Genomic DNA, 57,671 nt, shown 5'->3' on the forward strand with positions numbered 1-57,671 from the left:
GCCTTCTGGTTCTTCGAAGCCACGTACTTCATCGAATTGCGGATCTGGTGGATCACGCAGTGCTGGATCTCTGTCTTGGGGTAGATACTCTCGATGGCTTCGGGGAAGCCCTGGAGGCCATCCACACAGGCGATCAGGATATCTTTGACCCCGCGGTTGTATAAGTCGGTCAGAACGCTCAGCCAATGGTGTGCGCCTTCCTGGTCGGACAAGTAGAGTCCCAGCAGCTCTTTCTTGCCTTCGATGCACACAGCGGGAGACGTAGTGATAGTAGGGCATAGCTTGAAGATAGATCAGGGATTTGCGTGGACGCTCCATTTTAGCTATTCATTTGTGTGTATAGTTGAACGTTGTTTTCTATGAGATAAGAAGTTTTGCAATATTACTGGCGTCGAACAGTTTTTGGGTTGTGGGTGTCCATAATTCGCATGTTAGAGCCTCAGCGGAGTATCCGATACTATGCACTTTTTGCACGGATCTCTGCACTCCCATTTTCGTGCAAGGCACGCATAATGTAATCTATCTCTGTACACGACTTCATGCGGAGGAATAGTGAAAGTAATTTATCTAATACCTTTAATTTTGTTTATTGCTGAAATCGCTTCTGCGAACGAGTTGGTTATTTCATACGCGCCATCAGCTACCGTTAAAGATTATATATATGAAAGCGATAAGAACGGCAGTTCGTATTCGAGATTGAGCCTGGATTCTGGAACAGGCAAAGGTGTACGCTGGATTCCCCGCTCCAAATTATATTACATCGATTTTTCTGTGCTTGAGTCAGAAAGCGGGGGGCAAGGTGAGAATCACCGCAGCTATAAATCCGTATCGGCTGGCGCCCGTTTTATACAGGATTTCATTATTAACGAAGATGTAAATGCATATTTAGGTTGCACTACTGGGGTTGGAGCAGCTGAATTTAGTACTGAGCGAAATAAAATAAGATCTTTCGCTGAGGCTTCCTTTAAGGGTGGAGTCGTATTTAAAGATACATTTACTGTTGGTCCTGAAGTGAAATTCCAGTTTGTTGGAACTCCTGGTGAGACCGCGGCACGTGTCCTGTTATTCAATGTTAATGCGGGCCTCAGATTCTGAATCTGTAACAAGTAAGTCCAGGTGATGCCATAGGCACGTCTGATTCAGGTGTTAAGTTATAGTTATCTAAAAGAGGGGTTTTGCCTGTGTGGTTTTGGTTGATCATCAGTATATCCATGGCTTTATTGTTCTGTTGGTATATATCCCCAGTTAGAAACAAAGAGCCCACTAAAATTCAAAAAATAATCGCCATTACATGGATTGTGTTTCGCCGTGTAATAAGTTTTACAGGTGCTCTTTTCGGCATTCTTTGTATTTATATACTATTATCCAGCACAGGTACAATCATTGAAAAAATACTCGGAAGTATAGTGATTCTGTGTCTTTCCTTATTCTTTATCTATGTTGGCATTGTGGGTCAAGGACGAAATCAATATGACTTTCGCGACGATTTGAGTCTCTATGCCAAAATCAAAGAAAAATATGGTATTCGCTGGTAAAAATAAAGTAATGAACAAAATTGGACACCCGTAAATCAGCATATGGCAAAGCGTTGGGAAAGTGGAGAACCTAATATGAGAAATAATGATTGACATTGAATTTAAAGTCAGAAGATACATTACGGAGTTTTCTGAGGTAGTGTTCAGAATTCTGAACACTACCCAAAGAGCCTCACAGACTGATGTATTTCCCCAAGCATTCCGGGAAGCGGATTGCTAGTGCTGATAGCATTCCGCTCTGGTGATTGCTAAAGATTCCTGTATCCTCTCAACGCAACGAACTCCGCTCCCACCACCAGCTAAACGTCAGTAGCAGTATCAACGCCAGTACAATCCAGTTCCGCGGTAGTTGAGATCGCGGTACCTCCTTATCTTTCGTTGGGCCCAGCCTTGCGCTGGCCATTTGCTGTGTATCCGCGTGGGCGATGGCTTGCTGCCACTGTGGCCAGGCCTCGCTGGGGAATACATAGAAATGGAACGCCTCACTGTCCGGGCCGACGCGGTGCCAGCCGGATTTTTGTGGCCACCAGGAGTAACAGGTGTCATTGCCACCGGGTAGCGCCACGCCGGTTAGGGGGGCTTCCACACCTTCGTTATTTACGGGTATCAATTTGGGTACGGTGCCGACGAATGCTGGGCTGCAGAGGGTTACCCGCTGTCGTGCCAGAGGCAATTGCGTCTTCAGCGCTATCGGTGTGTGGTCGCCGCGGTATGTCAGCTGGTGGTCGAACAGGGTTTTCCACAGGCGGGAGTACTCCGCCGCAAATCCACCGGTGGTCCAACGGTAGCTGTCTCCGAAGAGTACAAAGCCGAGAGACTGATCCGGGGTGATACGGGCCCAGTAGATCGGCGCTGTGCCGAGCTGGATGTCTGTGGGGCGCGCGTATTGAGGACCGTAACCGCTGAGGGCCAGAGGCGGCGCCTTGTCCGCCATTGGGAAATCGGTTTTGGGGGCTGATAAGGCAACCAGCTGCATTCCTTGCGCGCGGGTGTAATCGAGGAAGCCGCGCGGACTGTCTGGGTTTACCAGCCACAGTAAGGATCGGTTCTCGGCCAGCTTCGCTAGATTTTGCCGCTGAGACAGGTCCAGTCGCGGCCACAGGCGGCTGTCCAGTATTAGCAGGTCGAAGGGGCCCTCGGGGTCCAGTAGTTGCCGGTTCTGTGTCTCCACGCCGTTAAACGACTCGCGCCGCAGAACTTCCGGCGCTAATTGTGTGATGACTCTGGTGGGGGTTCCGGACTGGCGCAGCCATCGGGACAGGGCGGCGCTCTCAAATCCCGGGCGGGCGAGCCACAGTAAAACGGTGGGTGGCTCCGGCGCCAGCACCTCTACGGGCAGCGGCTCCCTGCGCACGCTGGTGGCACCGTCGCTCTCTGTTTCGAATCGCAGCTGGTAGAGCCAGCGGCCGGGAAGTTTTGGGGTGTGGTTGAGTGTTGTCTCACTGCTTTTCGGGTCGAGAGGCGCCGTGTCCACAGTGTTGCCGAAAGGATCTTCGAGAAAGATTCGGCTCGCTGTTTTACTGTTCTGGGCTATACGCAATTGCAGCGGTTCTCCCAGTGACAACCGCTGCGGCCAGCTGATTTGCCAGGTTTGCGCGTCGATTGCTGTTTTCGTCGGCAGCCGGGTCGGCGGCAGATCGCGCAGCGCATCTCGGTTTTGCGGCAATTCGATTTGCGGTGTGTCGGTGGTGTTTGTCGGCAGCAGTGCCGGGGGCGTTACGAGCAACCACACAAGTCCCCAGATGGCGATTTGCAGCAGGGCACTGGCTGTGCGGCGGGCGCCGCTTGTTTTTTGCCGGACAACTTGTAGCAGGGATATTCCCAGGGCGGCGATACAGACGGCGGCGATCCAGGAATTCATTCGCGGCCTCCATTCTGTTGGCGCAGCCAGTGGTCAAAGCTGCCCGCGGCTGCGCGCTCTCGCGGCAGAGACGGCAGCGCCTGAGGTGCTGGCAGTAATTGATATAAGAGTGCGGAAAGCTGCCGGCGGCAGTCGCTGCAGTTTGTTCTCTGCTGGTACAGGCGCAGGTTTTTCGACAATTCCAGCTTTAGTTGCGGTTGCTCGCGCACTTGTGTCAGCGACAGCAGCGCTTCCACAGTATCGCTGTCCAGCGCATCTCCTGCGCGCACCTGATGCAGCAGCTGCTCGAGCTGCTCCCGTTCAGGAGCGCTGCGCTGGGCGCTCAATGGCGGCGGCTTAACGTCCCCCCGCTCGCCACTCAGGCGCCTTTCCTCATCCAGGGGCGGTGGCTCAAAACCGACCCGCTGTAAGTAGATACGCGAGGCCTGCTGTACTTCCTTGATATAACGCAGGGCCCGGTGCTGATGGGGCAGGGAAGCCTGGGGATCTATCACCGATAGTTCCCGGTGAGAGCTCCACATGGCATTGAGCGCGCTGCGCAGCAATTCTTTGGTTTGCGGGTCGAACAGCGTTGCGTGCTCGGAACTGTCGTGCTGATGGCCTGCGGCGGCGACTACGCCGCTGGCGTCGCCGAATTGCTGCGGCGAGGGTGGATGTCCTTCTTCGTGTTCTTCGTGTGACGCGTGGTCATCACCGTGCGCCGCGTCGCCATCGCTGTGTTCCAGCTCTGAATCTTCTTCGCCGAGGAAACGGCCGTAGCGCATGCGCAACAGGTTCTGTTCGTAGGCGAGGGATTGCGAGCGCTTGCGAAATGCCGCTTCACTGAGTTGTTGCCGCTCAGCGATCAGCGCCTCGGTATCGATAATCAGCTGGCGCTGGCTGCGGAAATATTCCGGCAGCACTTTTATCGCCATACCTTCCGCGTCACTGAGACCGAATATCTCTTCCTGTGGCCAGCGCACAATAAAGTGCTGGCTCTTGCTCAAATTCGGTTCCGGTTCCCGGTTATCGCGCGCCTGCAGAAACCAGTAGAGCTCATCGCCTGGCTCTACGGTGTAGCGGTCCAGCGGCAGGGTGAAGCGATAGCGCGTGGCGCCGCCCTCAGCGTGAACCGCTTCTAATGCGATTGTGTCGTTTCTGAAACGGACATTTTCGCCGTCTCCGCTCGCCAGGGTGATCAGCAGTTCCGTTCCTGCCACCTGGAAATCATCCCGCACCGTGACATCCACCTGCAGGCGGGGCAAGGCGCTGTTATCGGCCACCAGAATATTGTCCCTTGGCAGGCTGAAGGAGAATTCGGGCGGCCGGTCGCTTTGGATTTCGATATTGTGAATTTCCGGCAGTAGCGTTTCTGCCGCGCCAAGGCGCGCGGAAAGCTGATAAAAGTCCGCCGCCGCCATTGTTCGTGTCAGTTGCCAGTGACGGCTGGGGAGGGGCTCCGTAGCGGTAAAGTCAAAGCGCGTTTTGGCGGCGAGCATCGCCAGTGAATCGGTGGGCTGATTCAGGGTAATTCGCCAGGTGACACTGGACTGTTCCGGCGCGCGCACCTCCAGTGATTGTGTCAGTAGCGGCAGCTTTGTGTAGGCGGGCGGGCGGACTTCTGTGATGGCTTCCACCACGGCTATTGCTGACGGCGGCACTGCGTCAGTGCGCGCGCCCGCAGCGCTGCTTGCTTTGCGCTCGGGCAGGCCGGTGAATGCGGCGGCCAACAGCAGCCCGAGACAGGCGCCAGCGGCATTGATCACCGCGCTGCGGTGCCAGGCCGGGCGGAAGTTTTTCAGTGCGCCGCTGTCCAACAGCTGTTGCAGTGCGGTGGCGGTGCGCTGCCGCTGCAGTTGCGCAAGCGGGCTCAGGTGCTCCGGCGCTTGCTCGAGCAGTGCGCTGCTGTCCTGCAGGGCGGTAAAGTGGCTGTCCAGCCGGCGGCAGATTTCTGTGCTGGAAATACGCCAGTTTCGGTCCAGGAACAGGGCCAGCAAAATTACACCCAGCAGAGCCGGGGGAATCCAGTTCGGCCACTGCAACAGAGACACAGAGATTGCGCCCGCCAGTAGCCAAAAATAAGGCTGGAGGCTGGTGCCGCGCCAGCGGATGGTGGCTTTCCGAAGCAACTGGTAAGCGCGATCAGCCACGTTTTTCACCTCCCTCTACCGGGCGCGCCAGCGCGATGCAGCGCTCCAGTGCGAGCAGCAGTACCAATGCGAGCAGCAGCCACTGTGAGAGCGACACCCAGTGCGAGCCTTGCACTTCTGTATCGGGCACGGCAATGCCCGGTGGCGCGGCGGCGGACCAGAGGCCGCGATGCTGTGTCTGCAGCGCCCAGTCCTGTTCGAACCATTGTTGCCACAGGTTTTCCGGCAGTGCGGGGCGCCGGAAAAACGCCTCCTGGTGCCAGTCCTGTGTGTAGCGCAACCAGCTGCCGCGGCCGAGCGCGGCGGCCTGTGGCCCTTTATTTCCTGCGATTTCGACAAAGTGTATTTCGGGTTGCGCACGTACACGCTGACCGGTGATCAGCAGACCGCCCGCGCGGACGAATTCCTCCAGTGCCGCCGGCAGGGGCCCGGCGTTGTTGTAGATCAGCCAGTCCTGTTCGCTCGCGTTGACAGCGTCTGTTGTGTCCAGTTTCTGTAGTTCCAGTTGCGGCGCTTTGGTATCGCGCAGTTGTTGCAGCGCAGCGGCGAGCCAGGGCGGTTCCGGGCCCAGCAGAGCCAGTCTGGGCAGTACTGCGGCACTTTCCGTTTGCGCCGTTTCCAGCGTGTGCCACTGCCAGTGGGGACTGACTTGCAGGGCGCTGTGGCCGGCGGGGTTTTGCGCGCTGCGCAGCAGGATATGGGCGCGGCGGAATTTGCCGGCAGTGGCCAAGGTGGACAGGGTTTTCCACAGATCGACGGGCTGCGGTTGCGGCTCGGAAACCGGTACCGGCTCCGCCTGCAGCCAGAAGCTTTCCGCAAAGGGCGGCGCCTGTTTGAGAAATTCCTTCAGCTGCGCCTCTTCAATACGGGGGTCCACCAACAGAATATTGCCGTCCGCAGGGCTTTGGTCGCGCCAGAGGGGCTGTGACAACAGCAGCGCGAGTAGCGCAAGCAGCAGCATGCGCAACAGCAGCAGCCATTTATCTCGCAACAGCAGCCGCTTGCGGGAGGAGCGTTTTTTCTCCAGCCACTGGACTGCGGCGAAGGTGATCTCCCGCGATGCGTTGCGGCGAAACAGGTGGATCAGCAGTGGAATTGCCAGGGCGCCGAGCAGCCAGAGCCATTGGGGAGAGAGCCATTGCATCTCAGCCGATACCTCCGCCAAACCTGGAGTGGGCGCGGATAAAACGGCGCAGTGACTGTTCCAGGGGTTCTTCTATCGTCACGCTGGTGAGCGGGCATTCCTGAGCGGCAAAGCGCGCGGCCAGTCGGTTCTGCGCCGCCGCGAATGCGCGCAGGTAATCGGCGCGCTGGGCTTTGGCATTGAGCTCGATGATCGCCGGCGATTCGGGATTGCGAATTTTCAAATCGCCGTCGAACGGAAATGTTTTCTCGGCTTCCACCAGCAGCTGCAGCGGCAGGCAGGGGCGGCCGGCGGCGTGCAGGCGCGTGGCGAAATCGCTGATTTCGGTTGTATCCGAGGGCTCGAAAAAATCGCTTATCAGCACCACTTGGCAGGGCTTCTCGAAATGTTGCCAGACGGTTTCCAGCTGTGCCTGTGCGGGCCAGTGGCCACCGGCCTGCAGTTGCTGCAGCTCCAGCACCAGGCGCCGGTGGTGGGCTTCGCCGCGCCCCTCGGTGATATGGCGGTTGCCGCTGTCACTCAGCGCCAGCAGGGAAAAGCGGTCCCCCTGGTTGTGCAGCAGCCAGCAGAGGGTGGCGATCCAGCATTTGGCGTACTGCAATTTGGTCAGCTGCGGGTGGATAAAGCTCGGTTGCGCCATGGAGGCGCTGGTATCGAGGGCGATGCAGACGTGCATCTGGCTCTCCTGTTCCGCCTCGCGCACATAGTAGCGGTCCGAGCGCGCGAACAGCTTCCAGTCGATATGGCGGATGGAGTCGCCGGGCTCGTAGCTGCGGTACTGTTGAAACTCGATACCGGCACCGCGTTGGTGGCTGTGCTGGGCGCCCAGCAGCATGCCCTCGGCGATATGGCGGGACAGCCACAGCAGATCGCGGGTGCTGGCCAGTATCAGTGGATCTGTGAATTCCAAGGTTCGCCTTCCGAGGGTCAGTTGCGCCCGGGCTCGGGCACAAAGTCGAGGAGCTCCCCCAGTACCCGCTGCACCGAAACACCATCCGCCTGGGCCTGAAAGCTGAGCAGTATGCGGTGGCGCAATACCGGCAACAGCAGAGTGCGGATATCTTCCCGGGTGACGGCGAGACGCCCCTTGAGCAGGGCGCGCGCTTTGGCGGCCAGTATCAGTGCCTGACCGGCGCGGGGGCCGGCGCCCCATTTGATCCACCGCTGCAGGTCGTCATTGCCTTTCTCGCCGCCACGGGTGGCGCGCACTAGCTGGGCGACATAGCGGTAGAGGTCGTCGCTTATGGGGATTTCGCGCACCAGCTTTTGTATTTCCAGCAGTTCGTCGGCGTTCAGGCAGGGCTCCGGTTTTGCCGCCGTGCCGCCAGTGGTTGTGCGCAGTATCGCAATCTCGTCTTCTTCGCTGGGGTAGTCGATATGGATATTGAGCAGGAAGCGGTCCAGCTGAGCTTCCGGCAGCGGGTAAGTGCCCGCCTGTTCGATCGGGTTTTGCGTCGCCAGTACGAAGTAGGGGGCCGGCAGCGCCATGGTTTCACCGGCTACGGTGACCGCGTACTCCTGCATGGATTCCAGCAATGCGGCTTGGGTTTTGGGCGGTGTGCGGTTGATTTCGTCCGCCAGCAGAATGTTGGTGAAAATTGGCCCTGGCTGGAATTTGAAAAACCGTTTGCCGGTGGAGTGGTCTTCCTCGAGTATCTCGCTGCCGAGAATATCCCCCGGCATCAGGTCCGGTGTGAACTGCACCCGTTTGAATGCCAGCTCGCTGCAGTCCGCCAGTGTTTTCACCAGCAGTGTCTTGCCGAGGCCGGGAACACCTTCGAGCAGTGCGTGGCCGCGGGCCAGCAGGCAGATGAGCAGTTGCTCAATAATCTCCTCTTGGCCGACGATCGTCTTGCCAATTTCCCCTTTTAGTTTTTCCAGTCCTTTCAGGTGCTGTTCTATGCGGCCTTCAATGGACGCCGGTGTACTTGTCTGCATATGGATTCAGCTTGTCAGTGCGTAGATAACGATGTTTACGGCGAATTTTGTGTTGTCGATGGCCAGCCAGCGCTTGTTTCGGTAGTCGTAATCCCATTCGCAGCCGAAGTCTTTGTTGCTGTAGAGCACGGCGATGCGGCCGTTGACCATAATTGCTTTCAGGTAGTCGTGCACCAGGTCGTCGCCCCAGCCGTTTAGTTCAAAGCTGGTTACCGGCAGTTCGTCGAACTGGAAAAAGCAGTGGTAGAGGTCGTGGTCGTCCGGCAATTTTTGCAGGCAATTTTCACCGAACAGTTTATCCATCTGCGCTTCAAAGGATTTTGCGAAAAGGCCGTCGATATCGTGGTTGCAGTCGTCCACGAAGACAAAGCCGCCGCGGTTGACATAGTCGCGGAAGTTGCGCGCCTCCGCCGGGGTAAATTCCACCAGTTTGTGCCCGGATAGATAGCAAAAAGGCGCGAGCAGCATTTTGGGGTCGGCCAGCGGCACTATGTGTTCGGTGGGGTCGACCTTGAGATTGGTGTACTCCACCAGCGAGTTCAGCAGGTTGGACGGCATGCGCTGATCCACGTCCCAGTCGCCGGACTCGTACATCAAGCGGGTGAAGTAGAAGTCGTAGTGCTGCCGGGAATCTTCCGCGCGCAGGCCGATCGGTAGTGCGGCAGCGCAACTGCCCAATATCAGGCGGCGGAGAAATTCCTTGCGGGTGAGAGACACGTTTACTACTCAGAGATATCTGTGGTGTATCGGCAAAAGCGGCAATCGTCATGCCTCGGCAGACACGGCACCCCGTGTCGGGATGTCGTGTCTGCAGCTGGCACTGAAATGCAAAGCAGTGCCCATGCCAGTGATTAACCCAATTTGCGTTTGGTATTGATCACATTGACGCCGTTAAAGCGCGCGGTTGCACTGCCATGGGATACGGCGCTGACCTGTTGCGGTTGCCCCTTGCCATCGAAGAAAGAGCCGCCCAAGCGGTAGTCCCGCTTGTCACAGATCTGTGAACAGGCATTCCAGAACTCCTGGGTGTTCGACTGGTAGGCGACATCTTCCAGCATACCGGTGATTTTGCCATTCTCGATTTCGTAGAACAGCTGGCCGCCGAACTGGAAGTTGTAGCGCTGCTGGTCGATTGAGAAGGAGCCGTCACCAATGATGTAGATGCCTTTTTCCACATCCTTGATCATGTCTTCCACGCTGAGTGTTTCTTTGCCCGGCATCAGCGATACGTTGGGCATGCGTTGGAACTGCACGCTGGACCAGCTGTCGGCATAACAGCAGCCGTGGGAAGCCTTTTGGCCGAGCATGTGTACCTGATCGCGGATCGCCTGGTAGTTGACCAGTACACCGTCTTTCACTAACTCCCAGCTGCCAGTTTTCACGCCCTCATCGTCGTAGCCGACCGCGCCCAGGGAGCCGGGCTGCACTTTGTCTGCCACGAAGTTGACCTTGTCGCTGCCGTACTGGAATTTTCCGCTGCGCCACTTGTCGATGGTGGCAAAAGAGGTTCCGGCGAAATTAGCCTCGTAGCCCAGCACCCGGTCCAGCTCCAGCGGGTGGCCGACGGATTCGTGGATGGTGAGCCACAGGTGGCTGGGGTCCAGCACCAGGTCGTATTTTCCCGGCTTAACGGATTTGGCGCTGAGCTTTTCCCGCGCCTGTTCGGCGGCCAGGCGCGCGTCTTCAAGCATGTCGTAGGAGTCGCGGTACAAAACGGTCTGAGATTGAATCTTGTCTTCTTTGCGGCCGTCCAGGTACTCGAAGCCCCTGCCCACCGGTTGACTCAGGCCCCGGCGGCTGCGGAAAGCCCCACTCTTTTTGTCCACTGCGGTCACTTCAAAGGGGGCCCACAGGCGGTGAACGTCCTGGTCGATATAGGAGCCGTCGGTGGAAGCGAAATACTTCTGCTCGTTGACCAGGAACAGCATGGAATTGACAAAATCGGCACCGGAATCCAGGGCGGCCTTGTTGACCTCCATCAGCAGGTCCACCTTTTCCGCCAGCGGCATTGCGATGGCATTTTTCTGGATGGGGGTGCGCCAGCTGACTTCCCCAAAACCTTTCTGTTTCGCCAGTTGTACCGGTTCTTCCTGATAGCGGGAATTGGCCTTGGCCGTGGCTACCGCCTGGGCGGCAGCGCGGCTGATACCGTCCACGGTCATATCATTGGTGGCGGCGAACCCCCAGGTGCCATTGGCGATCACACGCACGCCCATACCGAGGGACTCGGTATTGACGACGTTTTGCACTTTCATCTCGCGGGTGATGACAAACTGGTTCAGGTAGCGGCCGATACGCACGTCGGCGTAGCTGGCGCCCAGCTTGGTGGCGGTATTGAGTGCCGCGTCCGCAAGCTCTTTTTTCACCGCTATATCGATCCCGCTCTGTGTCAGTTTGGCTTCCGCCACGGCAACGCCGGACAGCGGCAGCATGGAAAAACCGAGGCCGGCACCACTCAACTGCAGGAATTTTCTTCTGTCCATTTTTCTGTTCCTCATTTGCGTTGCGCGGTCAAACAGCGTCGGAAAGACTGCTGAAGGTAAAGTCGCGCACCTTCAGCGCTGGGATCATCGCCGAGAAGCCTCCCATCCCCACCCGTTGGGGGCGACCCATATCCTCGATATTGTTGAGCATAATGACCGGGCTCTCATTGAAGCGGAAATTCTTGATGGGATATTTAATTTTTCCGTTCTCGATATAGAAGGTCCCGTCGCGGGTCAGACCGGTCAGGAGCAGAGATTGCGGGTCCACCATACGGATATACCAGGTGCGGGTAACCAGCACACCGCGGCGGGTTTCCTTGATCAGCTGTTCGGTGGATTTATCACCACCGGCCATGATCAGGTTACTCGGCCGCGGCACGGGCTCCGCTTTGGTTTTTTGTGCCCAGTAGCGGCTGCGCGGCAGGTTGCGGACTACGCCGTTCTTTATCCAATCGATTCGTGACAGTGCCATATGGTCTTCATCGGACCAGGGCTGCGCCGGCACATTCGGGTCGGTGGGATCGGAATAGAGGTGTACGCGCTTGTCGAACATCTTCTCGCCGATGCGGTTGCCGCCGCCTTTTTTACTCATAAAGCTGCGGCCTTCATCCGCTGTGCGCGCGTCCGCCGACCACATCATAAATCCGAGCAGGCCGGACACTGCGCTGGGCTCCAGGATGACCGTGTATTTTCCCGGTTCCAATGCGCGCGCCTGTTGGGATTCAACGGCTTTCTGCGCGGCGATGCGGGAGGTGGCGCCAGTATCCATGGTGGCGAAGTCGGTGACATCGCTTTGCGCCCAGCCGGAACCCTGGCCGTTTTCGGTGCGCATGGTCACGGTAAAGTTGGCCGAGGTGGAGGCGTGGTAGCCGAACAGTCCCTCAGTGTTGGCCACGGCGGCGAAGGTGCGTGTGTCCTCGAGGAAGCCTGCGGCCACTACCTTCTGTTTCTTTGCTGCCGCAATGGAATCCGCGGCTGCCTTGGCGCGCTGGTCCGGCGTGATTTCCGCGGTGGATTTGGCGAACGCATTAACGGGTAGATATTTCTGCGCGCCCAGTAGGGGCATGGACTCCGGATTATCCGGAGACAGTTTAGCCAGCTCTTCTGCGCGCCGCATGACTTTTTCCAATGCGGCATCGCTGAATTCGTTGATGGTGGCGATACCGGACTTTTTGCCGAAGCGCGCCTCCACAACCAGCTCGATATCATTAACGATACCGCTGGTGGACACACTGTTGCGGGCGTAGCGGATATTGCCGGTTTCGCTGCCGGAAAGCTGCGCGCTGGCAGCCTCGGCCTTGCTGTATTTCAGCACTTTATCGAGTATCTGCTTTGCTTCACTTCTGGATAATATGGCCATTGAATGTTCTCCAATTCTTTATTTTTTTACGTGCCCACTGGAAAAGATTTTAGTAATTTCGCGTGAGCACATCTGAGCGAGTGAGAGCGCCAGTGTGTACGGGCTAGGAAATCCTGCGCTTGGTATTAATGACATTGACTTTGTCAAAGCGGGCCGTTGAGCAACCGTGGGAAACCGCGCTCACTTGGCTCGGCTGGCCTTTGCCATCAAAGAATGTGCCGCCTAGACGGTAGTCGCTGCTGTCGCAGATCGCCGAGCAGGCATTCCAGAACTCCTGGGTATTCGACTGATAGGCGACGTCTTCTACCTGGCCGACAATTTCCCCGTTTTTGATTTCATAAAACAGTTGTCCGCCGAATTGGAAGTTGTAGCGTTGCTGGTCGATGGAGTATGAGCCTCGGCCAATGATGTAGATGCCTTTTTCCACATCACGGATCATGTCCTTGGGCGAATACTTTTTCTCTCCCGGCGCCAGGGAAACATTGGGCATGCGCTGAAACTGCACGCTGGACCAGCTGTCCGCGTAGCAGCAGCCGTGGGATTCTTTCTGGTCGAGCATGTGTACCTGATCGCGGATAGCCTGGTAGTTCACCAGAATGCCGTTTTTAATCAGGTCCCAACGCTTGGTTTTTACACCTTCGTCATCGTAGCCGACCGCGCCCAGGGAGCCCGGCTGGGTTTTATCGGCAAAAATATTCACTTTGTCGCTGCCGTATTGGAATTTTCCGCTGCGCCACTTGTCGAGGGTGGCGAAGGAAGTGCCGGCATAGTTGGCTTCGTAGCCCAGTACCCGGTCCAGCTCCAGTGGGTGGCCGACGGACTCGTGAATAGTGAGCATCAGATGCGAGGGGTCCAGTACCAGGTCGTACTGACCGGGTTTAATAGACTTCGCGCCGTGCTTGGCCCTGGCTTGTTGGGCGGCGAGACGGGCATCCTCGATCATGTCGTAGGAATTCCGGTAGAGCACTGTCTGGCCGTGAATCTTGTCCGCTTCGCGTCCATCGAGATATTCGTAGCCGCGCCCCACGGGATCGCTAAAGCCGTTGCGGGTTTTGAAGGTACCGCTTTTCTTGTCCACCGCGGTCACTGTCATGGGGGCCCACAGGCGGTGCACATCCTGGTCGATATAGGAGCCGTCGCTGGAGGCGAAGTATTTCTGTTCGTTGACCAAATACAGTGTGGAGTTGATGAAGTCCGCGCCGGCCACCATAGCCGCATTGTTGACCTCCATCAGAAAATCCACTTTTTCGCTGATAGGCACTTCGAAAGCGTTTTTCTCAATCGGTGTTTGCCAGCTGACTTCCCCCACGCCTTTCACTGGTGCCAGCTGCACCGGTTCCTTTTGGTATTTGGCGTTGGCGCGGGCTACGGCCACCGCCTGACGTGCGGCTTTGGCAATACCGTCCGGCGTCAGGTCGTTGGTGGCGGCAAAGCCCCAGGTGCCGTCGGCGATCACGCGGATGCCCGCGCCGAAAGACTCGGTGTTAACAATATTTTCCACACGGGTCTCGCGGGTGATAACGAACTGGTTTAAATAGCGGCCGATGCGCACATCGGTGTAGCTGGCCCCGGCCTTGCGCGCTGTGTTCAGCACCACGTCCGCCAGAGCTTTCTTACTGCGAGCATCCATGCCCTCATTGGTCAACTGTGCTGCGGTGACCGGAGTCCCGTAGACCGGTAGAAGTATGCCGCTGGCGCCGACACCAGCGATTTTGAGAAAACGTCGTCTGTCTATTCTTGTATCCATGTCTCTCCCCAGGTTCCCGGCCACGGGGCCGACAGAAACCTTGTTTGTTGTTATTGCTTACACACAATTGCAAAACAGATTGCAAAAAAAGCGCCACAGCGCGCAAAAGCAGGCCAGTACAAGGCCGAAGCTCAGTGCGTTGGTTGGGAGCAATGCGACAAGTAATCGCGGCAGGAAGGGTTTGTAAAGGTGCAATTCGTTGAAAGGACGCTATGCGGGGGCGAGCTGAAAGGGGGCTGGTATCCACTGAAGCCGTGATATTGCCTATCCACCCCTCAGTGGAATCTGCGCGCGGTGCCGCACTTCCTCAAATCGTGTTTCGCGCAGCAGCTGCCCGTCTCGATAAACGGGCTCTAGCAGGTTTTTTCGCCGCCCCAATTCGTCCAGAGCAATGGTCACCATCTGGCCTGCGTTGTTACGCACCAGTGCCAGGCGCCCGCACCTGGATTTTTTTTCTGGCCCGGTGCGCGGATTTTTACAGATACCGTGCCAGTGTCCGTTGATGCGGATCGCATTGGCTTTCATGGCGAAGTTCATTGTGTCGCGGTGCAGTTTCTGCAGCAGTTCACCGCCCATGCCAAAGGTGATATTTTCTGCGCTCTGTTTTCGCGTCTTCATTGCCTGCAGGATTTTGGGGATGGAGTGGCGGGAGATACCATCGCCCTGAATGATGCGGATAAAGTCCGGCAGCACCCGGTAACCCTTGCGGTTTGTGCGCGCACCAAATATACGCATTAACCGTTCCAGGCTTTCGGTAACCATTTTCACCGGTTCGCCGGAGTCCGGGCGTATCACCAGAGTGCCGCCGTTTTGGATCACCCGCTCTCTGAGCGCCCCACCCCAGATGGTGTCAATGGCGCTCCAAATATCGTAGCTGTCGCTGACCACTGCCACGACTCTGTCCGGACCGGCAAAGTGGTCGAGCATATTTGCATAGGCGGCGGCCTCTCCGGGCCTGCCCCAGGCGGTGATGGTGCTGTGTTCGGCGGCGGGGATTGAGAAGCCGGCCATGTCTGCCCCGTAGTATTTGTGCGCCGCTATCACTCCTGAGACAGTATCCGTACCCTGAAAATTGACCAGATGGGCCATGCCGCCGAGCATCGCCGTTTCGAGACTGCTGGCGCCACGGGCGCCGAAATCGTGCAGTTTGAATGGAAGGCTTTTGAGAGAGCCTGCGGTTTCCTCCAGGTATTTGGCGATGACTTTTTTTATTTCACGGCTCTGAGTGGCAACGGTTGCCGGGTACCAGATGGCGCGCAGCAGCGCTGTCTCAATATACGTGGTCAGCCAGAAGCAGGCGGGGCAGGTGTTGACTACCTGCAACATCACATTGTGCAGGGGCACCACTGTGCCCTCGGGAACCGCGGATATTTCCAGCGGTAGCAGGCCCGCGTGAGCTTGAAGAATATGCTCCCAGCCGGCCCGGTGGCAGGGCAGGCCGTGGGCGTGGAGCAGCTGCTCCGCCTCGTCGATATCTGCCGCCGATATGGGCTTCAGCAGATACTGCTTGATAAATGCCTGCAGGCCGAAGAAAACCGCTTCCGGAAATTCGCCACCACGACACTCGATGTAACTACTTACATACTCGCTACCCGGCGGATACTGTAGGTAGTGACTGGCTTTGTAGCTGTCGACGTTGAGGATCAGGTTGTGTGCCGTCATGCGCAGAACCGGGGGCCGGCCCTTTGTCGCTGTTTATTGAGAAAGCAAAGCACAGGGGGCTCCGCCTGTCGTCCTGGCGTCAATTCCCACATAATGAGAAATCTCGCAAAGTATCGTTGACTGGCCAGACCTGCGTGTGTACTTTTGTATACATCACCGGTTAAAGGAATTGACCATGCTCAACAAGAGCCAATCCATATCAGCGCGTCTGTCGGCTGACGACTACGCCTATCTGATGTCTATCGACCGCAACGGTGCTGTCACGCAAAGCGAAAAGGTGCGCGAGCTGATCGCTATGGCGCGCGAATCCGTGGGCATGCAGAGCTTTGCCCGCGCCTACATCGCTTCCTCTGAATCCATATTGCCAATCAAGGCCCGCTGCGTTGAAGAGCGCGAGCGAAGCCTGCTGGTGGAGGCATTGCTGGACCTGCTCGCAGAGAGTGCGGCGGCAGTGCAGTCCTGCGCCGACAAGGAACCCATGACCCCGCTGTTGGAGCAGCGCGCGCTGGCCGCTGTGGAGGTATTCCTGGAAAAAATACGGTTGCTGGCCCTGCCGGGAGAGACGCGGACAGCGAATGCGGAAACGGCACAGCGCTTAAAAAAACAGCTTCATCGCTTATTGGAAAAATAGTTAAATCAACCGGACGGAAGGAGATAAAAATGAAAGAAGGACTGGTAAAACGCATTTCCCGAATCATATCCGCATCGGTGAACGCCCTGGTGGATTCAGTGGAAAACGCAACGCCGCAGCTCGTGATGGAACAGGCGATCCGCGAGATCGACGAAGCCATCCAAGATGTGCGCGACCAGTTGGGCAAGGCCGAGGCGGCCAAGTATCTGAGTAGTAAAGCGCTCAACGACGAGAACAGTCGTCACAGTAGCCTCGCGGAACAGATCGATATCGCGGTCCGGGAAGGGCGCGATGACCTGGCCGAGGTCGCTATCGCCAAGCAGATGGACATAGAGGCGCAACTGCCGGTACTGGAAAAAGCCATTGCCGACGCCGATGCCGAGATCAATGAGTTGAACGCTTATATCAGTGCGCTTCAGGGCAAAAAGCGCGAGATGCGCGAACAGCTGCGCGAATTTGCCAAAGCCAGCGAGCATGTTGCCGACGGCCCCAGCGGCGGAGAGCGCGGTACAAGCCGCACAACCGCGAACAAGGTGGATCAGGCCACCGATGCCTTCAACCGCGTGCTGGAGCGCGCGGGTGTGCCCACCGCCGAGTCCAGTGCGGATGCCGGCAAGCTGGCGGAGCTGGAAGAGCTGGCACGCAACAACCGTATCCAGGAGCGATTGGCGAAGATTAAGTCTGAGGCGAAGGTGTAATGGCGTTCCTGTTGCAGGACGGCAATCTGCTGTTTACCGGCGCCCTGGTACTGATGCTGATGATCGCTGTCCTCGAGGGCGTCATGACTCTGATCGGCTTCGGACTTTCGGAGCTGTTGGACAATCTGTTGCCGGACTTGGACTTCGATGTGGATGTGCCGGACGCCGAGGCCGGTGGCGTCTTGACCAGATTTCTCGGCTGGTTGCGTTTCGGAGAGGTGCCCGCGCTGATACTACTGGTGGCCTTTCTGGTTGGCTTTGGTATCACGGGCCTGACGATTCAGTTGCTTGTTGAGTCGGTGGTTGGTTTCCTGCTGCCGGGCTGGCTGCTCGCAGTGCCGGTATTTCTGCTGGCGTTGCCGCAGGTGCGCTTTGTCGGCAATCTGCTGCGTCGCTTTGCGGTGGGTGATGAAACCGAATCGGTTGGGCGCAGCTCTTTTGTCGGCCGCGTGGCGGTGATCACTATCGGCGAGGCCGCGGCCGGCTCACCGGCGGAGGCGCGCTTCAGCGACGAGTTTGGGACTACCCATTATGTGATGGTGGAGCCGGATGGCGATGAAACTTTCACTCAGGGGGAGAAGGTGTTGCTAGTGGAGGAGCGGGGAGCCAATTTCCGCGTAATACGGCCCTCCAGTAAACACCTCACAGAAAATAATTAGGAGATGAATAGCGTGAATGTGATCGAAAACTTTTCCACCATCTTGTTTATGGCCGGCGCAGTGCTGGTCGGCCTGATCGTTATAGGCGCTATTTTTGCGCGTCTCTACACCCGCGCTTCCAAAGAGCGCTCTTTTGTGCGCACTGGTATGGGGGGGCAAAAAGTCATTATGAATGGTGGCGCACTGGTATTGCCGGTGCTGCACGAAATCATCCCGGTGAATATGAATACCCTGCGCCTGGCTGTGTCGCGCAAGGAACACCAGGCGCTGATTACCAAAGACCGTATGCGTGTAGATGTGCTGGCGGAATTCTATTTGCGCGTAAAGCCTGATACGGATGCCATTGCCAATGCCGCCCAGACCCTGGGTTTGCGCACTCTGGACCCGGACGCATTGAAAGATATGATCGAGGGTAAATTCGTCGATGCCCTGCGTTCAGTGGCGGCGGAAATGCAGATGGCGGAACTGCACGAACAGCGCAGTCAGTTTGTACAGAAAGTACAGCAGGTGGTGTCCGAAGATCTGCTGAAAAACGGTCTGGAGCTGGAATCCGTTTCCTTGACCGGCCTGGATCAAACCCACAAAGAGTTTTTCAACCAGGACAATGTGTTCGACGCCGAGGGTCTGGCCAGCATGACCCGCTCCATCGAGGCGCGGCGCAAAGAAGTGAACGACGTCGAGCAGGAGACTCGCGTACAGATCGAAAAGAAAAACCTTGAGGCCGAGCGCCAGCGGCTGGAAATCGAAAAGGAAAAACGTTACGCGCACCTCGAACAGCAGCGCGAACTGGAAAACCGCGAAGCCGCTCAAAAAGCGGATATCGCCCGCGAACAGGCCGCCCAGGAGCGCGCCGCACGGCAGGCGGAGATCGAGGCTGAGCGGGAGGTGGATCAGGCGCGTATCGCCGCCGAGCAGGCCACCAAACTGTTGGAAATTGAAAAGGAAAAACGCCTGCAGGAACAGGAAATTGAGCGCGAGCGCATTCTTGAGGAGCAGCGCATTTCCAAGCAGAAGGCTGTAGAGATTGCCGAGCAGGAGCGCGCCATTGCCGTAGCGGAGAAATCCAAAGAGCAATCCATGGCCGACCAGCAGGCGAATGTGGCCTTGGCTGAGGCGGTAAAAGCTGAGGAACAAGTGCGTACGGCCAAAGATGTGGAAGCGGCCGAGCGTGATAAGCGCATTGAGATCATCGAGGCGCAGAAGGAAGCGGAACGCCAGGCTACCGCCATCAAGGTGGCCGCCGAGGCGGAGAAAGCTGCGGCAGAGGACAAGGCTGAGGCACTGCGCCTGCAAGCCGCCGCGGAAGCTGAAGCCATCCGTATTAAGGTGGAAGCCGACCGGGAGAAATACGCTGTGGACGCCGAGGGGCAGCGCCTGATGAACGAGGCATTGAACAGCCTCAGCGATGCACAGATCGCTCTGAAGCAGGTTCTCAGTCTGCATGAAAATCTGCCCCATATTATTCGCGAGAGCGTCAAGCCGTTGGAGAGCATCGAGGGAATGAAGATTATTTCCGTCGAGGGGCTGAATGGTGTCGATGGCCGCGCGGGCGGCGGAATTGTGGATGCCGATGGAGAGAGCCGGGGACAGAGTCTGCCTGAGGCCCTGGTGGGCAGCGCACTCAAACACCGCGCAATGGCCCCCTTGGTGGACTCACTGCTGAAAGAAGCCGGAGTTGGAGATTTCGCCAAGGTGGCGGAGTCGGAAGCCTAATTGCAAAGCCGCCCTTGTGGGCGGCTTTTTTTTGCAGTGGCATAATGATGGTTCGCGGCTCGGCTGCGTGTGGTTTTGTGGCAGAGCTGCCAATAATCAGCTTTGATGAATGCCATGGAATACAAAGACTACTATCAGATCCTCGGCCTGGAACGCGGTGCGGACCAGGCGGAGATCAAGCGCGCCTACCGCAAGTTGGCGCGCAAATACCATCCGGATGTCAGCAAAGAAGAAGAGGCTGAGGAGCGCTTCAAGGAAATCAGCGAAGCCTATGAAGTGCTCAAAGACCCAGAGAAGCGCGCTGCCTATGATCAGCTCGGCGCCGGTTACCAGCCCGGCGAGGAGTTCCGCCCGCCTCCCGGCTGGGATTCGGGTTTCGAGTTCCACGGCGGTGGCTATACGGAAGCGGATCCAGGGGCCTTCAGCGATTTCTTCGAGAGTCTGTTCGGCCGCGCGGGTGGCTTCGGGAATGCCTATGGGCGCGGATTCGGCGGAGCGCGCCGGCAGCCGTTCCACGCCCAAGGCGAGAATACCTACGCCAAGATCAACATCGACTTGGAAGACAGCTACCGGGGTGGCACCCGTCAGATCACCCTGAAGCATACAGTTCTCGGCGCGGACGGGCGGCCGCGGATCGAAGCGCGCAAGCTAAATGTGAAAATTCCCAAGGGAATTACCGAGGGCCAGCAGATACGCCTGGCGGGCCAGGGCGAGCCCGGTATTGGCGGGGGCCAGCCCGGTGACCTCTACCTGGAAATTCACTTCAATCCGCACAGACACTATTCCGTCGAAGGTAAAACCGTGTATCTCAACCTGCCGCTGTCTCCCTGGGAGGCCGCGCTGGGGGCTAGTGTTCAGGTGCCGACACCGGATGGCCCGGTTAACCTGAAGATACCGCCCAACAGCAAAGATGGCGGCAAGCTGCGTCTCAAGGGGCGCGGTATTCCGGCCAAGGTACCCGGTGATCTGTATGTGGTATTGAATGTGGTTGCCCCTCCCGCGGAAACCGAGGCGCACAGAGAGGCATACCGCCGGTTCAGCGAAGCATTTGACTTTAATCCACGCGTGGATATGGGAGGTTGACCATGGCGGCTATGAACCCCGAGGAAACCACTGGTCCAATTCTGGGTGAAGAGAGCGAACTTACCCTGGGTGAACTCTGCCGTGCCTGCGGTACGTCTGCGGAAGAAGTGACGGCACTGGTGGAGGAGGGCATTATCGAACCCCTAGGAAGTGGTACCCGCTGGCGCTTTAGCGGTGTCTGTATCCGTCGCGTGCGCAAAGTGTACTCCCTGAGGCGGGATCTGGGGGTGAACCTGGCCGGAGCTGCGCTGGCGATTGAATTGCTGGACGAGATAGAACGCCTGCAGGCTCGGTTGGCGCGCCTGGAGCGCCCCTGATTCACAAGTGTATGGGCGCTTCCAGGCGGCTGGTGTCCGCGGACCCGCTCAGGACAGCGCGGACTGGGTAATGGTCACTGCCAAGTAACTGTTGTACGCGATATAGGCCAGCAACAGCGCCGCGCCCTCGAAGCGGTTGATTCGCCCCGGGCCGCGGAAGCCGTAGCAGAAAACAAACAGGCCCACGGTCAGGCCGATCACCATCGGCCAGTCGCGCGACAGCACTTCCGGCGGCACGCTGGACATGGGCGCTATGGCGCCGGCGATGCCCACCACCGCCAGCAGGTTGAACATATTTGATCCCACTACATTGCCGATGGCGATATCGTGCTCGCCCTTGCGCGCGGCGATCAGCGTGGCGGCCAGTTCTGGCAGCGACGTGCCGAGCGCGACAATGGTGAGGCCGATGACCAGATCGCTGACACCCAGGGCCTCGGCAATGGTCACCGCGCCCCATACCAGAATGCGCGAGCTGATAATCAGCAGTGCCAGGCCAGCGGCCAGCCAGAATATGGCGCGGCCGAGTGTCATGGCGTGAATTTCCAATTCGCTTTCCACTTCGCCCTCAATCACATCGCCCTTGCCGGTCATCGCCGAGTAGATAGACCAGCCGATAAGAGCGAAGAAGCCCGCCAACAATAGCAGTGCTTCCCAGCGGGCGAGGGCGTCATCCCACAGGAAGAAGCCGCCCAACAGGGTGATCGCCAGTAAGAGCGGCAGCTCTTTGCGCACAATTTTTGAGTGCACTGCCAGGGGACAAAACAGGGCGGTGAAACCGAGGATCAATCCCGTGTTGGCGATATTCGAGCCATAGGCGTTGCCCAGCGCCAGCCCCGGGCTGCCGTCCAGTGCCGCCATGGCGGACACCACCATCTCCGGCGCGGAAGTGCCAAAACCGACAATCACCATACCGATCAGCAGTGTCGGCATGCCGGCGTGCTTGGCGGTGGCGGCGGCCCCCTCGACGAAGCGGTCGGCGCTCCAGACCAGCAGGGCGAATCCAGCGATGATGGCGAGCGCGGCGAGAAGCATAGGGGGTCCCTCAAGGAATTCGGCAAACGGGGGCCGATTGTACCGGCTTCGCGGGAGACCAAAAGGGCGATTGCCCAAAAATAACCATTGGGCCGCTATTTAAAGGCCGCTGGTGTGTGCACACCCTGGTGGCCGTTGCAGCTTGCGCGCGTGAATTAATCAGAGGCTACATCAGGCTGTGGCAGCAGGCCGGCAAAGTTCTCACCGGTGGGATAGCTGCCCGCGGACCAGCCCAGGCGAACAACTACCGTGTTGGTGGAGGGTGAAATCATCACAACCTGTTTGCGGTTGCCGAGCATAAAGTAGGCGTCCGCGGGCAGCTGCGGGTAGCGCAGCTCCTCCCCGCCGCTGTTGAGCCAGAACTGGTATCCATAGCGCGGTTCGTTGGCGCTGGTGTTGGGAGCCGTTGCCCGCGCCACCCAGTCCTCGCTCAATAGCTGTGCCCCCTCCCACTGACCGCGGTTTAACATCAGCAGGCCCAGGCGCGCCCAGTCGCGGGCAGAGGCATACAGATAGGAGCTGCCGACAAAAACACCGCTCGGGTCCATCTCGAAAACGGTGTGGGCCATATTCAGCGGTTGTAGAAGCTCCTGCCGCAGAAAATCCAGGCTCGCCTGCACGTCGCCGCCCAGGCGCTCGTGTATCCAGCGCGCGATGAGATTGGTGGTGCCGGACGAGTAGGAAAAGTGTTCGCCGGGTGTGTAGGTGGCGGGGCGCACCAGCGCGATATCTGAGGCACTGTGTGCGTTGAACAGCATCTCGGTGGCGTCGCTGCCGGGCGCGTAAGTCTCGTCAAAGTCCAGCCCGGAACTCATATGCAACAGGTCATCCAGGGCGATGCGCGCGCGCTCGTCGCTCTTCCATTCGGCGAAAACCGGCTTCACGGTACTGTCCGCCAAGCCCAGCGTCTCCAGGCGACCCTGCATGATGGCGGTCACGCTCTTGCCCATGGACCAGCCCAGTAGAGGCGTCTGGGCATCGATACCCGGCGCGTAGGCTTCAGCGGCAATGACGCCGTCCTGCACCACCAGCAGCGCCCGGGTATCCAGTCCTGCAGCATTGTCGCGGCTGAGGGTCGTCTCGACGCGCTTCTGCAAATCTACATTGATATGGGACGCGGTTTCCCCCTGTGGCCACTCCTCCCCATTACTGGTCAGCGGGGCCAACCGCACCCGGTCCAGCACACTGGTATCGCCGATGTCCAGGGTACAGCCGAGTCCGTCCCGGTAGCTGGCGCTGGCGTGTCCCAAGCCGAGCAACTCGGCGGTTACACGGTTGTCACCGTAGTGCAGATCCAGCAGCCGGTTGGCCGGCGAGTAGGATGCCAGGTCGTCGAGAATGCGGTTTTTATCCAGGCCGGAGATAAAGTAACCGGAACAGGCGAGCTTCGCCCCCATACCGGTGGCCACCCGTACGGCGGCACCCAGCTGGGTAACCGAGAACCCGAGTAGCTTGGGGGCCAGCAGCGCGAAGGTCAGGGCCACTGCTGTCAGGGCCGCAGTGGTGATGGTGATGGTTTTTTTCATTATGCCGCCATTCCCGCCGGTTGCCGATTGATTCCAGTGTGGATTGTATCGGCCGGAACGGATACGGAGACAGTCAATTGCGGACAGCCGTGGAATACTTGCGGAGTTTTTGATTCATTTACACGGGAGCTGCGCTGGGCGCCAAGGCGCTCAGGCAATGGGAAGGGGGGCAAAACCGTCGGACACAGGGAAAAATCCGACGGCACTACAGGGATGTACTCGAGCGTTTTTGCAATGCCCTGCCTGAGCGCTCCGCATTCAACGACTGCGGCTATGCGAATTAACCAGAGGTTCGCTAGGCGAAGGCGCGCGGCAATTCTGAGCAATAAATTCGTCATGTGTCGGCATTGCCTCTGCGCCCGAGCGCAGCAGTTCGCGCATTTCCCGCAACATGCCCAATACTTTTTGCGGTGTCTTGCCTTCCATCACCGGATGGTAGCCTTGCGGTTGGATACCCTGGCCCATTAGTACCGCCAGCCAGCTGGCCGTTTTAAACAAGTCTTCTTCACGCTCGAAGAAGCGGCCACGGTTGCGAAATAAAGCGATGCGATGTGTGAGCGTCTCCGGAACCGGCATTTCCCGGCAGTATTGCCAAAGCGGTTCACTGCGCTGGTTGGCGTGGTAGTGGAGGATAATGAAATCGCGGATGTACTCATATTCCCGGGCTGTTTGCCTATTGAATTCCTCGATATCCGCGGGATGCAGCTCGCGGCCCGGAAACAACAGCAGCAACCGCGAAATACTGGTTTGCACCAAGTGTATTGCGGTGGATTCAAGCGGTTCCATAAAGCCTGCCGCCAGTCCCAGAGCGACACAGTTTTTGTGCCAGAACTTTTTCCTGCGGCCGGTGGTGAAGCGCAATTGCCGAGGTTCCGCCAAGGCGCGTCCCTCGAGGTTTTGCAGCAGCGTCTCCACCGCCTGCTCGTCGGAGAGAAAGCGGCTGCTGTAGACAAATCCGTTGCCGGTGCGGTGCTGCAGCGGGATGCGCCATTGCCAGCCCCCTGCCGCTGCGGTGGAACGGGTGTAGGGCGCGGTAGGACCGACATTTTCCGAGGGTACTGCCACCGCACTGTTGGCGGGCAGCAAATGGGACCAGTCCTCGTAACCGACGTTTAGGGCACCGCCGATCAAGAGCCCGGCGAAGCCGGTGCAATCGATAAAAAAGTCGCCTTCAACCCGTTGTCCCGACGCCATCACCAGCTCGCGAATGGCACCGTCTTCTTTTCGCAGTGTTACATCTACAACCTGTCCTTCCTGCCGGCGTACCCCCAGCCGCTCGGCATAGTTCCGCAAAAATTTCGCATATAGACCGGCGTCGAAATGGTAGGCGTAGCCGAGTTGGGAGAGGATTGAGCGGGGGTCCGAGTTGGCGGGGAGAAAGCGCCCGCGTTCCGCGGCCAGCGTACACAGGGAATATTCCGACAGGTTGCCGCAATCTTCGAACCGGCTGCCATACAGCCAGTATTGATGGAAGGGAATGGAATCGAACTCGCGGCCATAGTGGCCAAAGGGGTGGAAGTAGCGGTTGTCGGCACTGCCCCAGCCGCGGAACTCAATGCCCAGTTTGAAGGTGGCCTGGGTGGCGCGGACAAATTCGGTCTCGTCGATGCCCAACATGCGATGAAAGGTATGGATAGTGGGAATGGTTGCCTCGCCCACACCCACGGTGCCAATAGCCTCCGACTCCACCAGAGTGATGGTGGAGCCACTGCCCGCGAGCACGCGCGCCAGTGCCGCCGCCGCAGACCAGCCGGCTGTGCCGCCACCGGCAATAACGATGTGGCGGATATTATTGTCGTGTGTCTGTTCTGTCATAACTATTCAAATAAAAAGGGGTCCGGCCGCGAACGGCCGAACCCAGAGTGCTACGACGATGCAAGAGAAGATGGACTCGGTATCGCCGCCACTGGCCATTGTACGCCGGGCCATCCTTGGCCTCCGGCGGGGCGCAGTGGCGACATGCGCTCAGCAAAATGCAGATACATTCGCGCGTGTGCCGCCGCCGCAGAGGCCTCCGGACGGCGGGGTGGGCGCGGTGACCAGGTGCAATGACATCCCTGTAACCGCTGTCTTGTCATACCCCTGCGCGAATAAATCCGCCACTGATCAGAAGCGATAGGCAAAACGCAAACCGGCCTCCCGAGACGGCGCCCAGGTATAAGCGGTTTCCACTCCGCCGATAAACAACTCCTGTTTAATGCCCTCGTTGGTCAGGTTGTTTCCATATAGCTCTGCGGACCAGCTGTCATCGGCGCTGTTGTAGGTCAGGCTCGCGTCGAATTTCGCGTAGGCTTCCTGCACGTCGAAATCCTTTTCACCCGGATCATCGGGTCCGTAGGTGCCTGCGGGACGGTCGCCGCGGTTTTCGTAGGTCAGGTAGGTTTCCGATTGATACGTCATGCGAATCCGCGGTGTCAGAATGGCACCGTTGTCGAGCGATATATCGTGTTTGTACGAAATGTTCAGGGTCAGCTCCGGCGCGTTGGGTAGGGTATTGCCGGAGAAATCCCAGAGGTCGTTTTCGCAGGTAGTGCCGGCGCCGGGTCCGATGGCGCAGGAGTTCCAGTTCAAGCCGGCATCGCTGTTAAAGTTGGTTTCCTGACCATCGTACTCGTCATAGGTGGCATCTAGCACCGAGCCGGTGACGCTCAATATGCCGTTTTCGGTCACGGCGTAATTCATGGTGAATTCCAGCCCCTGTATGGTGGCGGAACCCGCGTTGGTCTTGGCCAGGCGCGATTCTCCGGTTTCCGGGTTAATTATCGCCGATGTCACCTGCATGTCGGTGTAGTCCATCAGGAACAGGTTGGCGTTCAGCGTCATGCGGTTGTCCAGCAGTGTGGATTTAATCCCCAGTTCCAGACTGCTGTTTTCTTCCGGCTGTTGCACCAGCTCGCTGTTTCCTGCGATATCCGGATTTTCGTTGGTATTAGTGGGACTGGCATCCTGGCCGTCCTGCAGAACACCGGATTTCCAGCCGGTGGCGTAGGACAGGAACACCATGACATCTTCGTTGATGTCTTTTTCCAGACGGGCGAGGTAGGTGGTGTTGTTCCACTCGTCCTTCATGTCGTTGATCTGGCGGTAGTAACAGCCCTGGCCGCCATCGGCGACGATTTCGTCGCGGTTGGCAAAATCAATCTCAATAGGGCCGGGGCCGTGGGCGTAGGTACAGTCGATACTGCGGCCACCCTGGTCCTGCCGAGTGTCGTCGGTATAGCGCAGGCCGGCGGTGGCGCGCCAGGTGTCGGTTAGATCCAGCGTGCCCTGCACATAGGCGCTGCGGGATTCTGTGCTGCGGTCTGCCTGCTGGAAGGAGGAGAGGGTCACCTCCTGGTCTTGCGGGGTAAAGCCCCAGCTGCCGTGCAGCATGTCGAAGCGGATATCGTTTTCCTCTTCGAAGGCGTAGAGGCCCGCGGTCCAGCGGAAGCGGCTGTCGTCGGAGTTTTTCAGCTGAATTTCGTGTGAAGTGGCGCTGTGCCCGGAGGAGACAGTGTTGCGGGTATCCCCTTGGTACTGGTTGCCATACAACTGGCTCTGGGACATATCGGTAAAGCCACCGATATAGCTCAGCATCATGTCATTGGCGAAGGTGTAGTCCAGCCGGGTGCGGATGGTGTCTGTCTCCAGGTCGATAGAACCGGGTGCGGTGGCGTCGTTGACCCTGTCCTCGAAGTCTGTGCTGGGTACATCGCCGGTGCCTTTGTTGGCGAAGTATTCATAGGAAAGGAACCACTCCAGGTTGTCCGTGGGACGGAACATGGAGCTGGCGCGGAAGGATGAGAGATCCTTGGTACCGTACTCGTCTTCTCCGGCGAAGGGATTGCCCTCGGCAAATTCGGTTTCGCCGTCCTGCTGGTCAGTGACGCCGGCAAATCGCACTGCCCATTGATCGTTAATGGGTGTGTTGAGCATAAAGCGCAGTTCACGCCGGTTCCGCTCGCCGAGAGTGGCACTGATGGAGCCGGCAAATTCATCTTCCGGCTTGGCTGTAATCAGTGACACGGCGCCGGCGGTGGAGTTGCGGCCGAAGAGGGTGCCCTGGGGGCCGCGCAGAACTTCCACCCGCTCCATGTCGTACATCAGCGCGGTGGCGCCTTGGGCGCGCGCGGCGAAAACACCATCGGTATAGAAGGCGACGCCGCCGTCACCGGCTTCCGTTTGGTCGATGGTGCCCTGGCCCCGAATAAAGATCAGTGGTACGCCGTGGTCGCCGTTAGAGCGGATCTGCAGGCTGGGCGCCATGCCGCGCAGATCAAAAATATTGGTAACGTGGTTTTCTACGAGGGTGTCCTCGTCAAATGCGGAAATCGCCAGCGGAGTTTCCTGCAGGCTGGTGGCGCGCTTGGTGGCTGTGACCGTGACTTCTTCCAATTCGTATGCCATGGCGCCAGCGGCCTGGAGGGCCACAGTGGACGCGATCACCGCGGCCAGTTTTTTATTCTTGAACGAATCGCTCATTCTTCCTCTCCGTTTTCTCCTTGATTGCGCACATTTATTGGAAAATTTCTTGCTAGTTCATCGCTGTGCACAAAGGTGAAACGGACAGAGGGATCAAATCGTCTCCCCCAATTCAATTTTTTTTGTGATTTGACGCGTGAATAAACTCTAGGAAACCTCTGATTAAGTCACTTTTTGGTGGCAGAGGTGCTTCGGGGCGGATGTGAAGCTCAGGTGTTAGGACGGATATTTCGAAACCGTCGGATACAGGGATGTATCCGTCGGAGCTACAGGGAAGCACTCGTGCGTTTTGGAAGTGTCCGTCCTATTGCCTGAGCGCCCCGGAAGCTACCATAGTGTTCACGCGAATTAATCAGAGGTTCCTTAGGATTGTTTGTCGGTACTGCAGGTAACTAAGTGCGTGGTTTCGGCAGTGTTATCCCGTGATCTGCTCAGCTTGGAAAACGTCAGTATTTTATGGGCTGAGTCAGGGGCTACTTAATCAGCGCCGTGTGAAAATGCAAAAAAAAGGCGGCTCCGGATTGAAGGAGTGCCGCCTGCGCAGAAAAAGGGAAAAGATACTTTGGGAATCTCTCAATCGTTTATTAATTTATATTATCTGAGCGCCCCGCAATCAAGCGCGGCACTCGGGCGAAATAGTCAGAGAGGCCCTAATGGCCAATGGCTCGCGGCCAGATTACGATGCGGTTGTCGGCCTCGCGGTAGACATTCACCGGCAGGGATTCCTCCAGCATGTCGATCATCGTCTCCACCTGATCCACGGAAAAAGCCGTGGTGACTCGCAGGTCTGCCAAGTGCGGCGCGCCGAGAATTATTTTTCCTTCCCGATAGCGGTTGGCATCGGCCACCACTTCAGCGAGGCGCGCATCCCGGTATATGAGTTTGCCGTTGCGCCAGCTCGCCAGAGTATCCGCGGGAATCTGCTGTACGCTGCCGTCACCCTGCGCGCTGATCGCGATTTGCTGGCCGGCGAGAAGGCGTACTGTGGAGTTGTTATCCACAGCCTGTGATGTGTGCGCGCCGGGAGTGACATCCACAGTGCCTTCCTCCACCGAGACTTTTACACCTCCAGCCGCCCGGTGCACATCGAAGCGGGTCCCGACCACTCGAATAGTGGCGGTATCCGCCTTGACATAGAAAGGACGGGCTTTGTCCGCAGCCACCGAAAAAAAGGCCTGGCCTTTTAACAGCGCGACATCGCGGCGCTGTTCGGAAAAAGTGACTTCAATCTGTGAGTCGGCACCGAGGGTGACTTGACTGCCATCCGCCAGTGACAAAATGCGGGTCTGCGCGATTTCCGTGTGGTAGGTTTCCAGTGGGGCAGTGTCGCGGTGGCTCAGCAATAGTCCCGCGGTTGTTACCAGCACCAGGGCCAGGGCGAATGCCGGCGCTGGCGTTAGCGCAGTGCGTAAAAGGTTACCCAGCCGGGCTTGCCAGCGCGGGCCCCGGTCTTCCTGCGCGCGCAGGCGGGCGCCTTCCTCGGTGGCGGCAATTGCGATCAATCCCCGGCAGATTGCTTCCAGCTGCCGGTAGCTCCGGCGGTGCGCCGGCGCTTCCATCCACTGCGCGAATTCGGCTTCTTCCTGCGGGGTGAGCGGGCGTTCCTGCCGAAGCATAAACCACTCCCGTGCCCGGTCATCCACCTTTTTCTGACTGCGCCCCTGCGCCATTACCAGTCTCCACCGTTGGCCCTGAGTTCTGCCTGGCAGGCCGCCAGTGCCTTGGCCACATGTTTTTTTACAACGGTTGCCGACAGGCCCTCTCGCCGCGCGATTTCCGCGTAGGAGAGGCCGTCGACGCGGTTCATCAGCAGCAGCCGGCGCCGCTTTTGCGGCATGCCCCACAGGGCGCGGCTGATCAATTTCAACAGTTGGCGCCCGGTGGCAATCCGCTCGGGGCTCACAGCGTCTATTTCCCGTTCCGGGTCTTCCAGCGCCGACTGCGCGAAGTTGCTGCGCACTTGATTGCGCCGCAGCAGGTCGATGGAGGCATTGTTGACCGCGCGGTATAGAAAAGCGCGGGCGTTTTCCATCTCCGCTGTATCGTGCAGTGGCGCAAACCGGGCAAAGGCCGACTGCACCACGTCTTCGGCCTCCATTTCACTGAGGCCGAATTTGTGGGTCGCATAGCGGCACAATTCCCGGTGGTGTTCCCGGTAATAATCGCCCAGGGCTTTGTTATCGGTCGCCAACGGGCGGTTCCACGCGTGCAACATGGAAGCTTGTCACCATTTATCTTCTCTCCGGGGACCCCTGCGGCACTGTGGCCGATCCCCTGTATCGCCTTATTGTTGTTTCGGTGTCTCCGCTATCCGGAGACCCAGTTGTTGTTATTGTTTGAATGAAACGCACGGCCCCCGGCAATCGTCCCCCCCTTGGGATAAAAATTTTTTTCGTGCCTTTGCCGGATTGTCAGAGCTCCACACCCAGGCGCAGGCCAAAGGTGCGCGGGGGCGCCAGGTAGAACTCCGGTTGCGACACTTCTGGGGTTTGTACATCGTAGCGGACCAGTTCGTCGGTAAGGTTCTCGCCGTAGAGCTCCATCCACCAGTGGCCGGCGGGCGGTTCTATGCGCACAGAGGCATCCCACATCCAGTAGGCCGGCTGATAGTCGACAATGGCCGCGGGACCGTTGGGGTCTTCCACCCAGAGCCCGCTGCTGTTGTCCAGCAGCAGACCGCTGCGCTGCTCGCGGTTGGCTTCATCGAAGTAAATGCGGTCGGAATAGCGCACGCCCAGACGCGAGGTAAACCGCGCCACGTCCGGCACCGTGACGCTGTGGGTGTAGTGCAGGGCGAAACTGAGTTCCGGGGCCTGTTTGAGCTGGTTGCCACTGAAATCGACTTGATCGGGAATTTCGGCGTTGCCGGTGCTGGGATTCCAGGTCTGTCCGTAGCCGGGAAAATCATTGTCGATAGCGAGGAAGTGATCGTAACGGGCGTCGAGCAGAGAGAGGAAACCACTGAGGCGGCCGCTCAGGCTGGTGGCCCAGTTGAGCTCCAGTTCCATGCCGCGGATTGTGGCCGAGGCGGCATTGGTACTGTGTATGCGCTCGAATCCGAAGTTGTCCACGGTCACGCCGGAAACCTGCAGATCGCGGTAGCGAGTATTGAAAAGGGCGCCGTTGAGGGTCATGGCGTTGCCGAGGAAACTCAGTTTGAAACCCAGTTCCAGATTAGCGCTGGTTTCCGGTTCCACATAGGCGCGCGCATCCGGATCGTCACTGTTGTTGGTGGCGATGAGTTCGGTCAGTGCGGCGCGATAGGCGGGATCGTCGGTACCCGTGTATGCACCGGCCAGGCTGCCGCCGTCTTGAACAATGCCGGGCTTGAAGCCTTCCGCGTAGAGCAGATAGAGCAGCGCTTGCTCGTTGAGATGGTACGAGAGCCGCGCCATGACCGTAGTGCTGTTCCAGGACTGAGACACGTCGTTGTAATTGGTGACGAAACACTGGCCCTCGGCGGCAGAGTCCTGATTTACCGCCACCTCGCCCAATACGCCGCCGCGGTCGGAGCGGATTAGGTCGGGGCAACCGATGTTGCGCCCGCCGCGGTCGTAGCGCCGGTCGCGGCCGCTGCGAGCGCCGGCGGAAAGTTGCCAGCGGTGGGGAAGGTCTATATCCACTTGGCCGTAAACCGCGCTCAATCGCGATCCCCGGTCGGGCTGCTGGAAGCTGTGCGAGGGAGCGCCGCCCCAGCCGCTGCCGTCGGCGCTTTGATGCTCCAGGTCGAAGCGGATGTCATTGTGCTCGGCAAAGTCGAAATAAGCGATCAACCAGCGCAGAGGCACATCGTCGCTGCTCTTTAGCTGCAGTTCGTGCTGCACGGATCTGTGGTGAGCCCAGACGGTGTGGTTGCTCTGGTGATATTGCAGCGGATCGGTTTCACTGCCGAGCGCGCCGCTGCGGTCGCCGTCCCAGATTTGGCTGCGGTGCATGCGGCTGTAACCGGCGATGTATGTGAGACCGACCCCGTTTTCCAGCGTCCAGTGCAGGCGGCTGCGGACAGTGTCCTGCGCCAGGTCGGTGGCGCCGGGGGTGTCCAGTAACACAGGCGTATCGTGGTCCGCCGCCGGCAGACTGCCGGCGCCCCGATCTTCGAAGCGCTCATAGCTAGCCCACCAATTGATGCCATCGTTCACCTGCCAACTCGAACTCAGCCGGACTCCCAGGCGGTCGGTGTTGTTGTAGCGGTCGGACGATTTGACGAAGCGGGAGCCGCGGGCGGGCTCGGTATAGCCGTCGGCTTCGTCCGAGGCAAAGGCGGCGCGCAGTGCCCATTCTCCGGCGAGCGGCAGATTTACAACGCCGTTCAGCTTGCGGCGCTGATAGTTGCCGAAGGTGGCGCTGAAGCGGGAAAAGGCCTCCGCCTCCGGGCGCGCCGTGTGATAGTTGATCACTCCTGCGGTGGCGTTGCGCCCGAACAGGGTGCCCTGCGGGCCGCGCAGTACCTCCACCCGGTCCAGATCGTATAACAAGGCGGAAGAGCCCTGGCTGCGGCTGCTGTAGATGCCGTCGATGTGTGTTGCTACGCCGGAGTCCCCGGCCTCGGTATAGTTGTCCGAACCGATGCCGCGCAAATATAGCATTGACGCCGTGTGGTCGCCGTTGCGGGTGGCCGCCAGGCTGGGGACCAGCTCTGCGAGTTTGAACAAGCTATCCGCTCGGTAGGCTTGCAGTTGTTTGGCGCCGATAGCGGTCACTGTCATGGGGGTTTCCTGCAGATTGGTGCGCCGCTTGCTGGCAACCACCACCACTTCATCCAAATAGGGTTTTTTTTCCTCGTCCGCCGTGGCCGGTTCACGCCGCGATGCCTTTACCGGTGCGGGGACAAGCACCAGCCCCTGATCGTTGACCCGGCGGAAAGTCAGGCCGGAATCCCGCAGCAGGTATTCCAGTGCTTCCCGCGCCGCCATCTCCCCATCCAGTGGCGGAGCGTCGCGCGCCAGATCCAGCTCCGACGATGCCAGTACCGCAAGCCCCGACTGGCGGGAAAAGGCCAGCAGTGCCTGGCTGAGTGGTTGAGCTGGGATGGAAAAGCGGTGGAGCGCGCACAGAGGGCCGTTCGGACAGGTCTCCGCGGCTGACAATGTATCGCTGCCGAGGCTCAGAAATGCCGTCAGCAGAAGAGGAAATCCGGACCTGAGTAGGGGCGCAAGCATGGGCATCATTGCCGGAAAGAGGCGGGCCGGAGAGGCCGCAGATAGGGCGGGCCGCCGACGCTATTTATTGTTATGCGCGTTTCATCGGCGATCAAAAATACACCAGTCGGCGGGCACAGATCAACCGTGCGGGGTGAGTGGAGGCATGTCTGGTGACTGAAAAGTGTCAGCTGGTACTACCGGGAGTCATTGCTTGACATTGGTTTCAAGTGCAACTAAGTTCGTTGCACTTGAAACCAATGGTGATGCCACAGCCGGTGGCGCGAAATATAGCAATAAACAACCAGAGAAAACCGGAGGTCCAAATGGCCGATTTGTTTGAAAACCCCATGGGGCTGGACGGCTTCGAGTTCGTGGAATTTACCGCGCCGGAGAAGGGCATACTAGAGAAGGTCTTCGCGGCCATGGGCTTCGAGAAGGTTGCCCGCCACCGCTCTAAGGATGTTGAGCTCTGGCGCCAGGGCGATATCAACTTTATCACCAATTACGAACCCGGCAGCCATGCCGATTACTACGCCCGCGAACACGGCCCCTCCGCCTGCGGCTTGGCCTTCCGAGTGAAAGATGCCAAATTTGCCTACGAGAAGGCGATTGAGAAGGGCGCCCAGCCGGTGGAAGTGGAAACCGGCCCGATGGAGCTGCGCCTGCCCGCCATCAAAGGTATCGGCGGCGCCACCCTGTACCTGATCGACCGCTACGAGGACGGTGCCTCTATCTACGACATCGACTTCCACTGGATCGAGGGGGTAGACCGGCACCCCAAAGGCTGCGGCTTCCACACCCTGGACCACCTGACCCACAATGTCTACCGCGGCCGCATGGAATACTGGGCCAAGTACTACGAAGATCTGTTCAACTTCCGCGAGATCCGCTACTTCGACATCAAGGGCGAATACACCGGCCTGCTGTCCAAGGCCATGACCGCACCGGACGGCAAGATCCGCATTCCGTTGAATGAAGAAGCGGCCGGAGGCGGCGGTCAGATTGAAGAGTTCCTGATGCAATATAACGGCGAGGGCATCCAGCATATCGCTTTTGCCTGTGATGACCTGGTGGCCTGCTGGGACCGCCTGAAGGAGCAAGGCATGGAGTTCATGCCCGCGCCGCCGGACACTTACTACGAAATGCTGGAAGAGCGCCTGCCCGGCCACGGCGAGCCCACTGAAGAATTGCGCAAGCGCGGCATTCTGCTCGACGGTACCACCGAGGGTGGCCAGCCGCGTCTGCTGCTGCAGATTTTCTCCGCCAATATGCTCGGCCCGGTATTCTTTGAGTTTATCCAGCGCAAGCAGGACGAAGGCTTTGGCGAAGGCAACTTCAAGGCCCTGTTTGAATCCATCGAGCGCGACCAGCTTCAGCGCGGCGTGATCGGAGAAAAGAAAGAGGCCTGATATGGCGATCAAACGCATACACCACGTGGCCTACCGCTGCCGCGATGCCAAGGAAACGGTGGAATTCTACCGCGACCTCCTCGGTATGGAATTCATGCTCGCCATCGCCGAGGACAAGGTGCCCTCCACCGGCGAGCCCGACCCTTACATGCACGTATTCCTGGATGCGGGCATGGGCAATGTGCTGGCCTTTTTCGAACTGCCCAATTCCCCGGAAATGGGTCGCGACGAAAATACGCCCAAGTGGGTGCAGCACATCGCTCTGGAAGTGGAGAGCATGGACGAACTGCTGGCGGCCAAGGAAAAACTGGAAAATGCGGGTATCGATGTAGTGGGCCCGACCAACCACACCATTTTCCAGTCGATCTACTTCTTCGATCCCAACGGCCACCGCATTGAGCTGGCCGCCAACACTGCCGAGCCGGGCATGCACGAAGAATTGAAACGGGTGGCGGAAGACATGCTTGAAGAGTGGTCGCGCACCAAGAAAGCACCCCGGCACGCCGCCTGGATGCACGGCGATGCGGAGTTCAAAGCGAATAAAAAAACGGAGGCACCGTGAAACTAGCCAGTCTCAAATCCGGCCGCGATGGCCAGCTGGTGGTTGTCAGCAGCGACCTGCGCCGCATGGCCCCGGCTGTGGAAATCGCGCCGACTCTGCAGAGTGCGCTGGACAACTGGAGCGAGGTTTTCCCCAAGCTGGAGAAGCTGCACGCACAGCTCGAAAGCGGTGAAATTCAGGGCGAAGCCTTCGACCAGACCCAGTGCCACTCGCCGCTGCCGCGCGCCTATCACTGGGCCGACGGCAGTGCCTACGTCAACCATGTGGAACTGGTACGCAAGGCCAGGGGCGCGGAAATGCCGCAGAGTTTTTGGACTGACCCGTTGATGTACCAGGGTGGTTCCGATACCTTCCTGGCGCCGCGCGAACCGATCCAAATGCCCCAGAGCGAGGGCTTCGGTATCGACTTCGAGGCGGAGATCGCCGTCATCACCGACGATGTACCCATGGGGGTGACCCCGGAGCAGGCGCTTGGCCATATCAAGCTGGTGATGCTGGTCAACGACGTCTCCCTGCGCGGCTTGATTCCGGGCGAACTGGCCAAGGGTTTTGGCTTTTACCAGTCCAAACCCTCCAGCGCTTTCTCTCCCGTGTGCGTTACCCCGGAACAGCTGGGTGACAAATGGCGCGAGGGCAAACTGCACTTGCCGCTGATGTCCTTCCTGAATGGTGAGAAATTCGGTGAGCCCAATGCCGGCGTGGATATGACTTTCCACTTTGGCCAGCTCATCGCCCACGCCGCCAAAACCCGCAGACTCGCCGCCGGCACCATCATCGGTTCCGGTACCGTGTCCAACAAACTGGACGGCGGCCCCGGCAAGCCGGTATCTGAAGGCGGCGTCGGTTATAGCTGCATCGCCGAGATCCGCATGATCGAAACCATCGACAAAGGCGAACCCGTAACGCCTTTTATGCAGTTTGGTGACCGGATTGCGATCGAAATGCTGGACGAAAACGGCCAATCCATTTTCGGACGCATAGAGCAGATAGTCGAACAGGCCTGACGCTCTCTGCCGGTAAAAAAAGCCACCGATTTCGGTGGCTTTTTTTATGCACTAAGCAAAGTCGTACAAATTAGCGGCACTGCTTTATCCGTACCAGCTAAACAATTACTGGCGCAGGCTGGCAATTAGATATTCATATATCAGCCTTAATGTGAAGCTGCTCAAAAAAATCCGCACCCACTGCACCTCTGATTGCTGAAAATTTTCCCCTAAGGTATTTTGCGCCACAGCCAAGACGGCGGCGAATTTAACACGAAAGTACAATTTTACGATAAGGATATTGTTATGGGACAAATGCAGCCCCTGCAATCAACTAATGCCTTACAAGCCTGGGGTAATACCGGCAATGGCCGCGCTATCTTCGCCAACGGCGCCCATCGCCAGCTCCTGGATCAGGTTCTTCAACTCAGCCGCAAACCAAGTAGCGAGGGTTTTTACGCTCAGCAGCTCATTCGAGGTGTCAACAGCCTGCGCGCCTCCGCCGCGCCCTTAAACAGCATGCTCAAGCCCAGGCACCCCACCCGGCGTCTGCTGGTGGCGGGTCACTTTGAGATTGAGTATGAGTTAAATAACTACTACGGGGACTGCCAGACGGATATTGAAATTGTGGATATCCGTTTTATTGGTAGGGAGGCAGAAGCGAGAAAGCGACCGGCGCTTTGGCGGGTGAAATATGATGCCGAAATCGATGAATGGAAAACAGATAGGTTGCCCCGATATAACTTACAGCCTACCAAGGCGCAACCTGGCAGCAAGGATAAGCCCATTAAGATTGGTATTAACGGCAATGGCCAACGGTTAGAAGAGGCTGCAGAAACTCTGGGGGACCATATCGCCCGCGGTAATAAGGATAAATACGGCGACTATCAGCTGTTTTATGTCCCCTCATCCAGCGGCGCCCCGGCAGGGGATTGGGTAGCCATCAGGTCTCTGGGATTGCAGGGCACCGATGAGCAGCGCCTGGCCTCGCGCCTATTGGCCCTGCATATGTACGAAGCCCACCGCCAGAAGCTGCATGTGGAATGGACCGCCCACAGCCACGGCAGCTGGGTGCTGACGGAAGCCATGCGCCAGCTGGCGCAGCGGAAAATCGATCTGCAACAGCGGCAGAAAATCTTTTTCAGCGACGCCACTGCCAGCCATCTGGTGGCTGACCGTAGCCGACACGCCCTCAATATGGATACCAGCGACAGCAGCTGGCACAACACAGCGCCGGGGGTGGCGCAAATGATTGGTGGTCTTCAGCTCGGTACGGCACCAGCCCGGTCCCTTGTTGATGATCTACGTCATCGTACAGATAAAAATGAGCGGCTGGAGGTGGGGCTCGGTTTGGCATGGGATTTCCTTAACCGAGGCATGTTCGCGTATGGGGTAGCGAGTGTGATTATTGGGGCTGCGGCAGGTATTCCAACGAGTCTGGCGATGCTGGGGGCCGGCGTGGCTATTGCTTCCTTGCCCGGCGCCAAGAGCAAATACTATACAAACCCGGGACGGCAGCTTGGTGCCTGGCTAAGCCGTTTCCGCCGCAACCGTTAAAACAGGACTCTAGCTATGCTATTTGGCAGCGAACAAAATCCCAAAGGCCCCGGCTGGCGGCGGTTGCGTAAAGTTGAGAAGGATTTGTCCGGTACCCGTGTACACTTTCTGGCACCGCCTATGCGACTGCCTGTACACGGTCGCCGTGGGTTAGAGGAACAGGCGGACAGCTTCGATCTGGATTCCCCGGATATCTATATCCCCTATGCACCCTGGGACCCGGATAACCCGGAAAAGGATATCCCGGGGGACCCCAAAACCTACAGCGCCAAGATCTGGCTCAGCGGCTGGAATTTTACCGGCCGCCCCATATTGGATGGAGACAGTATTGGTGATCTGGTGCTGAAACTGGATGTGCTGGAGGCGCGCAACCTGCCGGTCAACGCCAGTCTGTTCCGGCGCGAAGACCTGAAAGATCTGGCGCAGAGCTTTTTGATCAATCCATCCTATTTGGGGAGCTACCACCGCGGTCACTCGGAAGGCTACGATCCCCATGATCTTACGGACTTCCTTGGCCTCAATCGCGAGCAGTGGCCGGACTATCTGGGCCCGATCAACAGCCAGTGGTTGGAACGTAACGGCAGTGAGTGGCTCTACTTTGAGGTACAGCCGTTATGGGGCGGTTCAGATAAGTTTTACTGGTTGAGTCCTATTGGCCATCAACGCTGCTTGCTAGCCCTCTTTATGGTCAAACGGCGTATACACAATGCCGGCAACCCCTACCGCCGCGCCATGCGCTCGCCACTCACCAATTACCGCCAGCTGATGGAAAATATAATGGAGACCATTACAGTGGAACTGTCAGAGGCGGCGCGGGAGGAGCAGCGGACGGTGCACAATCCAGAGGGGGAATATCCTTTGCTGCACTGCAGCGAGCAATTGGTGAAGGAGGCCAAGCATACCCTCTATATGTGGAGCGGGGCAGAGTACTGGGAGAAGGGGAAAGAGCGGGGAGATGACCACCGGGCCCCGAAAGAGGCGGTGGCGGCGTTTGTCGACGAACGTATCCAGCCTCGCCCCCTGCCGGGCAATCTGGCCATAGGACCGGCCTACCTTAAAAACTCGGAGATCAATACCGCACCGGACAGCTCCGGTCAGGGCCCGCTGTCCATCGAAGGGCAGTAGTTGCCCGCGATACGGAAAGGTGCGGATTCAGGGAAATATATGCTGTTTGGCAGCGAACAAAATCCTAAAGGCCCTGGCTGGCGGCGGTTACGTAAAGTCGAGAAGGATTTGTCCGGTACCCGTGTACACTTTCTGGCGCCGCCTATGCGACTGCCTGTACACGGTCGCCGTGGGTTAGAGGAACAGGCGGACAGCTTCGATCTGGATTCCCCGGATATCTATATCCCCTATGCCCCCTGGGACCGGGATAACCCGGAAAAGGATATCCCAGGGGACCCAAAAACCTACAGCGCCAAGATCTGGCTCAGCGGCTGGAATTTTACCGGCCGCCCCATATTGGATGGAGACAGTATTGGTGATCTGGTGCTGAAACTGGATGTGCTGGAGGCGCGCAACCTGCCGGTCAACGCCAGTCTTTTCCGGCGCGGAGACCTGAAAGATCTGGCACAGAGTTTTTTTGTCAATGAATCCTATTTGGGGAGCTATCACCGTGGCCGCTCAGACAGCTACGATCCCCACGACCTTACGGACTTCCTCGGCCTCAACCGCGAGCAGTGGCCAGATAACCTGGGCCCGATCAACAGCCAGTGGCTGGATCGCAACGGCAGCGAGTGGCTCTACTTTGAGGTACAGCCGCTGCGGTTTGGTTCAGATAAGTTTTACTGGATGAGCCCTATCGGCCACCAACGCTGTTTGCTGGCGAAGTTTATGGTCAGCCGGGATCTGTTTAATGCAGGCAATCCCTACCGCCGCGCTATGCGTTCACCGCTTACCAACTACCGCCAGCTGATGGAAAATATAATGGAGACCATCACAGTGGAACTGTCGGAGGCAGCGCGGGAGGAGCAGCGGACGGTGCACAATCCAGAGGGGGAATATCCTTTGCTGCACTGCAGCGAGCAATTGGTGAAGGAGGCCAAGCATACCCTTTATATGTGGAGTGCCAAAGGGTATCGGGAAAAAGGTAAAGATCCCAGAGGAGATCACCGCGCCCCCAAGGAAGCCGTAGCCGCTTTTATTGACGAGCGCATCCAGCCTCGCCCCCTGCCGGGCAATCTGGCCATAGGACCGGCCTACCTTAAAAACTCGGAGATCAATACCGCACCGGACAACTCCGGTCAGGACTCACTGACTATCGAGAAGTAGCCAGCAGACTTAAGGAGCCTCTGATTAAGTCGCTTCCTGACGGTAAAAATTCTTTGGAGCTAGATGAGAAGTTCAGGTGATAGGATGGCCATTTCGAAACCGTCGGATACAGAGATGTATCCGTCGGAGTGACAGGGAAGTACTCGTGCGCTTTCGCAATGGCCATCCTATTGCCTGAGCGCCACGGAACTAACCAAAGCGTTCACGCGAATTAATCAGAGGTTCCTTAGGTCGAACAATAACCGCCGCGCGCCGCACCGTGGTATTGTTGCTTGCAAACAAGAAGCACGACCACGGAGATACAAGATGGCGTCACGGCTCATCAAGTTACTTACCTCGATCACCATCGCCACCTGCCTGCTGGCCCCCGTCACCTGGGCCGCCACTGCCACGGAACAACTGCAGAGCATTCTCCACGACCACTGGCAGTACAGTCTTCGGGAAGATCCCATCACTGCCGGGCGTATGGGCACTCCCGATTACAATGACCGCCTGCCCGGTGTTTCCGCGCAAGATCGCGCCCGGCGCCTGAAGGCCGAGCAGGAATTCCTCGTGCGCCTGAAGCGGATAGATGAAACACAGCTGAGTCAATCCGATCGAATCAACCGGGAACTGCTAACCTGGGTACTGGAAAATTCCATTGAATCCAGCCAACTCTATCTGGATCGTATTCCCTTCAATACCTTCTACAGCTTCTGGGCCGCCGCTCTGGAGGCCAATAACGGCCTGGCGATGAACAGGGTAAAGGACTATGAAGACTACATAGCGCGCATAAAAGATTTTGGCCGCTATTTCGATGAGAACATCGCCAATATGCGCCAGGGCATAAAAGACGGCTTTGTGCAGCCGAAAATTGTTGTCGAGGGTGTGGCACCCACGGTGCGCGCTCAGGTAAAAAAAGACCCGAAGCAAAGTAGCCTTTATACGCCCTTTGAAAATTTTCCCAGTGCTATTTCTCCAAAAGAGCAGCAGCGTTTGCGCCGCGCCGGTGAAAAAGCCATTGCGGAAAGTGCCATACCCGCGTTTGCACGCCTGGCTGACTTTCTGGAAACGGACTATTTGCAGGCCGCCACTGACAGCATTGCCGCGGAGGCCTTGCCTGGTGGCAAGGACTACTACCGCCACACGATCAAAACCTATGTCACCCTGGATATGGACCCGGCGGAAATCCATAAGATAGGGCTTGCGGAAGTAAAGCGCATCCGCGCGGAAATGGATCAGTTGATCAAAGAATCGGGATTTAAGGGTAATTTCGCCGAATTTACCCAATTTCTGCGCAGTGATCCCCAGTTCTACGCCAGGACACCGAAAGAACTGCTGAAGGAAGCAGCTTACGTCGCTAAGAAAATTGACTACCAGCTGCCGCAATTTTTCGGAAAACTCCCGCGTCTGCCCTACGGCGTAGTGCCGGTGCCGGAGGAAATCGCTCCCAACTACACCACCGCCTCCTACAATCCCGCCGCCATTGGCGGCACGCGCGGCGGCGCCTACTGGGTGAATACCTATGCTCTGGACCAGCGCCCTCTGTACGAACTGCCAGCCCTGACCCTGCATGAAGCTGTTCCCGGCCACCATTTGCAGGGCGCCCTCAGTCAGGAACTGGAAAATGTGCCCGCCTTCCGCCGCAATCTTTACCTGAGCGCCTTTGGCGAAGGCTGGGGACTCTATGCCGAGCGTCTGGGTAAAGAGATGGATGATGTCTACACCACTCCCTACGAGCACTTCGGCCGCCTCAGCTACGAAATGTGGCGCGCCGCCCGCCTGGTAATCGACACCGGCATTCACTCCCAGGGCTGGACCCGCCAGCAGGCCCTCGACTTCCTTGCCGACAACACCGCCCTGTCAAAAGCCAATGTCCGCGCCGAGGTGGACCGCTATATCTCCTGGCCGGGACAGGCGTTGTCTTACAAGATGGGGGAAATCAAAATCCGCCAGCTGCGGGAGAAGGCTGAGAAAACACTTGGAGATAAATTTGATCTGCGGGCCTTCCACGATGCGGTGTTGGCCAACGGTGCTTTGCCACTGGAGTTGTTGGAGGAGCAGATAGAGCAGTTTATTAATCGAACACAGAAGTTGTAAAAGCCTAGGGAACCTCTGATTAATCCGCGTGAATACTATGGTAGGTTTTGGGGCGCTCAGCCAATAAGACGGATATTTCGAAAACGCACGAGTACTTCTCTGTAGCTCCGACGGATACCTCCCTGTATCCGACGGTTTCGAAATATCCGTCCTATCACCTGAGCTTCTCATCTAGCTCCAAAGAATTTTTACCGTCAGGAAGCGAATTAATCAGAGGTTCCCTATTTTTCCCATACCGCAAATTTAGCGTTTGAAGTAGAGCCCATAGCTTTTATAATATTCTCCATCGAAGCTCCGCTAAATTGTGTTTCCAGCACATTAAAAATAGCATTTATATTTTCCGTGCCGCCAGGCATTAAGGTTGGTTCTTCGCAATCTTCTTGAAAGATTACCCACCATAGATCTTCCGACCAGGGGCCCTCGTCAGAGGTGACTATTTCTATTTTTGAAACATTGCTCCAAATGATTTCCTCTTTTGAAGCTTTTGGAAAGCCGAAGGTGGCTCCATTTTCGGTTAGCTCAAATACAGGCGTGTTTTCTTTCATTTTGCGGCTAAAAATAAGTTTGTTGAGAAAAAATCCGTTAATGAAAATGTGTGTAGTTAATGCGCTTACAAACAGGATTAGTATATGCCATGGCGATCCGAGAAAATGTTCCGCTTTACTTGATATATACGCCTGTAATCGCAGAGAAAATGATTGACGAAGAAAATAATAATTTATGAACTAAATCATTCATAATTGGCGTATAAAAATTTGGTAAAATTAAGTGGTTATATATTGTTCAGGGGGTTATGCGCAGGTATACAATGCCATATCGTTAAAATTGCCATAAAAATAAGTCTGCTTGTCGATGTGTCTCGTTGAAATAAGGCATTAAAAGAACTCATCAATAAACTTTATTTTTATTATTTGGCTAAATTTTTTATTACAGCTACCCTTGAAGCCAATGATATAGCTGTTTTCAATAGAGGCAAAGCATCGCTGACTGATAATCCAGGTTTGGCATTGTATTGTGCCTGGGGCTTTGGTTAATTATCTTCCTGGCGAAACAGAGGTGCCTACCCGGGTTATAGGCACGACGAACAAGATTTTATGAGTCCCGCACCAGTGTTTTCCCTATACAATGCCCCGCAGTCGAAGCTGAGTCAGCTGTCGCTATTACCTGCCCCTTTCGCCCAGGAGATGTTATGCACCATCCGATTAAAGGTCCTTTCGATGGCCGCCCCCTGATTTTTTCCCTTGCTGTAGCCGCTATTCTGCTGGCAGCCGCAAATCTGCGTGGGGGTATCGTTGTGGTCGGGCCCTTGGTTGAGGATATCAAGCAGGGGTTGGGGCTCAATGCCAGTGTTTTCAGTATGTTGACCACTTTGCCGTTGATCTGCTTCGGTGTTATTTCGGCGATAGTGCCGGCACTGACGCGGCGCGTCACGCCGCCGATTCTGGTCTTAGGTGCGCTGTTGGTGATTGCGCTGGGCGCCGGATTGCGGGTGGTGCCGGTATTGTTTGTAATTCTGTGTGGCACCTTGGCCCTGGGTTGTGGGATTGCTCTGCTCAACGTGCTGATTCCGGGATTGGTAAAGGGCTATTTCCCGCGTCAAACTGGCATTATGACGGGGCTCTATTCTGTGACGTTAAGCTTCGGTGCGGGGCTGGGTACCTATCTTGCGATACCGATGCGTGACGCTTTCGCTGATTGGCGTGCACCGATGCTGTTGTGGGCGCTGCTGCCGCTGATCTGTCTGCTGCCCTGGCTATATCTACTGCGGGTGCATGTCCATACCTATCAGCCGAAAAGAACCGGTGTGCCGCTGTGGAAGAACCCACTCGCCTGGGCAATTACCGGTTATATGGGATTGCAGTCCACTTGCTTCTACTCCTTGGCCACCTGGTTGCCCTTAATGTTGTTCGACGCCGGCCTGGATGACCATTACGCGGGCACGCTGACCTCCTTGATAAACCTGTTTGCCATTCCTGCGAACCTGCTGACACCAATTGTTGCGGCCCGCATGCGCGATCAACGTCTCCTGGTATTGGCCATCGCCGCACTGGCGATCACCAGTCTGACAGGTCTGCTGCTGGCACCGGCGCTGGCACCGCTCCTCTGGGTTGGCTTGATCGGTATTAGTGGCGGCGCAGCGCTGAGCCTGGTGCTGACACTCTTCGCTTTGCGCAGTGAAAATACCACTCAAGCTATGTCCTTGTCGGCGATGGCGCAGTCGGTGGGGTATTTGATTGCGGCCACTGGCCCTTTCGTTATCGGGGCGCTATACGATTTGAACAAAAGCTGGTTGATACCTCTGTTGCTGTTACTGCTGTTACAACTGGCTCAAGGGTCGCTCGGTGTTGTTGCTGGCCGGCCGGGGACGCTCACCAGCTGGGGAGAGGGGAAGACTTAATCCCGTTTTGGGGATAAAGGGGCAGTTATGGATAGTGCATCAAAACAATATCCCGACCCTGCCGCCGATAGGTGTGAAATCTATCGAGAATCGCCGATGGCTGTCCGCCGATATCTTCCTCTACAAACCCCAAAGACTGGTAAAAGGGCACTAAGTGCCGGTAGGGGAAGGTAAAGGTTTGATTGTCGAAAGCCTTTGCCATTTTACTTAACAGCAGACGGGCAAGGCCCTGGCCCTGGTAATCCGGTGCCACGGCTACGCCCGCCAATAGTTTCCCTTCTGTTAATAGCCTAAGGCAGCCGCAGGCGATAATTTCCTGTTGCGCGTTTTTGATTACTGCACAGGGATCATGGCGGCGGGCTTTGCCGCGGAATTTGTGGCTGCGGTAGAATTTGTTGGCCAGGGGGATTTCTGTCTCGCTGAGCCAGTGCGCTGAAAAATTCTGAATGTTACTCATCTATGCCGCGTGAAATCTGCCCAAACTGCCAGCGCCCGCCGAAGGTCTGTTACTGTAGTGCGCTGGTCCGTATTGCCAATTGCATTAAGGTGTTGATCATACAGCACCCATTGGAGCAGAAGCACCCATTTAACACTGGGCGCATGGCACATCTGTGTCTGGAAAACAGTGAATTGGTGGTGGCGGAGAAGTTGTCCGAGGATGAACTGGCGCAGCTATTGGCACCCAGCTCGGGCCTGCTCTATCCCTCCCTGGGCTGGCTTCCGCCTGTGGCGCCGGCGGAGCGCAGTGAGCTGGAACAGTTGGTAGTGATCGACGCAACCTGGCGAAAGTCGAAAAAAATTCTCCACCTGCATCCGGTACTGCAGCGTTTGCCGAGAATCAGCCTCGAAGGGGGCTTGAAGTCCAATTACCAGATCCGCCGCTCCTCGCTGGCTAACAGCCTCTCCACCCTGGAAAGTATCGCCATGGCCATGCAGCAACTGGAGCCGGCGCGGGATTTCCAGGCCATGTTGCAGCCGTTTGAGAGGATGGTTGCATTGCAAAAGCGGTTTTGAAAAACCGCGAGACGCAGCACCTCAAAACCGGGATAATGCCGCGTTTTGGCCCTTCGGCCAGCCAGACTTTTTCAGCCCGGTAGTACTGCAATGGAAATCAAGGTCAATTTTCTCGAAAACCTGCGCCTCGAAGCCAAGTTTGATGACTTTACGGTAATCACCGACCAGCCTATCCGCTACAAGGGCGACGGCTCCGCCCCCAGTCCCTTTGACTACTTCCTGGCTTCCTCCGCACTCTGCGCCGCCTATTTTGTTCGCGTTTACTGCCTTTCACGCAATATTCCGACGCACAATATCCGGCTTTCGCAGAACAATATTGTCGACCCGGAGAACCGCTATAACCAGATCTTCAAGATCCAGGTGGAGTTGCCCGAGGATATTTCCGAGAAAGACCGGCAGGGCATACTGCGTTCGATTGACCGCTGCACAGTAAAAAAGGTGGTGCAGACAGGACCCGAGTTCCAGATTGAGGTGGTGGAGAATCTGGACGAAGATGCCCAGGCGCTGCTGATGGCCAGGCCCGATAGCGGGCAGCACACGGTGATCGAGGGCAAAGATCTGCCGCTGGAGCAGACCATCGCAAATATGACCGGGATTCTGGAAGAACTCGGTATGAAGATCGAAATCTCTTCCTGGCGCAACATTGTGCCCCACGTCTGGTCACTGCACATCCGCGACGCGGCTTCGCCCATGTGCTTTACCAACGGCAAGGGTGCCACCAAAGAGGCAGCCCTGTGTTCCGCACTGGGTGAATTTATCGAGCGGTTGAATTGCAATTTCTTTTACAACGACCAGTACTTCGGCGAGGAAATTGCCAATGCCGAATTTGTCCACTATCCCAATGAAAAGTGGTTTACACCGGGGCCGGACGACGCGTTGCCGGAAGGCATTTTGGATGAGTACTGTCTGGCCATCTACAACCCGGACGGTGAGCTGCAGGGCTCCAACCTGATCGACACCAATTCCGGCAGAGCTGATCGAGGCATCTGCTCTCTGCCTTTCGTGCGTCAGTCCGACGGCGAAGTGGTGTACTTCCCCTCCAATCTTATCGAGAACCTGTTTCTCAGCAACGGCATGAGTGCGGGAAATACCCTCACTGAAGCGCAGGTGCAGTGTTTGTCGGAAATTTTCGAGCGGGCGGTGAAAAAGGAAATTATCGAAAAGGAAATCGCATTGCCCGATGTGCCCCGAGAAGTTCTGGAAACTTATCCGGAAATCCTCGAAGGTATTGAGGCACTGGAAAAGCAGGGCTTCCCGATTTTAGTCAAGGACGCTTCATTGGGCGGCCGCTTCCCGGTGATGTGCGTCACACTGATGAACCCGCGTACAGGCGGTGTATTTGCATCCTTTGGTGCGCACCCGAATTTCCGGGTGGCACTGGAGCGCAGCCTTACGGAGCTGATGCAAGGGCGCAGTTTTGAGGGGCTGAATGACATGTTGCCGCCCACCTTTAACAGCCTGGCGGTGACAGAGCCCAACAATTTTGTCGAGCACTTTATCGATTCTACCGGTGTAGTTTCCTGGCGTTTTTTCAGCAGCAAACAGGATTACGAATTCTGCCAGTGGGATTTTTCCGGTACTACCGAGGAAGAGGCGGATCGTCTGTTCGGTATTCTCAAAGAAATGGGCAAAGAGGTGTACATGGCCGTCTACGAGGACCTGGGCGCGCCGGTGTGCCGGATTCTGGTGCCGGGCTATTCCGAGGTGTATCCGGTGGAGGATCTGATCTGGGATAACACCAACAAGGCCCTGGATTACCGGGAGGATATTCTCAATATCCACCGACTGAGCGATGCTGAGCTGGAAGATTTGGTCGAGCGCCTGGAGGAAAGTCAACTCGACAACTACATGGACATTATCACCCTGATCGGTATCGAGTTCGACGAGAATACCGTCTGGGGCAAGTTGACAATTCTGGAACTGAAGCTGCTGATCTACCTGGCCTTGCAGCGGCACGAAGAAGCGTTGGAGCTTGTGGAGCAGTTTTTGCAATACAACGACAATACCGTGGAGCGCGGCTTGTTTTACCGCGCGATGCAAGCAGTGCTGGAAATCAGCCTCGACGATGCGCTTGAACTGAGCGACTACCTACCCAACTTCAAACGAATGTTTGGCGAGGAAACCATGGAAGCCGTTGTCGGATCGGTGCAAGGTACTGTGCGCTTCCACGGGCTGACACGCACCAATATGCAGCTTGAAGGCCTGGATAAACACCTGCGGCTGATCGAAAGTTACAAGAAGCTGCATGCGGCGCGGGCCGCAAAGCGACTGGTGCGCACATAAATCAGGGGCATGTTATTCCGAACACGGTGAAGTAAACCATGAGAGGGGCACGTTTTTCCGCCTGGCTGCCGGCGGCCTGCCTGGCGTTTTCGGCGTTTGTATTCAATACCTCGGAATTTGCTCCGGTGGCCTTGCTGTCTAATATCGCGGCGTCGTTTGAGATGCGTGTCGCCGATACGGGACTGATGCTGACCATCTATGCCTGGGTAGTGGCATTGGTCTCTCTGCCGTTTATGCTCCTGTTCAGCACGCTAGAGCGCCGTCGCTTGCTGCTCGGCGTGATGTCGCTGTTCGTTGTCAGCCATGTCTTATCGGCCGTGGCTTGGAGCTTCGAAGTGCTACTGTTGTCCCGCCTGGGGGTAGCCATGGCACACGCGGTATTCTGGGCCATTACTGCGGCAATCACCATGCGGGTCGCGCCGCCGGGTAAACAGACTCAGGCGCTCAGCCTGCTGGTTTCGGGATCGGCGCTGGCGGTGATTTTGGGGTTGCCGCTGGGGCGTATCGTCGGCGAGTGGATCAGCTGGCGACTGACTTTTCTGCTGATCGGTGCGGTGGCTACGGTGATGTTATTGGTCGCCTACCGCCAAATTCCGCCATTGCCGAGCACCAACGCCGGTTCTTTAAAGAATCTGCCCTCTCTGCTGCAACGGCCGGCGTTGATCGGCCTGTATGTGTTGGTAATGCTGATCGTAACGGCGCACTTTACGGCCTATTCCTATATCGAACCCTTGGTGCAAGAGACGCTGGGATTTGGCGAGCACTTTGCCACTGTGATCCTGTTTGTCTATGGCCTTGCGGGCCTGGTGGCGAGCACGCAGTTCAGCCGTCTTTACGCCAGCTTTCCCCTGGGCGTTCTGTTCGGCGCCGTTGGACTGATAACTCTGAGCATGCTGCTCCTTCTTCCCTGGGGTGGCAGCCGTTATACAACCTTGCTGATTTGCGCCGCCTGGGGGGTTGGCATTACCTTGATGACACTGGCCGCGCAAGTTGGCGTTCTCAAGCTCGCCGCCGATGCCACCGACGTGGGAACTGCTATTTTTTCCGGTATCTATAATGTCGGCATCGGTGGCGGTGCATTGGTTGGCAGTTTGGTGATCCTGCACAGCGGGCTGAGCCGGGTCGGCTATGCCGGTGCGGCCATCGGTCTCTTGGCGCTCGTTTGGGGGTTGGGCTTTTGTCTACACTTTATGCGCAGGTCAGCGATAACCGAGGCCCGGCGGGCTGAAGCCAAAACCCCAGGCTGGCCTAACAACCTCTGATTAATCCGCGTGAATACGATGGTAGCTTCCGGGGCGCTCAGGCAATAAGACGGATATTTCAAAAACGCACAAGTACTTCCCTGTAGCTCCGACGGATACACCCCTGTATCCGATGGTTTCGAAATATTCGCCCTATCGCCTGAGCTTCTCATCTGTCCCCGAACAACCTTGCCACCAGAAATTAAATTAATCAGAGGTTCCCTAGTTTGGTGAGTTCCACCAGCTCAGAAACTCCCTTCCCAACGCAAGTTGCGGCAGTGAGTAGGCGTCTTCCTCAATACCCTGTTCTTTTTCCATTTCCATCACTCGCTGTTTGGCTGCGGCAAACCAGGCGGCAGGGTCGTTTACGCCCGTGTCCAGGGCATCGCTGTAGAGAGCGGCGCTGAACCAGGTACGTTCGGAGTCGTCGCTGCAGCCGAAGGAGGTGCGGTCCGGAGCGGCGGAGGTGAATATGGTGCGCTCCGGGCCGGCCAGCGCTTCTTTCCATAAACCCGAGTAGCAGGCGGAGACCACTATCCATTGGTGGCGCACCTCAAGAGCATCCAGCCACTGTTTGGCGTCGGCGACGGACAGATCGTTGAGCTGTACTTTCGCTTCGGCGAGAAGGAAATCCCCGTTTTCGTCGCCATGGCTCACCAGGTGCAGCAAAAGCAGATCCTCTTCCGGGTCCATAATACGATCCAGCGCCTTGAGGCTCTCCCTTATACTGGTGCGGGTGGCCAGCGGATACTTGTCGCCGCCGCCGTTGCTCAGTTTGATCTGTCGCTGCTCAATATCGAAAACAGTGCCCAGTCTTTCCGTCACCCACTCCACTTCCTTGGCGAACACGGGTGAAGTACCGTCGCCGCCTACCGCCAGGAGGTAGACGTCACGCACGCCGGGACGCTGTGGTGCCAGGGCGGAAAACTGCGCTTGCAATCGCTCGGCTTCGGAATAGAGACGCGCTTCAACAGCGGAGCGCTGGTCCTGTTCACTCTGCCGCCAAGCTTGCTCGCTGGGGTAGTAGCGCCCGGATACGAAGAAGCCTTTTTGCTCTTGCAGCTCTCCCGTGCCGTCAGGAAGAATCAGTACGCCCTCACCGTTGGCTTCGCCATATTCAAAGTTGGCGCGGACCATGGTGCCGTCCGGCTGGATCAATTCCCCCTCGCCGGCGTATTGGAAATACTCGAAGCCGCCCCGATAGCTGTAGCCCAGTCGGTCCCGGTAGCTGCCATTTACTGGCAAGCCGTTTTCGAATCTGCCTTCGTATTCGGTGCCTTCGGCAGTTGTCAGAAGTCCCCGTCCGTGGGGCTGCCAGTCCTGAAACTCCCCGGTATAGGTTTCACCGTTATCCCAGGAAACCGTGCCTCGGCGAATTTCGCCCTGCTCAAAATCGCCTTCCCAGATATTTTCTTCGCAGGCGTAGCGCCCCTCGCCGTGCAGTTCGCCGTTGCGGAAAGCCCCCTCGTAGATGCAGCCATCGCCGTAATCGAATTTACCCAGGCCACTGATGCGCCCGCGGTGGAATTCACCAGTGTAAGTGCGCCCATCGGGCCAGGTTAGTTTGCCGTGGCCGTGGAAGAGGCCGTTTTCCATGCCCCCGGAATAAACGGAGCCGTCCGGCAGGGCTGTGCCACCAGCAAACGGGTGCGGTTCGCAACCGACGAGGGTGCACAACAGCAGAAGAGGGAGGGTGAAGGTAAAGCGATACATGTTTAGAACCATCATTCTGCCTATTGATGCCTGGCGGGGCGGTGGGTCTTGCAGTGTGTCACAGGGCTTTAGCGGAGCTGTCACACTTTAGCACTAGGCTGCGCAGCTGACAGCCATTATGGGGAGTAGGAAAGTGTGAGCAGGTTTACGCGACGCCATTTTATCAAGGCCGCCCTGGCCGCCTCCGGCGGTGTTTGGGTATCCACGCCGCTGCAGGCCATGACCCGGCCGGAATTGCCGTCTGAGGTCGCCTTTCGGCACGGTGTCGCCAGTGGCGACCCGCTGCAGGATGCGGTGATTCTCTGGACCAGGGCCACGCCGGTGAAAAGCGGCGAGTCGGGCCCGGTAAAAGTGATCTGGGAGCTGGCCCGCGACAGCGCATTTAAGGAAGTGCTGCGGCGCGGCAATGCCGAGACAGATTTGGCCCGAGACTACACAGTAAAGATTGATGTGCGCGGGCTGGAGCCGGGCAGCCGCTATTACTACCGCTTTATCGGCGCCACAGAACAGAGTCCGGTGGGCCGCACCCGGACGCTGCCCGAGGGCGGCGTGGAGCAGATAAAGCTGGCGGTTTTTTCCTGTTCCAATTATCCCGCCGGCTATTTCAATGTGTACCAGCTGGCCGCCCAGAGCGGCGACTGGGACGCGGTGCTGCATCTGGGGGACTATATCTACGAATACGGCGCCAACGGTTACGCCACCGAACATTCTGCGGAAATCGGACGCGCACTGCCGGAGGATAATGCCGGCGAACTGCTGACCCTGACCGATTACCGCAAACGCTACGCCCTCTACCGTACCGACACCGGCCTGCAATCACTGCACGCGTCCGCGCCCTTTATTGCAGTCTGGGACGATCACGAAATCAGCAATGACACCTGGAAGGGCGGTGCGCAAAACCACAACGAGGGGGAAGGGGACTTCTTCGCCCGGCGCGCGGCCGCCGTACAGGCCTACTACGAGTGGCTGCCGATCCGCCCGCCCGCGGGAGAGCGGCACCCGCAGATTTACCGCAGTTTTCATTTCGGCGGCTTGGTCGATCTGCATATGCTGGACACCCGCGTGATCGGCCGCGACCGCCAAATCGAATTTGCCGATTACATGGACGAAAAGGGCCGCTTCGACAGCGAATCGTTTGCCGCGGCACTGGCGGACCCGGGGCGCAGCCTGCTGGGTAAGACGCAGTTTCAGTGGCTGGCGGACACACTGGAAAAATCCACCGGCCGCTGGCAGCTGCTCGGCCAGCAGGTGCTGATGGGCAAGATGCACCTGCCGGCGGAAATTATGGTGAATTTTGCGTCGGGTAAAAAGAGCACCGCGATCACGCCTGAACTGATCGCTTTGAAGGCCGCGAGTATGAAAGGGAAACCTTTGAGTGAATCCCAGCGCGCGCGGCTGCAACAGCAACTGCCCTACAACCTGGATGCCTGGGACGGTTATCCGACGGAGCGGGAGGCACTGTACCGGCGCGTACGTGCGCTGGGTAAAAATCTGGTGGTGGCGGCGGGGGATACCCACAACGCCTGGTTCAGTCATTTAAAAGATGCCGAGGGCACTCTGGTGGGATTGGAATTCGCCACCGCCAGTGTTTCATCGCCGGGGATGGAAACCTATCTCGGGCTGGATGAGCAGGGCGCGGTGGAGCTGGCCCGGGGTATGCCGCTATTGATCGATGACCTCCAGTATTGCAATTTGCACCAGCGCGGCTATTTGGCGCTGACTTTCCGCGAAGACGAGGTGCAGGCGGAGTGGAAGTTTATCGACAATATCCGCAGCACCGAATTTGCCGAGGTGGAGGGGCACCGGGTGGTGCACAGACTGGCGTGATTCGGAATTAAAAAAAGCCAGTGCCTCTGGGCGCTGGCTTTTTTTTTGAAGAATATGCCGGGTCAGAAAGCGCCGATCCGCTTGCTGAATTCCAGGCTCAGGGTGCGCGGCGCGCCCTGGATATAGGTGGGGAAGCCGAAGGCGTCGCCGGTGTTGCCCGCGTCCATAATGTACTCCTCGTCGAGGAGGTTGCTCGCCGCCAGCGTCAAACTCCAGTTGTAGTCGTTGGCTGCGATACCCGCGCGCAGGTTGAGTAGGTCAACGGCATCTTCCTCGAAGCGGTTTTCAATATCGAAATACACAGAGGAGCGGTAGCTCCAGCTGCCGCTGCTGGTAAAGATCAGGTCGGCGTTGATGGGCCTTTCGTAGAGATAACTCAGGGCGCCGGTGACCTCCGGTTGCAGGCGGAACTGATTGCCGGCGTAGATGCCGTTGTCGGCGTCGTCGTCGATGCCCGCATCGATATAGGCGGCGTTGGCCAGCAGCATCAGATTTTCGGAGACACTCCAGCGCAGGTCCATCTCTATACCGGTGTTGGTGGCGGAACCGGCGTTTTCAGTGCGGATCTGGCCGCTGTCCTGGTCGACAACATTGACCTGAAAGTTTTCGTAATCCTGGTAAAAAATCGCCAGAGCGTAATCCAGCGCGACTTCTTCCAGGCGGCCCTTGAGACCGAACTCGTAGTTGGTGATCTCCTCGGCGGGAATGATGCTTTTCACCCCCGAAGACATATCCACTACCTCGGAGCGCTGACCGAGCGACACAGTGCCGTAGAGGTTGACGCTGTCGTTCAAGGAATAGAGCAGGTTAAAGCGCGGCAGCACGGCGGAGTCATCGGCGTCGCCGTCAATGGTTTCCCCTTGCGTGTTCAGCAACAGACCGAAGAAGAGATCGCTGTCGATACCCTGCGCAGACAGCAGCGAGGACAACGGCAGCGCACTGCGGTAGCTGGATTCCCGCTCCTCTTCCACCCAGCGCGCACCGACGGTGGCTTCCAGGTCCGGCGTCACCTGGTAGGAAATGTCGGCGAAGAGGTTCAAGCTGCGGTTGTCAGCCCCGTTGGCGTAATAGCTTTCGTAGGGCAGTGCGGAGGCGAGGCCGCCGGTGAGCAGTGTGGTGGATGCGGTATTGCAGCTTTCGATACCCGCTGCTGCGAGTGCGCCGGCACAGCTGAGAAAAAGCCCCTCTTCGGTGGCGAAGCCGACGAATTGTTCGGCCTCCTCCTGAAAATAACTGGCGCCAACAAAGCCGTTGAGCCGCTCGCCGCTGAAATTCAGGCGCAATTCGTGGCTGATCTGATCACCGGTGGCTTCTTCGGAGAAATTCAACACCTCGAAAGCGGTGCCGTCCGCGTCGAAGGCTTCGAGGGAATCGTAGTCCCGCCAGGCGCCGATATAGGTCAGTGCCAGATGGTCGTCGATATCCCAGGACACAGTGGCGTTGAAATCTTTGACAGTGCGGTCCACACCCACATCGTCCATACCGAGTATGTCGTTGTCCGGCACGCTCAGAGCGGCGTCGTCGGTAAACAACAGGTTCTGGCTGACGAAGGCGGTACCCGGATCTTCGGCTTTGTCGTAGTTGTAAATCAGATCGATGGTGAGTGCGTCGTTAGGCGTTATGCGCAGGCTGGGGCGGTAGGCGAGGCGGTCGTAGCCGTTCAGGTCGGCCTCGCCACTGGTGTTTTCCACATAGCCGTCGCGCTCGCGGGAGACAAAGGCGAAACGGCCCTGCACTGTGTCGTTGCCGCCGGTAGTCATACCCTCGACTTTGCGCATGCCGTAGTCGCCGGCGCCAACCGTCAGCTCGGAGGCGAAGTCCCGCTGCGGCTTGGCGGTGATAAAGCTCATAGCGCCGATGGAGGCGGCGGTGCCGAACAGGGTCGCCTGCGGCCCTTTGACCACCTCGATGCGCTCCATGTCGTAGACCTCAAAATAGGAGGCCCGGGAGCGGGACACATCGGTGCCGTTCAGGTAGACGGATACCCGCGCGGCGCCGGGGGCACTGCCGTCATCGGAGGTGATGCCGCGGATCACATAGCCGTTGTTGTTGACACTCTGCTGCTGGACCACCAGGCCGGGGATCATGTCCGACAAGGTATCGAAGCGGTCGATGCCCAGATCCTTCAGCGTCTGTCCGTCCAGGCTGCTGATGGTCAGCGGTACATCCACAATCGACTGCGCGCGCTTTTGCGCGGTGACGATTACTTCTTCCAGTTCCTGCGACTCGGTCTGCTGTACCTGGGCCTGAACCGCGGGCACTGCCGCTGCGATCAGGCAAGACAGGAGGGAGACGGGAAAAGTCCGTTTAGCGGATTGATTCATGGTGACTCCGGCATCTGTTGGGGTAGTTTCGCGGAGCCGGATACTAGTGAGGGATTAATACGCGGGTGTGACCGAACTGTGACATTTGTCCAGTCTGTTGGTGACTACTTACGTAGAACAGCTGAGAGAATCAGTCGATCCGGTAAGGTGGATAGCCGTGGATATTGCCCGCCGGGGCATAGTTACAGGTGACTATGGTTCTGAATTTCCCACTCGGGCAGTGATAGACCCCGCAGCCCACCGCGCGCGGTAGCCGGTTTCCGTTCGCGTCAAAGGCGTCTTGTGTGTTCCAGATCAGCTGGCTGTAGTGGCCGGTTTTGAGATCGCGGAAGGGGCCGTAGCGGTACTGCCGCGCCTCCGCCGCCCAGCTCGCCACGGCCTGTACCAGCGCCTCTTCTTCTGGCAACAGCGCCGAATGGTAAAAAATATTTTCCCCCACAGAGGGGTAGGCGGGACTGCCGCCGTTGGCGAGAAACTGCGCATGCCGCTTTGGGTTGTGGCGCAGCCGCGCGTTGCACTGTGCTGCCGACCAATTGCGGGCGGTGCGCGCCAGGGCCTCGTCATATTGCAGAGGGGCGACGGGTGGCCTCGGCCTGGGACTGTTGGGGAGCCGGCCCGCGTTCAGATCTGCCCGCACCTGATTGTGCAGTTCCAGCGCCTTGCATTTGTCCGCGCTGGCACAATCTCGACCCGCCGCCTCGCCGTGTATGGCAATGGCGAGGCAGGCCGCGACAAATAATGCAATTACAGACTGGGTCACAGGCAGCGTTTTCATCAGCCGGGGCCTTCTTGGCGGACAGTCACTCTACTTTAACAGCGTAGCTCTGTTGCGCGTAGAACTCGCTGATCGGCGCCAGTTTCGAGGCGGTGGCGAGAATTCGGCGTTGCCAGCGGGGGGCCGCGGCCACCAGTAGGCTGCCGCCAGTCAGGCGGATACCGGCTTTCGTCCGGTGGGCAACTGATTCATCGGTGGGCCGAGAAAGTGGTGGCTACGAGTGGAGTGCCGCCCATGGCCTAGGCGGGATAATACAAAAGCGACCTTCTTCAAAGTGCGGATACGATGGAGGGTATGGGGGTTATCGTGGTGCGGATACCAGGAGGAATGGCCCCCCAGACAGTTCGAATACCTGTTATAACTTATTGAAAATAAAGGAAATTTGTTTCCGAATCTTCGCGATATACCCCCAAATGTACCCCCAAATGATTTGACTAGCGGCAATTGTGCAGCGGTTCCCGCGTGGCATAGCGGGGTCAGCGGTCACAGCTGTGTCCGGTTTTGTAAGGTCTCTAGGTGCACCCGTGCGCATACTGGCCAGAAAGCCGCTTCCAGGCGGTGCCCGTGGGTGTCGGCTGTTGTGGTAACTCGCTTTTTTAGGGCTAAACAATCTGGCGGGGCGGCTGTGTACATGAATGCCCTTGAGTAGCTCTGTAAGCCATTCTGAGCACGTTTTCATGGTTGGCTATGGGGTGGGTAGCCTTTGGGCTATTCGGCCTTGTATGGCCTTCTAGGGGGCTTTTCTGGCTGTGCTTCACCAGTGACAACCAACAACCATTGGCAACACCGCTCACAAGTAGCGGTTGAGTGCGCAGCTGCGGACCCGTGGGGCAAACTCTCGGGAAGGACCCGCGCGGGCCGCAATTGGCGGTTCGAGTAGTCAATGGGCGCGCAATTCGCCGCGCGCTCAATGCACCCCTAAGTAATCGGCTAACCACTGGTCATTGGTTTGTTCTTGAGGGGGTACAGGGGTAACCGTATAACCGTGTGCCCTTGTTACCTTATAACCGTGGTTATTTTGTCCCGTACTTAAAAACGGCTCTAGGCCGCATGGTTGCTTGGTTTGCGGCAATTCCTTGTCTGGAACTCTTGTCTGGAAATTGTTTGGCAGTTGTCCGGGAGTTGTCCGGCAGTTGTCCGGTAGTTTCACCCCCAGCAGGCGGGGCGGTCCGGTGGGCTGGTTGCTACTGCCCGAATCGCGCACCGCGCGCCAATGTGGCCGGTTAATTGGTTTGCAATTCATGCGAATTTGCACCGCGCAGTAAATGTTTACTGAAAAATGCCCTATGGGCACTTGGTATATATGTATATAGGTGTCCGTGTGGCGGCCTAGGGAAAATGCGAAAAACGCAAATATAGGGCCGTGTGGCGGCCTAGGCGAAAGAAAAAATTCGCTCTATTGGGCCGTGTGGCGGCCTAGCTTAGGCCGTGTGGCGGCCATCAGAAAATCGAAATTGCCCCTTTGGCTCCCTCCAGGTGTTTGGGGCGGTGACAGTGGCTGATACCTCCAGCTTGCCCCCGCATTCGTCAATGGGCCGCCAGCTGAGCGCGTACAGGCTGGGGACATTGGGCCTTCGCCCCTGTCGGGTCAAAATCAGGAACCCAGTTTCCAGCAGTTCCCGGAGTGCCTTTTGCAATTGGTCGTTGCTGGTCCAGCCGTGGGCGCGCATTTTTGAGAATGAGGCACACAAATCGCCGTTGTTGTGCCCGTTGTACTGGGCCACTAGGGGGAACAATAGCGCCTTCGCCCTTGGTGTGAGCGCGGCAAAGTGGGGGTGGTTTACCATGCGATGCGGAAAGGCGGCGAACTGGCCGCCGCCTCGGTTCCGTTTGCCCTGCTTGTATCCCTTTGCCATCTTTCCGTCACTCCCCCAGTTTGCGCACTGAGCGAATCAGGGGCGGTTTTGCTATAGGGTCGCCCATGTTTTCGGGGGCGATGATGGCGGGGTGATGCAACTGGTGTTCAGCCAGCTTGAGCGCTTCCCGTTCGCTGTGCGCCTCCACCACTAAGGGAACAGTGGTTGCTTGCTCTATTTCGACTATGTACCTCATAGGACACCCCCAAGGCGTTGCTTTTCGGTTGCCGGTAGCCGGTAAACGCCATGCCAGCCCTTC

General features: G+C 57.6%; 43 protein-coding genes and 1 pseudogene. 19 read left to right on the top strand and 25 right to left on the bottom strand.

The annotated features are described in order from the left end of the window. Nucleotides 1-248: pseudogene (locus BM155_RS07070) on the bottom strand (transposase); the annotation flags it as partial. 304 nt (nt 249-552) lie between these two features. Between BM155_RS07070 and BM155_RS07075 the strand changes: the two are divergent. Continuing rightward, on the top strand, nt 553-1,095 hold the full coding sequence (locus tag BM155_RS07075; RefSeq protein ID WP_074902054.1) for a hypothetical protein: 543 nt from the start codon (nt 553-555) through the stop codon (nt 1,093-1,095). A gap of 708 nt (nt 1,096-1,803) precedes the next feature. On the opposite strand, the gene BM155_RS07085 is transcribed toward BM155_RS07075, so the two are convergent. The 10 genes from BM155_RS07085 to BM155_RS07130 all read right to left on the bottom strand — a co-directional run bounded on the left by BM155_RS07085 (nt 1,804) and on the right by BM155_RS07130 (nt 15,859). Then, nucleotides 1,804-3,396 carry a hypothetical protein gene (locus BM155_RS07085; protein WP_074902058.1) on the bottom strand — a complete coding sequence of 531 codons (1,593 nt, stop codon included), beginning with the start codon at nt 3,394-3,396 and terminating at the stop codon, nt 1,804-1,806. Then, on the bottom strand, nt 3,393-5,525 hold the full coding sequence (locus BM155_RS07090) for a DUF4175 domain-containing protein (RefSeq protein WP_139223174.1): 2,133 nt from the start codon (nt 5,523-5,525) through the stop codon (nt 3,393-3,395). Before BM155_RS07090 ends, BM155_RS07085 begins: the two co-directional genes overlap by 4 nt. Beyond that, nucleotides 5,518-6,669 carry a BatA domain-containing protein gene (locus tag BM155_RS07095; protein WP_074902063.1) on the bottom strand — a complete coding sequence of 384 codons (1,152 nt, stop codon included), beginning with the start codon at nt 6,667-6,669 and terminating at the stop codon, nt 5,518-5,520. The genes BM155_RS07090 and BM155_RS07095 overlap by 8 nt, the downstream gene beginning before the upstream one ends. Before the next feature lies 1 nt (nt 6,670). Continuing rightward, nucleotides 6,671-7,579: a DUF58 domain-containing protein gene (locus BM155_RS07100; protein ID WP_074902066.1), complete on the bottom strand. Its 909-nt coding sequence runs from the start codon at nt 7,577-7,579 to the stop codon at nt 6,671-6,673. 17 nt (nt 7,580-7,596) lie between these two features. Beyond that, nucleotides 7,597-8,607: an AAA family ATPase gene (locus BM155_RS07105; RefSeq protein WP_074902068.1), complete on the bottom strand. Its 1,011-nt coding sequence runs from the start codon at nt 8,605-8,607 to the stop codon at nt 7,597-7,599. A gap of 6 nt (nt 8,608-8,613) precedes the next feature. Then, nucleotides 8,614-9,324: a DUF4159 domain-containing protein gene (locus tag BM155_RS07110; RefSeq protein WP_074902071.1), complete on the bottom strand. Its 711-nt coding sequence runs from the start codon at nt 9,322-9,324 to the stop codon at nt 8,614-8,616. A 134-nt stretch (nt 9,325-9,458) separates the two neighbouring features. After that, on the bottom strand, nt 9,459-11,090 hold the full coding sequence (locus tag BM155_RS07115; protein WP_067150096.1) for a TldD/PmbA family protein: 1,632 nt from the start codon (nt 11,088-11,090) through the stop codon (nt 9,459-9,461). Between the two features lie 28 nt (nt 11,091-11,118). Then, a complete protein-coding gene (locus tag BM155_RS07120) occupies nt 11,119-12,450 on the bottom strand; it encodes a TldD/PmbA family protein (RefSeq protein WP_074902074.1) in 1,332 nt (443 codons plus the stop codon). A gap of 103 nt (nt 12,451-12,553) precedes the next feature. After that, a complete protein-coding gene (locus BM155_RS07125) occupies nt 12,554-14,197 on the bottom strand; it encodes a TldD/PmbA family protein (RefSeq protein WP_231902424.1) in 1,644 nt (547 codons plus the stop codon). Between the two features lie 264 nt (nt 14,198-14,461). Continuing rightward, the gene (locus BM155_RS07130) at nt 14,462-15,859 is read right to left on the bottom strand and encodes a nicotinate phosphoribosyltransferase (RefSeq protein ID WP_074902077.1); all 1,398 of its coding nucleotides are present in this window, start codon (nt 15,857-15,859) and stop codon (nt 14,462-14,464) included. Between the two features lie 175 nt (nt 15,860-16,034). On the opposite strand from BM155_RS07130, the gene BM155_RS07135 reads away from it, so the two are divergent. From BM155_RS07135 to BM155_RS07160, 6 genes are all read left to right on the top strand, one after another. Beyond that, a complete protein-coding gene (locus BM155_RS07135) occupies nt 16,035-16,490 on the top strand; it encodes a hypothetical protein (RefSeq protein WP_067150106.1) in 456 nt (151 codons plus the stop codon). A 29-nt stretch (nt 16,491-16,519) separates the two neighbouring features. Next, nucleotides 16,520-17,188, top strand: coding sequence for a PspA/IM30 family protein (locus BM155_RS07140; RefSeq protein ID WP_067150109.1), 669 nt, complete (start codon nt 16,520-16,522; stop codon nt 17,186-17,188). After that, nucleotides 17,188-17,847, top strand: coding sequence for a YqiJ family protein (locus tag BM155_RS07145; protein WP_067150112.1), 660 nt, complete (start codon nt 17,188-17,190; stop codon nt 17,845-17,847). Before BM155_RS07140 ends, BM155_RS07145 begins: the two co-directional genes overlap by 1 nt. A gap of 3 nt (nt 17,848-17,850) precedes the next feature. Next, nucleotides 17,851-19,560 (top strand): flotillin family protein, encoded by a 1,710-nt coding sequence (locus BM155_RS07150; protein ID WP_067150115.1) that lies wholly within the window; start codon nt 17,851-17,853, stop codon nt 19,558-19,560. Between the two features lie 114 nt (nt 19,561-19,674). After that, a complete protein-coding gene (locus tag BM155_RS07155) occupies nt 19,675-20,643 on the top strand; it encodes a DnaJ C-terminal domain-containing protein (RefSeq protein ID WP_067157219.1) in 969 nt (322 codons plus the stop codon). 2 nt (nt 20,644-20,645) lie between these two features. Beyond that, nucleotides 20,646-20,960, top strand: coding sequence for a chaperone modulator CbpM (locus BM155_RS07160; protein ID WP_197463020.1), 315 nt, complete (start codon nt 20,646-20,648; stop codon nt 20,958-20,960). A 48-nt stretch (nt 20,961-21,008) separates the two neighbouring features. On the opposite strand, the gene BM155_RS07165 is transcribed toward BM155_RS07160, so the two are convergent. From BM155_RS07165 to BM155_RS07195, 7 genes are all read right to left on the bottom strand, one after another. Beyond that, the gene (locus BM155_RS07165) at nt 21,009-21,992 is read right to left on the bottom strand and encodes a calcium/sodium antiporter (protein ID WP_067150118.1); all 984 of its coding nucleotides are present in this window, start codon (nt 21,990-21,992) and stop codon (nt 21,009-21,011) included. Between the two features lie 155 nt (nt 21,993-22,147). Next, nucleotides 22,148-23,518 (bottom strand): serine hydrolase domain-containing protein, encoded by a 1,371-nt coding sequence (locus tag BM155_RS07170; protein WP_074902079.1) that lies wholly within the window; start codon nt 23,516-23,518, stop codon nt 22,148-22,150. 258 nt (nt 23,519-23,776) lie between these two features. Beyond that, a complete protein-coding gene (locus BM155_RS07175; RefSeq protein WP_067150123.1) occupies nt 23,777-25,333 on the bottom strand; it encodes a tryptophan halogenase family protein in 1,557 nt (518 codons plus the stop codon). 291 nt (nt 25,334-25,624) lie between these two features. After that, the gene (locus tag BM155_RS07180; RefSeq protein WP_074902081.1) at nt 25,625-27,979 is read right to left on the bottom strand and encodes a TonB-dependent receptor; all 2,355 of its coding nucleotides are present in this window, start codon (nt 27,977-27,979) and stop codon (nt 25,625-25,627) included. Nucleotides 27,980-28,629: 650 nt separating this feature from the next. Then, nucleotides 28,630-29,649 carry a FecR family protein gene (locus BM155_RS07185; RefSeq protein ID WP_074902083.1) on the bottom strand — a complete coding sequence of 340 codons (1,020 nt, stop codon included), beginning with the start codon at nt 29,647-29,649 and terminating at the stop codon, nt 28,630-28,632. Beyond that, nucleotides 29,649-30,194 carry an RNA polymerase sigma factor gene (locus BM155_RS07190; RefSeq protein ID WP_074902085.1) on the bottom strand — a complete coding sequence of 182 codons (546 nt, stop codon included), beginning with the start codon at nt 30,192-30,194 and terminating at the stop codon, nt 29,649-29,651. The genes BM155_RS07185 and BM155_RS07190 overlap by 1 nt, the downstream gene beginning before the upstream one ends. 196 nt (nt 30,195-30,390) lie before the next feature. Beyond that, nucleotides 30,391-33,138, bottom strand: a complete 2,748-nt coding sequence (locus BM155_RS07195; protein ID WP_074902088.1) for a TonB-dependent receptor — start codon at nt 33,136-33,138, stop codon at nt 30,391-30,393. A 305-nt stretch (nt 33,139-33,443) separates the two neighbouring features. Here BM155_RS07195 and hppD point away from each other — a divergent pair, with 305 nt between their 5' ends. The 7 genes from hppD to BM155_RS07230 all read left to right on the top strand — a co-directional run bounded on the left by hppD (nt 33,444) and on the right by BM155_RS07230 (nt 41,981). Further along, nucleotides 33,444-34,529, top strand: coding sequence for a 4-hydroxyphenylpyruvate dioxygenase (hppD, locus tag BM155_RS07200; protein ID WP_067150138.1), 1,086 nt, complete (start codon nt 33,444-33,446; stop codon nt 34,527-34,529). Nucleotide 34,530: 1 nt separating this feature from the next. Then, nucleotides 34,531-35,091, top strand: coding sequence for a VOC family protein (locus BM155_RS07205; RefSeq protein ID WP_067150141.1), 561 nt, complete (start codon nt 34,531-34,533; stop codon nt 35,089-35,091). Beyond that, the gene (locus tag BM155_RS07210) at nt 35,088-36,095 is read left to right on the top strand and encodes a fumarylacetoacetate hydrolase family protein (RefSeq protein WP_067150144.1); all 1,008 of its coding nucleotides are present in this window, start codon (nt 35,088-35,090) and stop codon (nt 36,093-36,095) included. Before BM155_RS07205 ends, BM155_RS07210 begins: the two co-directional genes overlap by 4 nt. Nucleotides 36,096-36,380: 285 nt before the next feature. Continuing rightward, nucleotides 36,381-37,631: a hypothetical protein gene (locus BM155_RS07215; protein ID WP_139223175.1), complete on the top strand. Its 1,251-nt coding sequence runs from the start codon at nt 36,381-36,383 to the stop codon at nt 37,629-37,631. A gap of 15 nt (nt 37,632-37,646) precedes the next feature. Next, entirely contained in the window at nt 37,647-38,756 is a 1,110-nt protein-coding gene (locus tag BM155_RS07220; RefSeq protein WP_074902095.1) for a hypothetical protein, read from the top strand. A 39-nt stretch (nt 38,757-38,795) separates the two neighbouring features. Next, nucleotides 38,796-39,902, top strand: coding sequence for a hypothetical protein (locus tag BM155_RS07225; protein ID WP_074902098.1), 1,107 nt, complete (start codon nt 38,796-38,798; stop codon nt 39,900-39,902). 306 nt (nt 39,903-40,208) lie between these two features. Next, nucleotides 40,209-41,981 carry a DUF885 domain-containing protein gene (locus BM155_RS07230; RefSeq protein WP_074902101.1) on the top strand — a complete coding sequence of 591 codons (1,773 nt, stop codon included), beginning with the start codon at nt 40,209-40,211 and terminating at the stop codon, nt 41,979-41,981. A 221-nt stretch (nt 41,982-42,202) separates the two neighbouring features. Here BM155_RS07230 and BM155_RS07235 read toward each other — a convergent pair whose 3' ends face one another. Continuing rightward, complete coding sequence (locus BM155_RS07235; RefSeq protein ID WP_067150160.1) at nt 42,203-42,526, bottom strand: hypothetical protein; 324 nt, start codon at nt 42,524-42,526, stop codon at nt 42,203-42,205. Between the two features lie 644 nt (nt 42,527-43,170). On the opposite strand from BM155_RS07235, the gene BM155_RS07240 reads away from it, so the two are divergent. After that, a complete protein-coding gene (locus tag BM155_RS07240; RefSeq protein ID WP_074902104.1) occupies nt 43,171-44,379 on the top strand; it encodes a CynX/NimT family MFS transporter in 1,209 nt (402 codons plus the stop codon). Between the two features lie 25 nt (nt 44,380-44,404). Here BM155_RS07240 and BM155_RS07245 read toward each other — a convergent pair whose 3' ends face one another. Continuing rightward, complete coding sequence (locus tag BM155_RS07245) at nt 44,405-44,836, bottom strand: GNAT family N-acetyltransferase (RefSeq protein ID WP_074902107.1); 432 nt, start codon at nt 44,834-44,836, stop codon at nt 44,405-44,407. A gap of 2 nt (nt 44,837-44,838) precedes the next feature. Between BM155_RS07245 and BM155_RS07250 the strand changes: the two genes are divergently transcribed. From BM155_RS07250 to BM155_RS07260, 3 genes are all read left to right on the top strand, one after another. Next, nucleotides 44,839-45,393 carry a tRNA-uridine aminocarboxypropyltransferase gene (locus BM155_RS07250; protein ID WP_074902109.1) on the top strand — a complete coding sequence of 185 codons (555 nt, stop codon included), beginning with the start codon at nt 44,839-44,841 and terminating at the stop codon, nt 45,391-45,393. Nucleotides 45,394-45,483: 90 nt separating this feature from the next. After that, nucleotides 45,484-47,676, top strand: a complete 2,193-nt coding sequence (locus BM155_RS07255; RefSeq protein WP_067150172.1) for an OsmC domain/YcaO domain-containing protein — start codon at nt 45,484-45,486, stop codon at nt 47,674-47,676. Nucleotides 47,677-47,714: 38 nt separating this feature from the next. Continuing rightward, nucleotides 47,715-48,938 carry a sugar transporter gene (locus BM155_RS07260; RefSeq protein ID WP_074902113.1) on the top strand — a complete coding sequence of 408 codons (1,224 nt, stop codon included), beginning with the start codon at nt 47,715-47,717 and terminating at the stop codon, nt 48,936-48,938. 201 nt (nt 48,939-49,139) lie between these two features. Here the strand turns inward: BM155_RS07260 and BM155_RS07265 are convergent, their stop codons facing one another. Further along, nucleotides 49,140-50,645, bottom strand: coding sequence for a C13 family peptidase (locus BM155_RS07265; protein ID WP_254773148.1), 1,506 nt, complete (start codon nt 50,643-50,645; stop codon nt 49,140-49,142). Between the two features lie 120 nt (nt 50,646-50,765). On the opposite strand from BM155_RS07265, the gene BM155_RS07270 reads away from it, so the two are divergent. Then, complete coding sequence (locus tag BM155_RS07270) at nt 50,766-52,457, top strand: alkaline phosphatase D family protein (protein WP_074902116.1); 1,692 nt, start codon at nt 50,766-50,768, stop codon at nt 52,455-52,457. Between the two features lie 62 nt (nt 52,458-52,519). On the opposite strand, the gene BM155_RS07275 is transcribed toward BM155_RS07270, so the two are convergent. From BM155_RS07275 to BM155_RS07290, 4 genes are all read right to left on the bottom strand, one after another. Then, nucleotides 52,520-54,781: a TonB-dependent receptor gene (locus BM155_RS07275; RefSeq protein WP_074902118.1), complete on the bottom strand. Its 2,262-nt coding sequence runs from the start codon at nt 54,779-54,781 to the stop codon at nt 52,520-52,522. A gap of 130 nt (nt 54,782-54,911) precedes the next feature. Beyond that, on the bottom strand, nt 54,912-55,556 hold the full coding sequence (locus BM155_RS07280; protein WP_074902119.1) for a CAP domain-containing protein: 645 nt from the start codon (nt 55,554-55,556) through the stop codon (nt 54,912-54,914). A gap of 1,421 nt (nt 55,557-56,977) precedes the next feature. After that, nucleotides 56,978-57,412, bottom strand: a complete 435-nt coding sequence (locus tag BM155_RS07285) for a hypothetical protein (protein WP_074902120.1) — start codon at nt 57,410-57,412, stop codon at nt 56,978-56,980. A gap of 7 nt (nt 57,413-57,419) precedes the next feature. Next, the gene (locus BM155_RS07290) at nt 57,420-57,608 is read right to left on the bottom strand and encodes a hypothetical protein (protein WP_074902121.1); all 189 of its coding nucleotides are present in this window, start codon (nt 57,606-57,608) and stop codon (nt 57,420-57,422) included. Nucleotides 57,609-57,671: the final 63 nt, after the last annotated feature.

Source organism: Microbulbifer thermotolerans (assembly GCF_900112305.1).
GTDB lineage: Bacteria > Pseudomonadota > Gammaproteobacteria > Pseudomonadales > Cellvibrionaceae > Microbulbifer > Microbulbifer thermotolerans.

Coding starts and splice junctions, on each gene's coding strand:
- BM155_RS07145 (WP_067150112.1), top strand. CDS start 17,188: ATGGCGTTCCTGTTGCAGGACGGCAATCTGCTGTTTACCGGCGCCCTG.
- BM155_RS07285 (WP_074902120.1), bottom strand. CDS start 57,412: ATGGCAAAGGGATACAAGCAGGGCAAACGGAACCGAGGCGGCGGCCAG.
- BM155_RS07085 (WP_074902058.1), bottom strand. CDS start 3,396: ATGAATTCCTGGATCGCCGCCGTCTGTATCGCCGCCCTGGGAATATCC.
- BM155_RS07140 (WP_067150109.1), top strand. CDS start 16,520: ATGAAAGAAGGACTGGTAAAACGCATTTCCCGAATCATATCCGCATCG.
- BM155_RS07125 (WP_231902424.1), bottom strand. CDS start 14,197: ATGGATACAAGAATAGACAGACGACGTTTTCTCAAAATCGCTGGTGTC.
- BM155_RS07135 (WP_067150106.1), top strand. CDS start 16,035: ATGCTCAACAAGAGCCAATCCATATCAGCGCGTCTGTCGGCTGACGAC.
- BM155_RS07265 (WP_254773148.1), bottom strand. CDS start 50,645: ATGATGGTTCTAAACATGTATCGCTTTACCTTCACCCTCCCTCTTCTG.
- BM155_RS07240 (WP_074902104.1), top strand. CDS start 43,171: ATGCACCATCCGATTAAAGGTCCTTTCGATGGCCGCCCCCTGATTTTT.
- BM155_RS07130 (WP_074902077.1), bottom strand. CDS start 15,859: ATGACGGCACACAACCTGATCCTCAACGTCGACAGCTACAAAGCCAGT.
- BM155_RS07095 (WP_074902063.1), bottom strand. CDS start 6,669: ATGCAATGGCTCTCTCCCCAATGGCTCTGGCTGCTCGGCGCCCTGGCA.
- BM155_RS07180 (WP_074902081.1), bottom strand. CDS start 27,979: ATGAGCGATTCGTTCAAGAATAAAAAACTGGCCGCGGTGATCGCGTCC.
- BM155_RS07155 (WP_067157219.1), top strand. CDS start 19,675: ATGGAATACAAAGACTACTATCAGATCCTCGGCCTGGAACGCGGTGCG.
- BM155_RS07105 (WP_074902068.1), bottom strand. CDS start 8,607: ATGCAGACAAGTACACCGGCGTCCATTGAAGGCCGCATAGAACAGCAC.
- BM155_RS07280 (WP_074902119.1), bottom strand. CDS start 55,556: ATGAAAACGCTGCCTGTGACCCAGTCTGTAATTGCATTATTTGTCGCG.
- BM155_RS07215 (WP_139223175.1), top strand. CDS start 36,381: ATGGGACAAATGCAGCCCCTGCAATCAACTAATGCCTTACAAGCCTGG.
- BM155_RS07275 (WP_074902118.1), bottom strand. CDS start 54,781: ATGAATCAATCCGCTAAACGGACTTTTCCCGTCTCCCTCCTGTCTTGC.
- BM155_RS07230 (WP_074902101.1), top strand. CDS start 40,209: ATGGCGTCACGGCTCATCAAGTTACTTACCTCGATCACCATCGCCACC.
- BM155_RS07190 (WP_074902085.1), bottom strand. CDS start 30,194: ATGTTGCACGCGTGGAACCGCCCGTTGGCGACCGATAACAAAGCCCTG.
- BM155_RS07255 (WP_067150172.1), top strand. CDS start 45,484: ATGGAAATCAAGGTCAATTTTCTCGAAAACCTGCGCCTCGAAGCCAAG.
- BM155_RS07160 (WP_197463020.1), top strand. CDS start 20,646: ATGGCGGCTATGAACCCCGAGGAAACCACTGGTCCAATTCTGGGTGAA.
- BM155_RS07175 (WP_067150123.1), bottom strand. CDS start 25,333: ATGACAGAACAGACACACGACAATAATATCCGCCACATCGTTATTGCC.
- BM155_RS07205 (WP_067150141.1), top strand. CDS start 34,531: ATGGCGATCAAACGCATACACCACGTGGCCTACCGCTGCCGCGATGCC.
- hppD (WP_067150138.1), top strand. CDS start 33,444: ATGGCCGATTTGTTTGAAAACCCCATGGGGCTGGACGGCTTCGAGTTC.
- BM155_RS07120 (WP_074902074.1), bottom strand. CDS start 12,450: ATGGCCATATTATCCAGAAGTGAAGCAAAGCAGATACTCGATAAAGTG.
- BM155_RS07260 (WP_074902113.1), top strand. CDS start 47,715: ATGAGAGGGGCACGTTTTTCCGCCTGGCTGCCGGCGGCCTGCCTGGCG.
- BM155_RS07235 (WP_067150160.1), bottom strand. CDS start 42,526: ATGAAAGAAAACACGCCTGTATTTGAGCTAACCGAAAATGGAGCCACC.
- BM155_RS07290 (WP_074902121.1), bottom strand. CDS start 57,608: ATGAGGTACATAGTCGAAATAGAGCAAGCAACCACTGTTCCCTTAGTG.
- BM155_RS07195 (WP_074902088.1), bottom strand. CDS start 33,138: ATGCTTGCGCCCCTACTCAGGTCCGGATTTCCTCTTCTGCTGACGGCA.
- BM155_RS07185 (WP_074902083.1), bottom strand. CDS start 29,649: ATGGCGCAGGGGCGCAGTCAGAAAAAGGTGGATGACCGGGCACGGGAG.
- BM155_RS07115 (WP_067150096.1), bottom strand. CDS start 11,090: ATGGACAGAAGAAAATTCCTGCAGTTGAGTGGTGCCGGCCTCGGTTTT.
- BM155_RS07170 (WP_074902079.1), bottom strand. CDS start 23,518: ATGAAAAAAACCATCACCATCACCACTGCGGCCCTGACAGCAGTGGCC.
- BM155_RS07220 (WP_074902095.1), top strand. CDS start 37,647: ATGCTATTTGGCAGCGAACAAAATCCCAAAGGCCCCGGCTGGCGGCGG.
- BM155_RS07245 (WP_074902107.1), bottom strand. CDS start 44,836: ATGAGTAACATTCAGAATTTTTCAGCGCACTGGCTCAGCGAGACAGAA.
- BM155_RS07250 (WP_074902109.1), top strand. CDS start 44,839: ATGCCGCGTGAAATCTGCCCAAACTGCCAGCGCCCGCCGAAGGTCTGT.
- BM155_RS07165 (WP_067150118.1), bottom strand. CDS start 21,992: ATGCTTCTCGCCGCGCTCGCCATCATCGCTGGATTCGCCCTGCTGGTC.
- BM155_RS07150 (WP_067150115.1), top strand. CDS start 17,851: ATGAATAGCGTGAATGTGATCGAAAACTTTTCCACCATCTTGTTTATG.
- BM155_RS07225 (WP_074902098.1), top strand. CDS start 38,796: ATGCTGTTTGGCAGCGAACAAAATCCTAAAGGCCCTGGCTGGCGGCGG.